Below are 45,287 nucleotides of genomic sequence, written 5' to 3' on the forward strand. Positions count from 1 at the left end.
CTATACATGCCGATAATGGACTCTTCAAGCTTATCGCTCATGCGCTGACCTTTGGGTATTAACTGCGGCTCAATCCCGATAGCTATCGGGACGCTGTTACGATCCCTGGGGATATTTAGCACCATGTCACCCAGGGACTGGGTTTTTACTTTTTTGGGATAAGTGCCATTACGACTATTACCGGTATTATTGCCATCTTTGGCATGCTTCTCATAACCAAGGTGGTTATCAAGTTCGGCCTGTAACATCTGCTCTACACCCTGCTTGTAAAGCTCACTGAAAAATGATTGGAAATCTTCTTTGCTTGTAAACTGTTTGAAGAAATCTTTGGGTAATTTGTTGTCCTGTTCCATAAAACTGTATTTAAAGTTAAAAAATCCGGGCCAAAGCGCCGGCCGCAACCCGGGCAGGTGAAGCGAAGTGAGGCGGAGCGTAGCGGAGCCGAACGAAGCGAACCTGCACGGTGGTTAACTCTCCTATACAGTTACTTAATATTTATTTACACAAAGAACTAAACACTACCAAAAACAATGTACTTTTGTTATTACGCAGCAATTACTCACATTTATGAGAGAGGCCACTATTAACCAAATTTCCTAACCTTCTGGGTATTATGATTCCTTGTCCATTTATCTAGTATTAAAACTATTTCAACTAAAAATCAATAATCGTATGAAAAAAAAGCAATCCTTGTTTAAAAGTTTAAGATGGACCATATTCTTTTTGTTGTCATGCCATGCTGCTGAGATATTTGCTCAAACAGTTACGGCGCAGGTGATAACAGCTTTTCCTACAGAAAACTTCAATTATGATGGGCAATCGGCCCCCTATTATGGTCTGAAATGGGCCAATGACTCCTGGCAGCCAGTAGGACCAACCGCATGGTTGGGTAGTTATGGTGGAATGAAGTTTTTTACTTCGGGCCAGAGGCGATTCTCAATTCATGCAAATGGTACTTTAGAAATGTCAGCTCCACTTATCATGACTCCAACTGCAGCCGCAAGTAATTATATACAATTTAAAAATAATGGTACTAATATAGGGATTATCGGATCGGATGCTGCTATCACTGGAAATGATGCTACTAATTTTGGTATATATGTATATGGGGGTAAAGATTTGGAATTTACAACCGGAGTTAGCAAACGAATGGTAATAAAAGGGAATGGTAATATTGGAATCGGCACTACTACTCCTACTGAGAAGTTATCTGTAAAAGGCAAAATTCGGGCGCAGGAATTAAAGATAGAAGCCGATAATAGCACAAATTGGCCCGATTATGTATTTCAGCCCGCTTACCAATTAACGCCACTCCCTGAATTGGAACGATTTATTAAAGCCAATCGACATTTACCCGAAATACCCAGCGCCAAAGAAGTGACGGCTAACGGGATTGAAGTAGGAGCAAACCAAGCTTTGTTGCTGAAAAAAATAGAAGAGATGACATTGCACCTCATCCAGATGGAAAAAAGAATCAGCCAGCAGGATAAAGAAATAGAATATTTAAAGAATAAAATCAAAATCTAAATAAAATATGAAAATGCGACTTAAGGCAGCATCTATCTTGATCTAGGCAAGTTTATGTTGAGCGCATCATCTTTTAAACTTTGTAAGCTCGCTTTCCAAAAATTTTGTCTTTGAATTTGTTATTAACTGTTCTATTTTTTCTTGAACATTTTTAGTAACGACAATCCTTTTTTCAGCTTTTGAGAGAGTACCTGGATCAATTTTTAAAATTTTAGCTCTTTTTGAGTTATCCCTTGTTCAATTCGATATCTTATTATGGGTTCTCATTATCAATATTTGGGGTATATCCAAGAAATTGAATAATCTTAGGAATATGATTTAAAACAGGGGAATTTCTGTTTAGCTCCCAATTGGTGATGGTATCAGTTTGAACATTCATTATCTTAGCAACCTCACTTTGCGACATTTCCAAATCAAGTCTGTGTTTCCGTATATGGTCGCCATAAGTAAGCAATTCTTTTGGATATGCTTTGTTTTCAAGCTTTTTACCTCTTAATTGGATATTGCAGATGGGCAACGAAACTATGCCCATGTGGCTTTTACAATCATCCCCAACGGCAATGTACCTGCCCGCCCGGCGCTGTGCAGAAATATTTAAATAAAATCTCAGGCCCGCTTTTAGACAGGATTGATCTGCACGTGGAAGTAACACCCGTTCCGTTCAGCGAGCTTTCCAATATCAGAAAAGAACAAAGCTCAGGAACCATCCGCGAAAAAGTAATCAAAGCAAGGGATATACAGGCAGCACGTTATAAGGATTACCCGGGCATTTATTGTAACGCGCAAATGAGCAGTAAAATGCTGAAAGAAATTTGCGTGATCAATAATGTAGGACAGATGCTGCTGAAAGCGGCCATGGAAAAGCTCAACCTCTCTGCCCGTGCCTATGATCGTATTTTAAAGGTAGCGCGCACTATCGCCGACCTGGAAGGAAGCGATAACATCAAGCCGGAATATCTTGCCGAAGCCATCCAGTACAGGAGTCTGGACAGGGAAGGCTGGGCAGGGTAAAATTGTCATTCGGGCTTCTTCATCCCTACAGCCCTGGCATCGCTCCTGCTATTCAAAGCGTCCTCACCTTAAATCTGTATGCTATTATCTTCTGCTAGTCCCTCAAACATTCACCCGGGTATTTTGTTATTGTGAGATTATTATTTTTTAGTTTAGCACTATTTTCTATATATGCGCATACTCTTACACTATCTGAAACCCTATAAATGGCTGGTACTTTTTGCATTATTCCTTGCAGCGATGAACCAGGTCTTCTCCCTTTTTGCGCCTATGATCAGCGGGAAGTTGCTGGATCTTTTTGCCACGCATCCCCACTCTTTTGACAAAGCAAAAACACTGCCCCGTTCAGAACAGGAATATCTTTGGGGTGGGAACGGCTATCACGGTATATTCTTTTACCTGCTGCTGCTTGTTGGTACCGCAATGATAAGCCGTATTGCTAAAGCATTTCAGGATTATTTCGTAAATGTGGTCATACAGAAATTCGGGGCTACCATTTTTACGGATGGCTTGAAACACTCCATGAGCCTTCCTTTTCAGGAGTTTGAAGATCAGCGCAGCGGCGAAACACTTTCCATACTCACCAAAGTGCGCACAGATACCGAAAAATTCATCAGCAGCTTTGTAAACGTGTTTTTTGTGATCATTGTAAGTATCGTGTTTGTGTCTGTATACGCATTCAGGCTGCATTGGAGCATCATGCCGGTGTATGCGCTCGGTATATTTTTTATAGCGCTGGTTACCAGCCTGCTCAGCAAAAAAATAAAGCTCATTCAGAAAAACATTGTAAAAGAAACTACTTCCCTCGCCGGAGCCACCACTGAAAGCCTGCGTAATATTGAAATCGTAAAAAGCCTGGGACTTACAGGGCAGGAAGTAACACGCCTCAATAATAACACTTTTAAAATATTGAAGCTGGAGCTGAAAAAAGTAAAAAACATCCGTTCCCTGAGCTTTATACAAGGCACCCTGGTCAATTTTTTGCAGCAGGTAATTGCTTTCACCCTGTTATGGCTCATTTATAAGGGATCCATTTCACCGGGAGAATACCTGTCGCTTATGTTTTATGGCTTCTTTTTATTCGGCCCTATGCAGGAAATAGGCAATATCATACTCTCGTATCGCGAAGCAGAAGCCTCTTTGCAGAACTTTCATAACCTGATGCTGAAGAAAAGCGAGCCCAGCCCCCTGCACCCCAAACAAATAGGCATACTCGAGGAATTGGAGTTCCGGAATGTTTCCTTCCGGCATCAGACCGCGCAGTTCAAAGCGCTGGATCATATATCCTTCGATGTAAAGAAAGGGGAAACTATTGCTTTTGTCGGGCCCAGCGGATCAGGGAAAAGTACCCTCGTAAAATTATTAGTAGGACTGTACAGGCCAGGGGAAGGCCATATTTTCTATGATGGCATTGAAGGCAGCCATGTTGACTTTGACCAGCTGCGCAGGCAAATAGGTTTTGTAACGCAGGACACGCAGCTGTTTGCGGGCACTATCAAAGAGAATTTACTATTTGTAAATCCAGCTGCCACCGAAGACGAATTACAGGAGGCTTTACGAAAAGCAAGCTGCCTGCCATTAATACAGCGCGCAGAAAATGGTTTGGATACCATTATCGGAGAAGGAGGCTTAAAATTAAGCGGAGGCGAGCGCCAGCGTATTGCCATAGCACGTGCTCTTTTAAGAGATCCCCATTTACTCATTTTTGACGAAGCTACTTCTGCATTGGATTCAATTACCGAAGAGCAGATTACTGCAACCATACGCGAAGTATCGTCAAAAAGAAGCCAGATAACGGTATTGATTGCGCACCGTTTAAGTACTATTATGCACGCCGACAGGATCTATGTACTTGAACGTGGCGAAGTAGCCGAAACCGGCAGCCACGAAGACCTGATTGAAAAGAAGGGTCTGTACTATGCCATGTGGCGCCAGCAGATCGGAGAAAGAAGAAAAACGGAAGCCGCTATGCAGGCTTAAAAATGATTTCAGTTTATGGGTAGCGAATAAAATTGACTATTTTAACATAAAAATTATTACTAAATTTGTGTAACAAAAATTACATAAAATGACTGTTGCTATAAAAAATTATAAAGCTATAGTAAACGCGATACCTCAACTTATAGAAGTATCGGGGTATAAAAATGATTATATAGCAAAAAAACTCAACATGCGCCCAGGTTATTTTTCTGCAAAAAAAACAAAGGGTGGCTGGTCATTGGAAGAAGTGGAAAAAATTATTGAAACTATTGCCAATAAAGATGTTGAAAATTACCTGGATGGGCTTTTGGTGCAATTCAGTTTTCCCGGCAACACTTTAAGTTCTGCTGATTTTGAAAAGAAAATGGGATGGAAGTAACTGTTGAAGAACTGTTTTCCAGACAACTTGCTGAATATCCTAAAGAGTTCCAGGAGCAATTTAGAAAAATTTATCAGCATCTGAAAATTGCAGATTCCCCGCTGGAAGTAAAAGGTGTTTCCCGGATATCTAAAAACTTTTACAAAATAACTGTTCAAAATAGCCGTATTGCACTAAAAGTTAATGTAGGGAAAGCCACAACAGGCCTGTTTTTATATAATGAGCATTATACTCAAAGTAATAATGAGTAGCAGACTAAACAAACTCTGAAATTACGCTTAGCTTTACGCCATGCAATCATCTCAAAAAAATTTATTACTTTCTATACTTGGGGGCATCCTGCTATGGGCAGCCTGGCCTACTTCTCCTCTTACCCTGCTCCTGTTTGTCGGATGGATTCCTTTGTTATCAGTAGTTGAAAACACCAACAACTGGAAAAAACTATTAGGCTATACCTACATACATATGGTGCTGTGGAATATACTTACCACCTGGTGGGTAGCTAAGGCAAGTGTAGAGGGAGGACTCAGCGCGTTTTTTGCCAACAGCCTTATTATGTGCATTCCCTGGCTGCTTTATTTTTTCACTAAAAAATATATAAAAGGGTTCATTGGCACCCTGTCAATCGTTGCCTACTGGCTTGCTTTTGAATATATCCATCACAACTGGGATCTCAGCTGGCCCTGGCTTACCTTAGGTAATGCTTTTGCCACACACCCCAGTTGGGTGCAGTGGTATGAATATACGGGCACATCGGGCGGCAGCTTATGGGTTTTATTAAGCAATGTTTTCGTATTTCATATATTAAAGCTATACCAATCAGAAGGAAGAAGTATGCGCTACTTTAAAAATGCGGCGGCATGGGTCGCTTTACTTTTAATACCGATACTTTTTTCATTTTTTATAAAAAATAATTTAACACTACTCCATAATAAATACAATGTAGTAGTGGTACAACCCAATATTGACCCTTATCAGAAATTTGAAACCGGTGCCCAGCAGGCGCAGCTTCAAAAGCTCATTTCCTTATCCCAAAAACAGATTGACGCCCATACCGCTTTGGTAGTTTGGCCCGAAACAGCTATACCATCTCAAACGGACGAGGACCATATAAAAGAAAATTTTTTCCTGCTTCCCCTGTGGCAATTCTTAAAAGATCATCCGCAGGTCAACTTACTGACCGGGCTCGAAGGATACAGGCAATTTGATCATAAAATAAGCCGGTATGCGAAACCCTCTCGAGATAGCGGCGCCTATTACGAAATGTACAACAGCGCTGTTTTATTGGATAGCGTAAATGTTCACATCTATCACAAATCCAAACTGGTGCCAGGAGTAGAAGTATTGCCTGGTTTTCTTAGTTTCATGGCCCCCTTATTTGAAAAATTTGGCGGAACCGGTGGGGGTTATGCACGCGATACTTCAGCAAAAAACTTACAAACATACAACAGCTCATTTAATGTAACACCGGCCATTTGTTACGAAAGTATTTACGGAGATTACCTGGCGGATTTTAACCGCAAAGGCTCCAACCTCATTTGTATTATTACCAATGATGGCTGGTGGGGCAATACACAGGGATATAAGCAGCACATGAATTATGCAAGGCTGCGGGCCATTGAAAGCCGCAAATGGGTAGCACGCAGCGCTAACACAGGTATTAGTTGCTTTATTGACCCTTACGGGAATGTTGTACAACAATTACCGTGGGATGTGGATGGTACTATAAAACAAACCGTGGCCGCGTACACCACTGAAACATTTTACACAAAGTATGGAGATATTATTTCTAAAATGTTTTGTTTTGCAGCTGCGGCATTATTGTTGTTGGCCATTGTAATGAAATTTAAAAAAAGAAAAACTCCGGCATAGCTGCTGCTATAAGCACAGCTGTACAAGCGAGCGTGGCAATACCGTTGCTATGCAGCACAAAAGATGACCCAATAAAAAATTCTTTATGGAAAGAAAATCAATTACGATTGAAGGAAAAATCATCAGCTATCATATCGCAGGTGATGGTAAAGCGATAGTATTACTACATGGTTTTGGCGCCGACAGCAGTATATGGAACAGCCAGGCTGAGTTTTTAAGCAAAAACTATTTAGTGATTGTGCCCGATCTGCCGGGTATCAGTACCTCTGAACTTATCAGCGATGTGAGCATGGAAGGCCTGGCGGATGTTGTGAGGCAAATTGCAGAAGCAGAAGAGCTGGATGATATCGTATTGATCGGCCATAGCATGGGAGGCTATGCTACGCTTGCATTTGCTGAAAAACATCCTGAAATGTTAAGTGGTTTTGGATTGTTTCACTCAAGTGCAGGAGCAGATAACGAAGAAAAAAAGGCCAGCCGGCAAAAGGGTATCGAGTTTGTACAAAAACATGGTGCTGTATCTTTTCTTGAAAACACCGCACCTAAAATGTTTGGGGCAACTACTAAAAATGAAAGAACGGGCATATACGAAAATTTCATGAACAAACTGCCCGGAATGAGCAATGAAGCAGTGATCGACTATTATGAAGCAATGATGCAAAGGCCTGATCGCACCGATGTTTTGAAGAGTGCCAAAGTACCGGTGCTGTTCATCTATGGCAGGGAGGATGAAATTATTGATCTTGAAAATACCATAAAACAATCCTCACTGCCATCCGTATCATCTGTAAATATTTTAAATAAGTCGGGACACCTGGGTATGATAGAAGAACCTGAAGAAGCCAATAAGCTCATTGAAGATTTTTTGTCCGATATTTAACGCCTGATATGATATTTCATGAATAAAATTGCTTTAATTACCGGCGCAACATCCGGCTTTGGTGAAGCCTGCGCCTGGAAGTTTGCACAAAACAACTATAATGTGATCATTACCGGCCGCCGCAAAGACCGCCTGACCAAACTCTCTGAAAATATACAGGCCGCCCATCCTGTAAAAGTTTTACCACTAAACTTTGATGTGCGCAACAGAGAGCAGGTTTTCGCACAGGTTGAATCATTAACCGCAGCATGGAAAACCATTGATGTATTAATTAATAACGCCGGGCTTGCAGCAGGACGCGATGCTTTTGATGAAGCAAGCGTTGATGATTGGGATACGATGATCGATACGAACCTGAAAGGCCTTGCTTACGTCTCTAAGGCTGTTGTTCCGTTAATGATCGAAGCCCGCAAGGGGCATATCTTTAACCTGGGGTCTATAGCAGGCAAAGAGGTATACGCACAGGGTAATATGTATTGTGCCACCAAACACGCAGTAGGCGCATTGAGCGAGGCGATGCGTATTGACCTGTTAAAATATGGTATAAAAGTTACGGCTATTCATCCCGGGGCAGCAGAAACAGCGTTTTCGAATGTACGCTTTAAGGGAGATGCGGACAAGGCCGCAAAAGTATATGAAGGCATTCAACCACTGACAGCAGCAGATGTTGCAGATATTATTTACTACTGTGCATCATTGCCAACGCATGTTTGCATTAACGACCTGGTGGTAACCTGCATACAACAGGCCAATAGTTTTTATACATTTAAAAAGTCTGAAGGTCAGTAAGTAGGAAAGACCGAAAACCATAATTATAAAAATAATTATCTTTCATAATCCGGACCTCGGACTCCGGACTTCCGGACTAAACGTATATAATGGCAGTAAAATTTGGTATAATTGGCAGTGGCAGCTGGGCCACCGCTTTGGTAAAAATACTTACCGACAATGGGAACAAAGTGCACTGGTGGGTAAGAAACCCCGAATCAGCAGCTTACATACAAAAGCGGGCGCATAACCCGCATTATCTTACTTCTGCAGAGTTAAAAACCCGGTTACTGAAAATAGATACAGACCTGCGTAAAGTAGTAACGGCGGCGAATGTGCTCATAATAGGCGTGCCCTCTGCATTTGTAACAGAAACCTTATCCGTATTAACTCACGAAGATCTTAAAAACAAAAAGATACTTTCTGCCGTCAAAGGTATTCTTCCAAAAGAAAATGTTTTATTAAACGACTACCTGGCCAAATATTTCAAAGTGCCGCTTACCCATTATTTTGCCGTGCTGGGGCCCTGCCATGCAGAGGAAGTAGCCGCCGAAAAACTTTCTTACCTTACTTTTTCTGGAGTGGATATTGAGTTCGCTAGGAAGATGGCCGCCTACTTTGACTCACCGGCCATTAATACCGTAGTAAACGACGATATACTGGGCGTACAATACGCTGCTGTGCTTAAAAATATTTATGCACTGGGCGCCGGTATTGCTCATGGCCTTGATTATGGCGATAATTTCCTGAGCGTTTACATTGCCAACTGTGCAGATGAGATGGCTGCCTTCTTAAGGCGTTTTGGCGCTGCTCATATCGTAGTGGGTGAGCACGAGCCCAACCAGTCAACCGGTAACAGGTCTGCCAACTACGCGGCCTCGGTTTATCTGGGGGACCTCCTGGTTACCTGCTATTCCCTGTACAGCCGTAACCGCACTTTCGGGAACATGATTGGCAAAGGATACTCGGTACAGGCTGCCAGGCTGGAGCTGAACATGGTAGCAGAAGGGTACAACGCTGCTAAATGTATTTACAATATCAATAAAAAAATAAGAGCCGAAATGCCCATAGCAGAAAATATATATAAAATATTATGGGAGAAACTACCGCCAACCAAAGCTTTTGAAGCTATTGAGAAGGTAATGATTTAGCTGTAAAAAATGACAAGGGTAAAAATTATAAAAGGGAATATTACAAAAATTGAAGCTGATGCGATTGTAAATGCGGCCAACACTTCGTTGCTTGGCGGCGGAGGTGTTGACGGGGCCATTCACAGGGCGGGCGGAAGTAAAATCCTGGAAGCATGCAAAAAAATCGTTGCCCGGCAGGGAGGTTGTAAGGTTGGAGAAGCGGTGATCACTACTGCCGGAAATCTGCCGGCAAAATATGTTATTCATACCGTAGGGCCGGTTTGGAACGGAGGAACCAGCAATGAAAATGAAAAGCTCAGAAGCTGCTATTTCAACGCTTTGCAATTAGCGGCTGAGAACAACTGTAAAACCATTGCCTTTCCCGGAATAAGCACCGGAGTATACCGGTTCCCGAAAGACAGGGCAGCTAACATCGCTATTGCTACAATCCTGGAATTTCTGCAGAACGACCAACAAATAAAAGAGGTTATTCTAGTGAGTTTTGATGATGAAAGCTTTGATATACTGACAAAAGAGTTAAAAAAATATAGCGACCATTAAGTCTGCCATAAGATCAGAAGAACAGATCTGCTGCAATGCCATCCGCATACAGCTTACCCTGATTCGTTAACCGAAGCAAATCGTTTTCATGTAGCAGCAGATGCTGCCTTATATATTTTTGGGCAGTTTTAAGAACAGCGCTTCTTTCTTCCTCCACCATCTTTCTTAGATCGATACCCTCCATAGTACGTAGTGAGATCATAATATACTCGTTCAGCTTTTGAACCGGGGTAAGCACTTCTTTTTCAAAAGGCAGCTCACCTTTCTCAAGCGCATCAATGTACCGCTGATTATTGGCAATATTCCATTTTCTTTCCCTACCATTAAAAGAATGGGCAGAAGGGCCTATTCCTACATAAGGTTTACTCTGCCAGTAAGAGGTATTGTGTCTGCTTCTGAAGCCGGGCTTTGCGAAGTTGGATATCTCGTAATGTTCATAGCCGGCCTGACTGGTCCAATCCATCAGTAACAAAAACTGTTCTGACTGAACACCGGGATCAATATCATCTTTTTTTTGCAGCCGGATTAGTTTATCCAGGGGTGTTTTGGGCTCTACTGTTAAAGCATAACAGGACAAATGCGGCACGCCCAAGGCAATTGCATGAGCTACATTTTGTTGCCATTTTTCATGGGTCAGGCCCGGTGTTCCGTAAATTAAATCAATAGTAATATTATCAAAATACTGTAAAGCAAGCTGCAACGACCTTTCAGCCTGTCCGGCGTTATGTGCGCGATTCATCCACTTCAGATCCTCTTCAAAAAAAGATTGGATACCAATACTTAACCTGTTAACTCCCATATTTTTCCAACCCTGTAGCTTTTCTGCTGTGATATCGTCAGGATTGGCTTCAAGCGTTACTTCAGCATGAGCATTTACGTTACAAAAAGACCGGATGACCTGTAATATAGCAAAGAGTTCATCTATATCCAGTAAACTGGGCGTACCACCCCCCAAATAAATGGTATTTATCAACCGGCCCTGATCTTTTGCAGTTAAAACTATTTCTTTACGGATCGCAGCAAGCAGCGCCTCTTTTTTCAGCAGGGAAGTTGCAAAATGAAAATTGCAATAGTTGCATGCCTGTTTACAAAATGGTATATGAATATAGATGCCGCTCATTTATACTTAGTGTCAAAAACCGCAGGGCTGTATGTTAAATGCTTAAAGCATAATGCCCGAAGCCTTCGGCTTTCAGCGTTTAGCATTAATAATCTAATTTTACGCCCGTTGAAGCCTGCAAAGATACGATACCTGCTTACAGCAATTGTGCTTTTGAATTTATTGCATGTGGAGGCACAAAGCAATTTTACCTTATCCCTTATACCTATTGATAAGGACAGCACTTTTATGTCCCGGGCCGTCCAACCCCAAACGCGATTCATAAGCCGCGACGAATGTATCGCTTATATAGAAAAGCTTCCGACCCAGCTTCATGCAAAAGGGTATATTACTGCATCGGTTGACGACGTAAATATAGACACCACATCAGCCACTGCTCATCTCTTTTTAGGCGAGATTTACAGGTGGGCCTCGGTCTCTGCAGATGAAGCATCGCGCAGCTGGCTGAGTAAAATAGGCTGGACAGAACTCTTTTTTTCAGAAAAACAGTATGATCGCAATAAAGTGGAAGACCTTCAGCAGCAAATGCTGAATTATATGGAAAATAATGGGTATCCTTTTGCTAAAATCTATCTCGACAGCCTGCAGATCAACGGTAGCGAAGTTTCGGGCCGCATAAACGTAAAGCCCGGACCACTTTACCGTATAGATAGTATTAAAATAACCGGTAATGCGAAAATCAGCAACGAATACCTGCAACAGTTCCTTGATTTAAAAAACGGTTCTGTCTATAACAAGGAAAAGCTGCAACAGATAAGCACCGAATTAAAAAAACTGAATTATGTAGAAGAACAGTTTCCCCCGCAATTTATATGGGGAAGCACCGGCGGAACAGCAGAACTGTTTCTTCAACAAAAAAAAAGCAGCCAGGTAAACATTATCATTGGTTTTTTACCTAACAGTGATGCTGCTGCAACAAAAAAAATGCTTATCACAGGCGAAGGATTGCTGAACCTGAAAAATGCTTTTGGAGCCGGAGAAACTATCGGCCTGGTCTGGCAGCGATTGCAGGCGGCTTCCCAAAGGCTCGGCCTCAACTATACGCAGCCTTATTTATTCAGATCGCCTTTCGGGATAGACTTTGGCTTTAATATGCTTAAAAGAGACTCTGCTTTTTTAAACTTCGACATAAAGCTGGGCGCTCAGTTAGTCCTGAACCGGAGGCAAAATGCTACGTTCTATGTACAACAATTCAGCAGCATTTTAAACAATATCAATGAGGCATCGATTATTGCAACCAAAGAGTTGCCTGTAGATGCTGATATAAAGATCACGAATATCGGGATTGAATACAGTCTTAATACAACTAACTACATTTTTAATCCGGTGAGTGGGTTTGAGCTATTTATTAACAGTTCAGCGGGCAATAAAAATATCAAACGCAACAACCAGATCCTTGATCTTAAAGATCCTGATGATCCGGCCTTTGATTTTGCCAGCCTGTACGATACCATAAAGGTAAAATCGTACCAGTTTCGCTCTATACTGACCGCCGCCAAATATTTCCCGATAGGTAAAGCACAACGGAGTACTTTTAAAACGGCGGTTAACGGCGGTTATATTTCAGGCAGCAATATTTTCAGGAATGAGCTCTTCCAGGTGGGTGGATACCGGCTCCTGAGAGGTTTTGATGAACAAAGCCAGTTCCTTTCCCAGTATGGCATCGGCACGCTGGAGTACCGGTACCTGGTGAGCGAAAATTCTTATTTCAATGTATTTACAGATGGTGGCTGGGGCAAAAATGCCGGCAGGGCCACCCATATCAGCTATACCTATCTTTCGGGAGGCCTTGGGCTTGCTTTTGAAACCAAAGCAGGACTGTTCAACCTGGCATGGGCCATAGGAAAAAGAAATGATACCCGATTTAACCTCCGGCAATCTAAAATACATTTCGGGTTCGTTAGCTACTTTTAACTACATCAGGCTATTTTTGCAGCAAAATTCTCCGTTGGCAAGGATCATTTTATTAATCTTTCTCTGTTGTTATATATGGCCGGGTGCGGCGCAGGATACTTATACCGATAGCCTTGTCCAGGCCCCGAGAGATCGCATGAATATTGCCAAAGACAGTTCCTTACAGAAAAATCTTAAACTGTCCAGGGATATTTTAAACAGGCACCCCTACTTTAACTTTAGTGAGGGAGCAGTTTATCCGCCCTACACCAGAAAGCTTCCCTCAGCAGGTAAAGAAATTTATTTTTATATAGTGGCAGCGATCTTTTTGCTGTTCGCTATACTGAAAGCAAGCTTTGAGAAGTATTTTTCAGACCTCATCAACCTGTTTTTCCGCCGTAGCCTAAAACAAAGACAGCTGAAGCAGCAGGTAGTTCAGAACGCCTTACCCTCGCTGTTATTTAATATGTTTTTTATTATAACCGGTGGTTTTTATGCAGCACTGGGTATAGAAAGAACCACTCCGCATCTGGCTTTACCATTCTGGCAATTATTCCTTTATACCACAGCCGCTACCGGCATTGTTTATTCGGGTAAATTTTTGACTCTTAAATTCATTGGATGGGTGTTCAAAATAAGCAAGCTTACAGATAATTACATTTTCCTTATCTTCCTGGTAAACAAGATTATCGCAATATTGCTTTTACCATTGGTGCTTATTATTGCGTTAACAGGAAAAGAAGCAGGCGCCGTAGCATGGACGCTTAGCTGGCTGCTTCTTTCAGCGCTTCTTTTATACCGTTATATTTCTGCTATACAGCTGGTAAGAAAAGATAAAAGCATCAGTTTCTTTCATTTCCTGTTGTATGTAAGCGCTTTCGAAATATTGCCTGTTATTATACTGTATAAAGGAATATTATCATTTTTAAAATAATAGTGTACTTTTGCACACAATTTTAGGAATTGCTAATGTTAAATGAATTGAAAAAATCTGGTACAGGGTTATTAGGTGGTAAAATTCAGACCATACTTATTACCCAGCCCAGGCCACTAAGCGAAAAATCTCCTTTTTTTGATCTTGAAAGGAAATATGGTGTGAAGCTGGATTTTCAACCGCTGATAAGCATTGTTCCTATCTCGGGTAAAGATTTCAGAAAACAAAAAATCAATATTGCACGTTTTACGGGAGTTATTTTTACCAGCCGTAATGCTATTGATCATTTTTTCCGCACCTGTGAAGAAAGCAAGATCACGGTTTCGCAGGATACAAAATATTTCTGCATTACAGAGGCCGTTGCGCTTTACCTGCAAAAATTTATTCTATACCGGAAACGCAAAGTGTTTTTTGGAGCCGATGGTACCAATAAAAGCCTGTTTGATGTAATGAACAAGCATAAGGAAAACCTAAGCTTCCTGTACGTTTGCTCTGAGAACCAGCAGGACAGTGATGTTGTAAACTGGCTGAAAAATAATCATTGCGACTTTGAGCTGGCTTTTATGTATCGCTCCGAAAGCAACGACATAAAAAAGCTGGTAGGCGGCAAACACTTTGATATTGTATGCTTTTTCACTCCTTCCGGTGTGAAAAGCTGGTTCGATAATTTTCCTGACTTTAAGCAAAATGGTGTGCTGGTAGGCACTTTTGGAGACAATACTAAAGCTGAAGCTGTTAAAGCCGGGCTGAATCCCGAAATTATTGCGCCCAGGCCAAAAACACCCAGCATGATCACCGCACTGGATCATTTTTTAGCAGGGCACTCCGAAAAGTAATTGATTATCAAAGCGTGCTTTTCTATACAGCCATCAGGCAGCCATTCTTTATCAAAACCTTAACTATCACTTAGTTAGGCAGGTCATAATTTTTAGCAACATTTGCCGCATTATGGTTAACTTTGCAAACTTTATGAGATTTGTAATCGCTGTTTTTTTAGTAGTTTCTTTGATATCCTGCGGCCCCGGCATGAATAAGATATTAAAGAGCAAGGATGCTGCTTATAAGCTGAAAATGGCAGACCAGTTTTATGCTAAAAAGAAGTGGATGAAGGCTTATACTGTTTACGAAGATGTAATACCTTATTACAAAACTACCCCGCAATTCCAGGATATTTATTACAAATATGCTTATACTGCCTTTAACCAGAAGGACTATGCCAACGCAGAAAACCTTTTTAAGCAGTTTCTGGAAAGCTTTGCCAACAGTCCACGCGCAGAAGAGATAGAATATATGCGGGCTTACACTTTTTATCTACAATCTCCCAAAGCAGACCTGGATCAGACAAATACTTATAAAGCAATCAGTAATCTTCAAACTTTTGTAAACACACACCCTCAATCGGTAAGGATTACAGAGGCGAACCGGCTGATTGATGAGTTAAGGAAAAAGCTTGAAACAAAAGATTATAAATCCGCCATGTTATACTATAATATCGGTGAGTTCAGAGCTGCGGGTGTTACCTTTAATACTTTGTTCGATAATTATCCCGAATCCCTGGTATCCGATGAATATAAGTACATGGCGATCAAGTCTTATTTTAAAGCGGCCGAATTAACCATTGCCACTAAAAGAGCAGAACGATACAGAGAAGTTATTGAGCAGGCGAATGAGTTTATGGAGCGGTTTCCTGAAAGCAAATACCGTAAAGATGTAGAAAACTACATCAGTACATCAAATACAGAAATACAAAAATTTAGTAATAATGAGCAAGTTAAGACGACAACTTAGCGCCGGCATCCCCAACAATGTAGAAACTAAAGACCTGGGGGCTATCAAAAGCAAAACCGGTAATCTTTATGAATCTATCGCCATCATCGCTAAAAGAGCGAACCAGGTGAATATCTCTATCAAAGAGGAGCTGCATAATAAGTTGGATGAATTTGCCAGCCATACCGATTCTCTCGAAGAGATCCATGAGAATAAAGAACAGATCGAGATTTCGAGGGCTTACGAAAGGATGCCTAACCCGGCCCTACTGGCTACTTATGAATTTTTAGAAGATAAAATTTATTTCAGAAAGGCCGAAGACGAGCTTTTCAGCTAATATTTTTTTCTTAAATAATCCGGAACCACAGTTGCTTTACGGGGCTGTGGTTTTTGTGTTTTAAGTATTTTTGTGAAATGGGTTGATGGTTCATAGCCAATCGTTCATAGAACCATGAACCATGAACCATGGACCATGAACTCAATACAAAACAAAAAAATATTAATCGGTATCTCGGGTAGTATTGCGGCCTACAAAACCATCCAGTTGGTACGCCTGCTTATAAAACAGGGTGCCGAAGTAAAAATAGTGATGACACCTGCTGCAAAAGATTTTGTGTCACCATTAGTGCTAACCACTCTTTCCAAAAATGAAGTACTGGCTGATCTGTTTGCAGAGAATACATGGTCCAACCATGTTCAGTTAGGCCGGTGGGCGGATGTAATGCTGATAGCGCCACTAAGCTGCAATACATTAGCGAAGATGGCACATGGCCATTGCGACAACCTGCTGCTCTCTGTTTACCTGTCTGCTACCTGCCCTGTTATAGTGGCCCCTGCAATGGATGAAGATATGTGGCACCATGCGGCTACCGGCAGAAACCTCAGCGTGCTCAAAAAAGATGGCATTGCGGTAATACAGCCCCGTAATGGCGAGCTGGCCAGCGGTCTCTTTGGCGATGGCAGAATGGAAGAGCCTGAAAAAATAGTGGCATACCTGGACAGCCGTTTCAGGGAAAATAAAGGCTCCCTTTTACATAAAAAAGTACTGGTAACAGCTGGGCCTACCCACGAAGCGATTGACCCGGTACGGTTTATCGGCAATCATTCATCAGGCAAAATGGGTATTGCCCTGGCGAAGGAATGCAGGAACCGCGGTGCTGACGTAACATTGGTGCTGGGCCCGGTACCCCTTCCTCAGGAATATGAAGGCATTACTATAATAAAAGTCACCTCTTCCGACGAAATGTATAATGCCTGCCATGACCATTTTAAGAACACGGATATCACATTGATGGCTGCCGCGGTGGCAGACTATAAGCCAGGAAAAGTAAGTGACCAAAAAATTAAAAAAACAGGCAGCGAAGCGCCGGAACTTCAACTTGTTACAACCAAGGACATACTGAAGAGCCTGGGCGCTATAAAAGAAGACAACCAGGTTTTACTGGGATTTGCATTAGAAACCAATAATGAGAAGGCGCATGCGCTGGAAAAGCTGGATACTAAAAACGCTGATTTTATAGTGCTGAACTCTTTAAACGATGGTGATATATTTGGAAGCGATATCAATAAAATCACCATTTATACCAAAAACAGGCAGGAGATACAATTTGACGCCAAAAGCAAAGCAGAAGTAGCGAAGGATATTATAGATACTGTGATCAGCTACTCAGATAAGATAAATATTTAACAGCCCCTGATCGGTATTATTTACCCGTCAACGCTTTTTGCACGGATTGCATCTGTAAACAACTACAAGTACAGAAGAATAAAACAAAAGGACGGTTATCCCATTTTTTTCCTCAGCCATTTTCTTATGGGTTCATCATACCATTTCAAACTGGCATAAGCCAAAAATACAGAACCGATCAAAATAAGTAAAGCATAAGGCCATGCCTGTTCTATGGTTATTCCTTTATTGTCGCTGATCCATGCAACATAAAAATACACCAATGGATAATGTACCAGGTATAGCGGATAGGATATATCACCTAAGAACCTGCAAACCTTATTTCCTATCGGGGTATGCACAATACCACTGGCACCGAGATATACGATAACCGGGAAAACAACGATGATGCACAAGGATTCATATATGCCATTCATCCAAATATGGTTCGCGCCACCTATACGCGGCATATAGAGAATGATTGCCAGCAAAAGACTGCACCATAAGAAAGCATTCCTGATATAGGCCGGTTTAAATACACGGGAAAGTAACAGTCCGGCAAAAAAAGGATACATGGTACGGATAAGTCCAACCCGCACCTGTTCAGCATTCAGCGTCCAGCCACCGCTAACATCCCCATTCGGGTTGGTTATAGCAAAATGAGCGAGTACTATAGCCGCGATAAGCACAAAAATACCCAATGCTGTTTTTGAGAACTTCCCTATTCCCAGGGCATAAAAAATGTTTGCAATGTATTCAAAGAATAAAGACCATCCTACGCTATTAAGCGGGTGCATTTCTTCCCATCCCCTTATATCAAGAGATAAGGGAACAGGAAGGATGGTATAACCGATTATCATTACTATCAGCATCTTCCAGACAGGAACGGTATGAATGAGTGGCCAGATAGTTGAATCTGTAAAATAGAATCCGATTGCCCCGAGCGTCATTCCCAGGACTACCATAGGCTGAAGGCGCTCTATCCGGCGTTTGAAGAAACTGCCAAATGTCATTTTATGCCAACGGTCGTCATATGCATACCCAATAACAAAACCCGATAACAGGAAGAAAAAATCAACTGCCAGGTAACCATGGTTAACCAGGTTATCCAGGTGCCCGGTTGCCAGTGGTTCTGCCAAATGGAAGGTAACGACGATTATGGCGGCAACACCACGCAGACCATCCAGTATGGGATAATGAGGCTTTGTAGAAAGGCTATTATTATTCATTGACTTTTGGTTGCAAAATGTAGGATTTAAGTAAAAACGCTGTGCTCCTGGTAATCGGGTAAATGAACCGGTTCGGTTTTAACCAGGCGGTAAAATTAATTAAAAGGCTTACCTGAATATGCTCAAATCGTATCAAAATCCATTCAAATCGTCCCATTTTCTGCCTTAACCTGATGTTATCCAGCTAAACATTTTCGGCATACCTTTCAGGTTATAGCATAGATACCGCGATCAGCTATGCACATAATATAAGCGATTTGCCGGCTTTTGGTATAAGGAATAAATCAATACGCACTTTCACGCCAGCTTCTGTGTCCTTTGCAACGGACAGGGTACAGCAAATGTCCATAAAAAGTTATGAACCCTTTCACTATTAAAAACGGCTATATCAGATATATTTGTACCTGATTCCAAAAACAAAAATGAATAGACGATCCCTTATTATATTCTTTCTTTCATCACTTATATTGTCCTGCAAGAGCAGCAACGATATATTGCCTAAACAAAAAATGGAAAAAGTGCTGTGGGATGTGGCCAGGAGCAGTGAGTTCTTAAATGGCTATGTGTACTTTAAGCATCCTGAGCAAAACAGGGCCGCCCTGAATGATGCTATGTTAGAGCGCACGCTGAAAATACATAAAGTAACCAAAAAACAGTTCCTGAACACCTTAGAACATTACAGAAAAAGACCCGATGAGTTTAAAGTGGTAGTGGATTCTATTGTCAGCAAACAAAAGCGTTTAAGAGACAGTGATACGCTATCTTTAGCAGCTCCGGAAAACGCAGATCCCCTGCGTGCTCCTGTTACCCCTTAATCACCCACGTAACTTCTGTACATGCTTAACATCTGCTACAATGGAATTTATTATAACGAGCAGGAGCCTGTATTACTGGCGGGTAACAAAAGCTATCGCTATGGAGATGGCTTCTTTGAAACCATGAAAATATGGAAAGGGAAAATTCTTCTTGAGCCCTATCATAAAAAAAGGATATCCAAAAGCATGGCGCAACTAAGTTATGTGTTTCCCGAAAATGTTAGTGCCGAAGCCATTTTTACCCAAATAACAACGCTTTGCACTAAAAACAGTTGCGGGGAAGCGGCAAGGGTGCGTTTATCTTTTTCAAACGGTGAGGGTGGCCTGTTTGACAATAATAATAATCTTCACTATCTTATTGAAGCCTGGCCGCTTGATAAGCGCGTCAATGAGTTCAACGAAAGCGGACTTGCAACAGGCCTGTTCACTTCTATTAAAAAAAACGACAATGAATATGCGTTCATTAAATCTGCTTCGGCGCTGATTTATAGCATTGCGGCACGCTACTGCCTTCAGAACAAATGGGATGATGGCATCCTACTAAACCAAAGGGATCGCATTTGCGAAAGTACAATCGCCAATATTTTCTGGGTAAAGGGGAACAGGATTTTTACCCCTCCGTTAACAGAAGGGTGTGTGGATGGCGTAATGCGCGCTTATCTCATAGATGCTATCGGAAGCGTTACAGAATTATCCTGCCAGCAAAAAGACCTGCTGGAAGCAGATGAGGTTTTTCTTACCAATGCCATCCGTGGCATCCAGCCTGTTAACATCCTCGGCAGCAGGTACTATTCTAATACCATTACAGCAATGCTGTTCAGAAGATATATTCAGCCGCTTTATGGGTGATGGTTGCGGGTTACTGGTTACCAGTCTGTACATATGCGATTCCCTACTCACTATTCACTACTTCCTACCGCCTTCTCAAAAACAGTTCTCAATACATCAACGGCAGTTCTCCCCGTTTCTCCAAGGTCCAGGCTGTAATCATTTACATATAATTCTATATGCTGGCGCATTACTGCCTCGCTCATGGTTTGAGCATGGTTTTTTACATATCCTGATACAACAGGATAACGGGCCAATGAATATTGCAGGCTTTGGCGGATCAGCCGGTTTACTTCCTGGTATACATCGTCACCCAGCTCTTTTTTGATAACAATGCCTCCCAGTGGTATAGGTACATTCATTTTAGTTTCCCAGTATTCGCCCAGGTCCAGCACTTTGTGTAAGCCTTTTTGCTGATAGGTAAACCGGTTTTCATGAATAATTACCCCCAATTCCGCCTTGCCATTTACCACAGCATCTTCAATTTCGTGAAACACTTTAAATACTTTGTTCTTGGCATTGGGATAGGCAAAACTGAAAAGCAGGTTAGCAGTAGTATGAATACCGGGCAAAACAACAGCCGCATTGTATATATCTGCTTCAGAAAATTGTTTATCATCATTGGCGATCAATAAAGGGCCTACCCCTTTACCGAGCGCACTGCCTGAGCTTAATAACCTGTATGTATCGGCAGTTTTAAAATAAGCAGGAAAGCTAAGCTTGGTAATATCCAGCTTTCCGTCCAGAGCCCACCGGTTCAACGTTTCCACATCTTCCAGAACCGGCTCAAACTGCAGATCACCGGTATCTATTTTACCATTAACCAGCGCATCAAAGATAAAAGTATCGTTCGGACAAGGGGAAAAGCCTATTGTAACCACCATATTGGAATGAAAAATATTAAATGTTGAATGTAAAATTTTAAATACTCATCCTGAGCAACTCCTCACCGTTGACTACTCACCTGCTCTGCCACCCTCAGCAAAGCCCCGTTCAAATTCGCAATAGCATCGCTTATCTGCCACCGGCTCTTATCCCGCTCACCCACATAATTGGAAAGGCTCCTGATCTGCAAAAAAGGTATTTTTTCCATCAATGCCACATAGTGTAAGGCAGCACCTTCCATTGTTTCTATCAGTACACCCCGCTTTTTAAACAATTGGATCCTGGTTTTGTTCGTAGTTACTTCATTTACAGTAACGGCTTTTACCTTTTCAAGGCCGCAACGTTCCAGTAATATTTTATTCGGGTTCTTCAAAACGCCCTCTTTAAAAGGCTTTGTACCGGTATCCAGGAAGCCCATATCAAAAACAGACTGCCACCGCCCTTTTTCCGTAACCCCTATATCTCCAAACTCATCTTGCAACACTGCCACTACCGTTCCTAAAGGCATTTCGTTGTGAAATCCGCCGGCAATTCCTGCCTGTATAATAACGGAAGGCTGATACTGCTGAATGGCTTTAGTAATGTAGTATACCGATACCGGGCAGCCAACGCCGGTTACCGCTATCCCGGCTTTTAACTTCTTAAGCTTGCGGAGCGATGGCCTGATCTCGAATGATGTTGCTGATACAATAAGGAGGTTCATAAAACAATATTGCCGCAAATGTCGTTATTTTTGTACGATGGTATACCTTACAAGACAGGAACATTTTAATGCAGCTCACCGGCTTTATAATCCTGACTGGAATGAAGCTGAAAATGAAGCTATATTTGGTAAATGCGCTAACCCTAACTATCACGGCCATAATTACGACCTGTTGGTTACCGTAAAAGCAAAACCTAATTACGATACCGGCTTTGTATTTGACGTAAAAAAATTAAGCACTATCATCCGGGAATATATCACTGAAAAGCTGGATCATAAAAATCTTAACGAGGATGTAGACTTTTTGATCGGTAAAATGTGCAGTACTGAAAACCTGGCAATAGAAATATGGAAACAGTTGGAGCCCCATATCCCTAAAGAAGTGCAGCTACATTGTATTAAACTTTATGAAACTCCGCGCATTTACGTGGAATACTTTGGAGAATAAAAATAATAACCCGCTTTCTTCGCCCAGAAAATACCTCAGCCACCGGCATGATACCAGCAAGTCTTTTAGGAATATTGGCCATCCTGAACATCTCTGCAGCAAAAAGGATAGATTGCAAAAGCCACAACAAAAAGCGAAACGCCACTATAAGTAATCTAACAATAAACCTTGCTATTAGCAGCAGTCTTTCCTCATAGCATAACCGCTGTTTATTGCTGAAGCATCATCCCATCACTAAAAAATCAGGTAAACAGGCTTTGAGAAGCCCTTTAAATAAAATAAGTAAAATAATGTAAACATTAAAAATCTCATAATTGGCAACCATTATTTGAACCTATATACATCTTTAGCAGATACATTGCTGCCCGGAATGATGAAATGGCTTTTTGCAGGAATGCCACTACCTGTAGCATACGGGTTAATCTTTAAATCAGCATTACCCCACCTACGAATGCTATATCACTACCGGAACAGAAGATGCGCTTATCTTACCCGATTGATCCCTGATATCATTTCCAATTGACCTGCCCAAAGAGAGTTCATTTGTTTCAGAATTATCCGCGTTTAAAATGGAAGTAAGGATGCATAATGAGCGAGCTGGCCGCTTTTAAATACAAATTAACCGGTACAGCCCCTACTGACATTAGGATTGCAGGAGCTTTTTCCGTAAGTAAAAGGCCGAAACTTTCAATGGAACGCCCTTCTCCTTATTAAATATAGGTAGACTAGCTTGCATTGTTTTCTCTACAAAGAATATATGCAGAAATTTCAAAATTGAAACTGCTCTGAAAAGAGCCCATCTGAACATTCGGATCTCCAGGAAATACCACTTGTTGAGGATGATGACGATAAATACTTGGATCGCCACAAGCGATATCAAGAAGAACGATGAACCTTCCGACCTCATCAAAATAAGTTTTCTTTATTCTATCAACAGCGAGAATAAAACTGCTTTTGTCTTTAAACAATTTTATTCCAGCACTCACAGAAACTACAATAGTATCCAAATTATCCCGATTATTATCGGATAGAACAAATTGCGTAGGAACCTTTATACATCCTCTTAATATATTAATCTGGTCATAAACTTCGACGAAATTTAGTCCGGCTAAACTTTGAGTGAGAAATATCAGCATATTATTCGGTCCCTGGCTGGAAATAGGAATTTTAATGAGTTGAGATGAAGTACCAGGCATAAATTAGATTATTTAGAGTTGAACTCAATTATCTCGGATTTGCTGAAAGCTTGATTCTAAAATTGAAATCGACTATCGTGCTGTTAGATGGGGTCAATGTAAAAACGTCAGGCCCTGATTCTTTGATGGCTTCAAACCTGGCATTTCCTGTGGGCCTCGTCATGAATGTCCCCTTCGGCTTTACAGATATGGCAATTGGTTTTCCGTAGGGCAAGCCCAGAATTTCATAGTGCAAAACAATATCGGCTTTATGGGCCGGCAATCTTTCTATGCTACCACTTAAAATGCTGCCTCGGATTCCCAGATCTACAATTCTTGATTCTGGAAAATTAAGATTGCCCCCGTTAGTTATCTGCAATGTTTCATATACCGAAATTTCGACTAAAGAATTTAAATGCTTTAGTGAATTGATGTCATCGGGATTCAGCAAATCTATATCCCACTTTATAGTTCCCGTAATTTTCGAAATCGGTGTTCTTGCAATGGCAACCACTTGATAGGAAAATCTGTGAAGAAAAGATATATGATAATCTCATTCCTGCTATCAGTTAAATGATTGCCGAAATTCAAGTGGCGAAAGTTTGGTTTTTGTTTTAAATAATTTGCTGAAAGATTGCGGATGTTCAAACCCCAGTTCATAAGCAATTTCACTTATCGATGAATGGGTGGTGGAAAGTTTTTCTTTAGCTTTTTCGATGAGTTTTTTATGGATGTGTTGCTGGGTACTTTCTGCAGTCAATACTTTGAGTAGCCCACTCAGATAACTGGGCGAAATGTTTAGTGCTTCTGCAACATAATTGACGGTAGGAATACCTTGAGCTACAATTTTGTCACTGTTGAAATAGTCGTCCAGAAGTTGCTCTAGTCGGTCGAGGATTTGATGATTGCTAATTTTTCGGGTTATGAATTGCCTTTGGTAAAACCGCTCCGAATAATTCAGCAAAGTTTCAATTTGTGAGATAATAATGTTTTGGCTAAACTGGTCGATATTCGAATGGTATTCCTGGCGTATATTTTCGATGATGGCATTGATTTTCGTTTCCTCTTTGTCTGACAGAAACAAGGCTTCACGCACGGTATAATGGAAAAACTCGTAATTTTTAATGGTCTTTGCCAACGGTGTTCCCCAAAAGAAATCAGGATGAATCAATAAAATCCAACCAGAACGCTCGGTGTTTTCTTCAGCAGGGCTAAAACGCAATACCTGTCTCGGAGCTAAAAACGCCATCACGCCACCATCAAAATCATATTGTTGCTGTCCATAGTACATTTTTCCTACACCACGTTTGATGGCAATGGAATAATAATCGGCAATAACACCCGAAAGCTTGTATGCCACATTATCATTCATTTTAGAATAATCCACGATGCTGATAAGCGGATGCTCGGGCTGCGGCAAATTTTGCAGGGCATGAAACTCACCAATGGTTTTGATTTGCTGGATTTTATTGTTCATATTAAATAAGTCTCTATTCAAAGATATTAAATCGCTTGTCCACCTGAAACTTCGATACGCTGAGCATTCACCCAGTACGCCTCATCGGTACATAAAAAAGCAACAACACTTCCAATATCATCTGGTAAGCCTACACGTCCTAACGCCGTAACGCCTGCAATCATGTCGTTGTACTCCTTATTGTCACGCACTCTGCCACCGCCAAAATCGGTTTCTATAGCACCTGGCGCAATTACATTGGCTCTGATTTTTCTACTACCTAATTCTTTTGCCAAATAGCGTGTTTGGGTTTCTACAGCCGTCTTAAACGCTGCATATACAGATGCTCCAGGTGTGGTAATGCGTGTCAATCCGCTGGAAATATTTATGATACCGCCACCGTCATTTAATAGCGGCAATAGCTTTTGGGTCAGGAAAAACACCCCTTTGAAATGAATATTGTACAAGTCGTCCAATTGCTCTTCAGTAACGTCAGCTATACCGGCATACAATCCTGTTCCGGCGTTATTTACCAAATAATCGATTTGCGGACCGCCTCTTCTTTCTTGTAAAGTAGAGGTTAGCTCACTTACGAAAGTGCCGAACGCGTTTACATTTTTGGTATCGAGTTGAAAGGCAACCGCTTGCTGTCCCAGAGACTCTACCTCAGCAACGACTTCTTCGGCAGATTCTTTATTGCTATGGTAGGTTATCACTACGTCTAGACCTTTTTTTGCAGTGGCAATTGCCATATTTTTTCCTAAACCACGGCTTCCGCCTGTGATTAATACAATTTTGTTATTAATACTCATTTTATATTTTTTATGGATACAAAGTTGAGGGGAATGACGGCGTTGGTTCAGTCTAACCTGCTTTTGTTATAACCGAAGATATAACTAAGAGGAAGAAAATATATTCCAGCATATAAAGTAAAATACATTACCTAGCAGACGCACATCCAATTTGTTATTGATTAAATGAAGCTTTAAATTCTTTAGCAAAGTCTTCAAGTTTTACTTTACCAAGTATAGGTTTATGTTTGTTATAATCTTGATACAATATGCCATTAACACGGCTTGCATTCATTTCAGTTAAGCCCTTGGCTACTTGAGTATTCATCCCGATTTTTGTGAGACTGGCTTCAAATTGTTTATCAGATATAATCGTAATCGTTAAGTCTGGAATACCAATAGCATATCCTAAAATTTTAGCTACTTCATTTGGGGCAATTTCATCACTTGCAATATAGCGAACGGTTCGTCCTTCAAAAGGTTTTTCCATTTCCTCAGCAATGGTTGCTGCAATATCCAAGGGAGAAACCCAAGGTTCTTTTTCGTCTCCGCCGTAATTTTGAACAATGATGCTGTTTTTTTTAATGGTGGGTATATAGCTAAACATATTGTAGTAAAACCCGACGGGTCTCATAAATTTTATGTGAATGCTTTCGGGCAGCTTACTCAAGGTGGCTTCCACATGAAAATGTGGCTTAATCATACCTACACCAGTATCAGTATGAGCTCCAACCGAACTTAGGTGTATTACATTGGTTACGCCTGAGTCTTGGATAGCTTTTGCATAAATTTCGGCTATTCTTTTATGTCCTGCTTCCAAATCGAAATTTTCATCAAAATAAGCACCTGAGTGTGTATTCAGAGCAATCATAGTATAAACGATGTCTGCTCCTTTAAAGGTGTTGGTTAAAAAACAGGCATCTTCCATGCTGCCAATAGCAGATTTTGCACCTAGAGATTCAATGTCTTTTGCTCTTTCCGACTTGCTACTAATGACCGTTACCGAATGCCCCTTTGTAATCAAATCAATTGCAAGTGGCTTGCTGATATTGCCTAATGAACCTGTTATAACGATTTTCATATCTATTTTATTTGTTGATACAAAGATGCGTAGCTTTTAAACAGGAGACATAGCCAAATCCACTTTTGTTGTAGTCTAAATTCTGTTATGCTCAATTAAAGCTCGCCCTAAATTCCAAGGGACTTTGGTTGGTTTTGGTTTTAAATAATTTACTGAAAGATTGCGGATGCTCAAAGCCTAATTCGTAAGCTATTTCGCTAACAGATAATTCGGTTGTTGAAAGTTTTTCTTTGGCCTTTTCGATGAGTTTTTCGTGGATGTGCTGTTGGGTACTTAATCCTGTGAGCTGCTTTAATAAACTACTTAAATATTTGATGGAAATATTCAGCTCCTCAGCCACGTATTGTACACTGGGCAGTCCTCTCGATACTATTTCTTTGCTGTTGAAATAGCTATGCAATATGTCTTCCAGTCGGTTTAAAATCTTGCTGTTCGTGAGTTTCCGAGTAATGAACTGACGCTCATAAAAACGTTTTCCATACGTAAAAAGCAGTTCCAATTGGGCAATAATCACCTCCTGACTGAATTTATCTATATTGGAACTATATTCGTTTTTAATATTATCAATCAGCGTATTTATAAGCGTTTGTTCTTTATCAGACAGAAATAAAGCTTCATTGGTATTGTACCCGAAATATTCGTATTGCTTCATTTTTTTTGCCAAATCAGAATTCCAAAGAAAGTCGGGATGAATAAAGAGCATCCAGCCATTCATTTTTGGATTGCTTACGCCTGGCTCGCCACGCAATATCTGACCGGGGGCCATAAACGCCATTACCCCTTCATCGAAATCGTATTTTTGCTGGCCGTAATAAAGTTTGTCGCAACCGGTTTTCATGGTAATGACATAAAAATCAAATATAACTGCACTCAACTCTGAGTCGTTTCTAGACTGGCTCAAATCGATGATGCCGATAAGCGGATGATGCGGTTTTTCATTACCCGACAAGCGGTAGACTTCGCTGATGGTTTTGATGCGGTATGGTGTATTCATATTTTTAATTTTTAAACGGATATTTCAGCCAAATCAACACCAAAGGCATTACCAAAAACGGGATTTCCATCAATACCATTTTAAAATTCCCGGCTTTCATTGCCAATGCCATAATGATGACGATAGAAATTGCATTAAGCATATTTCCCAGAAAAAAAGTCTTAGGAATAAGCAACAAAACACCTATCAATAAAGTCATTCCGCCGAATATGGGAATCATTGTTTCGGTAATGCCGAGCTCATTCATCATCTTTAAAGATTCGGGATGTTTATTGTAATTTAAGGTACCCCAACCATGCTTAAACGCCATAAAAACCGACACTAATAGCAATACGAGAGAAATTATACTTTTTACCATTGTTATAAATTTTGGGTTATTTTATAGATTATATTTTTTGTAAATCTAGGTAATTCAAGATGTACTATTATTAAAATTCAACTCCTGCTAGAACCTGCGACACTTCCCATAATTTCAGAGAAATATTTTCGTCCAGAGCTTGTGCAGGTATTTTTGCAATCGCAGGAAATCCTCTTGTTTCACTCATTTTATTGGGGCCGTAATAAACTCCTCCTATAGCCTCCGGACAAGTAGCGGCATACAATGTAGGTAATGCCCCTTGTGATGAAGGTTGAAATAAAAATGGTAAGAGCGTTCTCGCGATTCCTTGTACACTCCATTTTCCGGAACCTGTAACAATAAGATTTGTACGAGAAACACCTGGATGTGCCGCTATACTGGTGATGCCCCATCCGTGTTTGTCACTTTGTCGTTGTAGTTCTAACGCGAACATGAGGTTCGCCAATTTCGACTGGGCATACGCTTTCATGGGTAAGTAAGATGAAGTGGATTGTAAATCATCAAAATTGATTGCTCCATCGCGATTGGCAATACTTGATACCGTGACTACACGGGCATTGAGAGATTTCCTTAATAGTGGCAGTAACCCTGCCGTTAAAGCGAAGTGGCCAATATGGTTGGTCCCAAATTGCAGTTCAAAACCATCTTTCGTTTCAAGGCGTTTGGGTGGCGTCATAACGCCAGCATTGTTGATCAGCAGATCAATGGCTTGTCCTTTGGATATCATTTTATTGGAAAATGCTTTTATAGATGACAGGTCAGCAAGGTCTATTTTCTCAAAAGTGATTTTCCCTTTTGGGTTTATCTGATGAATTTGGGCAATCGCATCCGCTCCTTTTTGAGCATTGCGTCCCATCATGATGACTTCCCATCCAGCATTGCTCAGCGCCAATGCGTCTTGAAATCCAATTCCTTCTGTACTTCCTGTTATGACGGCGAATCCTGTATTTCGTTTTGGGATATTTACTACAGTCCATTTTTTAATTTCGTTTGACATTTTTATTTGCTTTTGCGTTTTACAATAATATGATACTGCAAAATTCAGCAATGATTAAAAAACGGACGTAGTCGAAAAGCGTATTGTTGTAGTTAAAAGGGAGGATTGGACATTTACAAAACTTTGCTAATCTATTCAATAAATAATAATCGGGCTTTTCATGCCCCCTTAATTCTGTATCCAGCTTCACTTGAGGGGTTAGTATTATGGTATATCGAATACTTATAGAAAGCGTGTTCAAATAAACCACCGGTTCGATCAAAATTTCCTAGAATCTTATGGATTACTTCCAACGTCCAACCACGTTCTAAAAAGAAACCATAGCAGAACCAATGAAGGTGCATCAGCACCAAAAGAATACTGACTGCCCGCATAGAAGCCATTATCTTGACAAGCCCTCTTAAATCGCCTTCTCCCTGCATTATTTAGGGCTTGCTGTTTGACTGCCACGAATGCACAAATGTTCCGTTGCAGAAGATATCGTGTAATTCGCTATTATAACCTGCGTATTATTCTGCATGCATATTTTCAATTTAAGTGCAAAATCCTTGCAACAAAAAATCTTGCGATTCGTATTCAAAGCAAAAAAAGTATTCACTTCAAATTAACACATGCATTTTTACAAAATATTCGTGCATTCGTGGCTGTATTTAATGTTTTGCGGAATGCTCACAGAGCATTCGAGTTAACCAGCAGGCCCTATTTAAAGTTTTAATGTTCATACAGTCATAGCCCACATTTTCCCGAATGTGTCCGAAATCTTTTTGCCCTGCTCGTCAACGCAAACCGATACCATGTGTATATGGCTGCGGTCAATATCGGTATGTTTGAACACTACAAAAGGTGCTGGTCATTTGATTGTCATTTTAAACGTTCAAAAGCGTAAGAAAGCGACAACATTTGATATGCCTAAAAAGAAAATGTAAATCAATGACTTACAGAGCCTAAATTGTACCCGAGACTGGGTGACTTCATGATCCGGATACTCTCACGAGGGGCTTACCCAAAAACCCCGCCCTGTTATCGCAGCGTACAGGGCTTTCTTATTTGTCCACACCTGCAAGCAAGCGTGCAACGCTACCAAATAAAAAAGCCCTGACACTATCGTGTCAGGGTCTTTGTGCCCGAGACGGGAATGGCCACTTTTTGGGTATAAATCTCTTACGAAGAAATCGTGTCAAATGCGCGTCACGCCTGAATCACAGCCGATTTTCAACGCTTTCTACCTATCTATTCGAAAGTAGCATTTATTTCAAAATATCTTGCAGAGCCAAAAAATTTCGTAAGTTAAAGGAACTTTTAAATCAGATAAATGCAGAAGAATGGATGTCATATATATTTTTCTCTTTAGTCTATCTTTCGGATAATTGGTTGATCAATTCCCAATTATATGAGCAAAATTGCCCCGATATCATAAAAGAATTGCTCGGCAAAGCCCAAAATTTGCCGCTAACTAGAGGTAAAGCAAAACGGACCTGAGCTATTTTAATGCTGACTCCAGCTCTTTCTGTTTTGTAATTTTATGGCTGGAACTGATATCACTTAATTAGACTCTTTGTAGACAGCTTCTTTGTACGCTTCTTCCTTCTAAAGAGATCAGAATCAAAGTTGGAAATGATGCAAGTTTGATTTTTGTTTTGAACATTGATGTTATGCAAAATATACGTATCTTCTCTTTTACTGCAGCATATCAGAACTAAGCCTCCGACCTTTCCAGCCAGATCGATTGACAGCAGCGCAAAGTAGGTCAGTCTTCCTATAAATCAGAAGACTGACCTTTTACAAATTAAAAATGGACTACATTTCTTGAACTACCTGTACTACCTTGCTGTATGTTTTTTTGCCGTCAATATCTACCTGCTGAATGCGTATATAGATTTTTCCTGTCGCATCTTTAAACGAATCCCTGTTTTTATTACAGGCAATCAGCACTGTTAATCCAATCAAAAGTATGGAACAGATCAGACTCAAACGATCCCGCCTATTGTGTGCTAAACACAGCAGGCTTACAATACCCAATCCTGCAAAGACATTGAGCGCTCCCGTCCAATTCATTTCAAAAGAATAGGATATCGGTGTATGACTATTTCCATTTAAAGCCAGGGAATTGACCGTGCCCAACTTTGAAAAATACTGGCCATCAACCGAAGCTTCAATGGTGTATTCCTTATTATTCGATTCAGCTTCTGATTGCCATAGAACCTTTAAAATACCCTTCTTCAATGTGGCGCTGATCGACCCGAAAGTAACGGGCATTGCCGCCTCATTTAAGTTCACCGTAATTTTTCCATCATTGGTACCGAGCATGCGCACCCGATTATTTTCCACAATAACCCCTCCGATCATGGTGGACTCATTGATGGGGGTTGCAGTCCAGCTGACACCATCCTGTGAGTAAATCACATAGGTATCAAAAGGTGCGTCCGGATTATTAACAGCGCCTACAAAATATCCGTTTGTATATGCAAAAGCACCTTCACCGGAGTATCCACCCAAATTAGAAAAGCCATTAATAGATCCCCTATTGCCAAAGGATGCCGGGTCGCTAAAATTAGCAGTTGAAACGGAGAAAAACTCATAATTACCATCCACACCGGTAAAATGATATTTAGTACCATCAAACACCACATCATTAAAATAGCCAGTGGTAAATGAGAGAGCAGGCGTAATATTCGCCCAACTGACACCATCGGCAGATTGATAAATAACTCCTTCGTAAGTACTATTAGAGAACCCCATGGCAAAGGTATAGCCGTTAACATGCTTAACCCTGATGTAGTTATTATTATCATTATTCGAAACTGTCCAGTTAACCGCATCTGAGGATTGTAGCAGTTTACCTTCCCCGTTTGTATTATCAGCCCCGGTAGCAATATACCTGGAAGCTGCATAAACAATGGACGTGAAATTGTACGCAGGCGTTGCTATTTCAGTCCAATCAACTCCATTATTGGTAGATTGTGTAACTGTACTATTGCCGACAGCCACGTATTTTGATCCGTCAAATATAATCCCACTCAGCGGCTTTTGTACCAACGGAGTTCTGTTCACCCATGTTGAAAAGTCCGTTGAGCTAAAGATTACGCCTTGATTACTCTCGACCGTCCCCACACCTACGTAGCCGCTGCCATTTGAAGCTACGCTTTTATAAGATCCCGTAGGGTAACTGTAAAAATTCCCATCCACCGAACGACTCAATTCTGACCCTGCTAAAAAATAGTTGCCGTTTGCGTATAGGGGTCTATATCCTACCTGGTTGTAACTGCCCATATGATGCAAGGTTAGGTTGGTGCCGTTTGCCGACTGCCACCTGCCTGAGTAAAATCCTCCCGGGAAATAATAATTAAACCCATAAAAATGAAAATTAACCCCATCATACAATCCTGAATAAATCTGGTTACCGCTGGCCGCCCCAATGCTTACTGTTGAGCCATCGGGCAAGGTTTGGGTCATAGCAGCAAGCGACCAGGAAGATGCATTACCAGATGTATAGATTTGCGGTTCTATAAAAAAAGCATAAAACCGGTCTTTTAAATATTGCAGATTATTGATACTATAGGTTGAAGGAAAGCCGGAGTAAAGACTCCAGGAACCTGAATTACCCGTAGTCGAATAGTAAATGTACGAAGGCGAAGAACCTCCTCCATTTCTGGCGGCAATTGCAAAGATTCCACCACCGTAATCCATAGTGCCCAATATATCTGTCGCATTTCCCACATTGATGGATATCGCAGTCCAATTAATACCATCAGGTGACCTTAATAAAGTTCGATTAAATCCTGTTGCATAAAAGTTCCCGTTTAAAAAAGAAATGTATCTCAGGTTCTGAGTTGTCCCGGAAGATCGGGTGGTCCAGGATATTCCATCAGTGGAGGAACTAATAAAGCCATTCGTACCTACGAGCACAAAGGCACCCGCTCCAAATGTGGCATTTTCGTACTGCCCTGGTATTACCGGTGCCGAAATAACACGGCTCCAGTTACTACCGTCTGTCGAGCGGTAAATCCGGTTTGTGGCCAGTACGGAAAGGTAAACACCATTTCCATAGACAATAGACTTGGAGGCTGTTTCAAGCGGATATTGCGTACTGGAGATAATTTGAGGTGTTTGAGCATGATTGACAGAGACAGTTAGGGTAATAAAAAAACATAAAAACATCCTGCAAAGGAGTCTGTAAGACATAAAGGCTTGGTTTAAAGGGTTAAAAATTGCGTACAAAGTTAAAGAAAAGATAGGCCTCAGTTAGCTTTTTTAAAAGCAAATCACCCCGTTAAGATCGTTGAGCATACGATTTTTTCCAAAGCCACTTTCACTCCCGCCCATAACCGTCTATCGAATGCTGTTTTTGATTCACCGAATAAAAGTTCCACCGTGAAAAAATCGCAGCAAAATTACAATGCTCTTTTTTGAGGTTACAGCACTGGTATCGTGAATAAAAATAGCGCCCCCTCACCATAGGTACTCTGAACCGAAAGGCTACCTTGATGCTTTTGAATAATCTGGTTAGATATATACAACCCTAAGCCTGTACCTGATATGGAATTACTTTTTTCATCAGCAACCCTGAAAAAATGCTCAAATATTCTTTCTACATCTGCGGGCTTTATTCCCTTACCCTCGTCTTTTATACTAATCTCGATAACCCGAGGACGAGCAATGGAGCTTATGGTTATTTTTGATTTCGCAGGTGAATATTTAATGGCATTAGATAACAAGTTAGTTATTACCTAGCCGATTCGTTCCCGATCAATGTTCACAAGTGGCACTGGAGTCAAATTAAATATAAATTGATGATGACTGGTAGCTCCAATTTCCGTTGCCCGCTCTTGCAATAGTTCATTGATATCAGTGGATCCAAAGTTCATTGAAAGTTTTCCCTCTGCAATTCTCGTAACATCCAGCAAATGATTAATAAGAGCTGTAAGACGACCAATTTGTTTACTTAAACTGGCTACAATTTGAAAGTTAGCGATACCACCTTTTTCCTTAATTTGCTTCTCCAGGATCTGCGCATAAGCTTTTATGCTGGTGACCGGAGTTTTTAACTCGTGGCTTGCAGCAGCAATAAACTCATCGCGCTGACCTAGTAATTTTTGGAGTTGTTCTTCACTACGTTGCAAATCCTCAAGCGCCCTGGCCCGCTCCACGGCAGCCCAGATCCTCTCTGCTGTTTCTGTAACCAGCTCTTTCTCCGCTGCTTTCCAAATTCGGGGGGATGATTGAACCAAACATAATATCCCTACAACCTTTTCATTCTTTACAACAGGGATATTTATAAAGGATATGATCTTTAATTGCAGGCATAACTCTTTCAACCGGCTATCTAATAAATTACCAGACCGAACGTCTTCTACTATAAAAGGTCGACCTTGATCGACAATCTCCTTAAACAGCTTAAAATCGGAAAGCGGATAAGTTCCCTGAACTGAAGGGAGATCGCCACTAGCAGCATCCCGGCTTATAACAGCATCTCCTCCATCAATACGACAATAATAACAACGGTCGGCACCAAAATACTCCATTGCTATAGAGGTAACTGTATCTTCGATCAGCTCAGGATCGCCAATAGAACGAATGACCTCACTTATTTTCAAAACATAGTTCTGCCGCCGTTCATTTTTCTTTCGTTCCGTTATATCGTCAAAGAAAATAGCAACGCGGTTTTTAGCAGGTTTATCGAATGGCACTGCAAATACATCATACCAAACCCCGTCCAATAAATGGGCCGCTTCATTTTCAAAATGGATGGATTTGCCTGTTTTGGCTACCTTACCATAAATTTCAAACCAGTGATCTTCATGAGCCGGCTGCAATTCCCTGATTGTTTTACCAACAGCGTTTTTCAATCCTGTCTGTTTTTCAAACAAGGGGTTGATCTCTAAAAACCTGTAGTCGGTTGCCTTTCCTTCAAGGTCGAATATTACCTCAATTATGCAAAAACCCTGATCCATATTATTAACTACAGTAAAATATTTATCAGTTGCCTTCAGGGCTATTTCATCTTTTAACCGAGCAATCTCCCCTTTTGAAATTTCTACCTTCGATATATTTTTCGTTGTAACACACAAACTATCACCAAGTTTAACTATTGAATGCTGAAAAGAACCTGTCAGGTTATCCTGATCATAATAACTCCCCCAATCATAAATTTCGCCGGTTTCAAAGACTTGCTTTAAGCTCCCGAACATATTTAAACCCAATATCAATTATGATTCCACTTGGGTCTCTTAGAGGCATAAAAACCTGTATACAATCCACGGAATTATTTATAATATCTAAAAGCAAAAAATTATAGCTACTCAAATCTGAAATGTCGATATCATACGCATTGCTGCTCATAGGAAAAGTTAATGCTACTTAGCACTATAAGGTATTTTTAGTGAATGAAGGTTTAATTAATTGGGGCTTATAAACTGTCTTCTATAAAGATAAATCAGATGATGCAGTTTAGGAAATAATTTTCGACAAGTTGCAACACTGCTCTGGACCATTTATAGTAGGCCCAATAACATATAAGATTTAATCAAAAATTAAAACTATACTGCCAATTAAATGATGCGTCAACTAATATGCCATTACCTGGCAAAAAATCGTGTCGAAATGTACGCTGGAAATGAAGCGGAAATAAGCGGTAAGAACTGTGTCCTACCTGACCCAAATTAGCATAGGTGGATTTCAGATTATAACACTTCGATAGGAATAGCTTAAACTTTAGAACCAGATTTGAGTGTTTTTTGCCTTTAGTTTTCGAAAAATAGGGGGTGTGAAATGAGGGTAAAATCAGACAAGGCGTGCCGGTGCTGTGCCGGTTTTGTGCCCGTAAAATGATGTGTCATTTAGTGTGTCATTTTCGTGTCAAAATAGGTGGTAGTAAGCGTAAAAAGTGACACGAATTTGACACACCAAAAAATAAAAAAGGCTGTAAACCAATGATTTACAGCCTAAAAAATGTGCCCGAGACTGGATTCGAACCAGCACGCCGTGTTACCAGCACTACCACCTCAAAGTAGCGTGTCTACCAATTTCACCACCCGGGCCTTCCATTTGAAATATTATATTTCAAACCTGAATATTTGTAAGAACTAAGGGGTTGCAAAAGTAAAGAAAAGATGAATAGAATTGCTACAAATAAAGTGTGCGACGCAAGAAAAGTTGATTACAGTTCAACCGATGGCTCAATAACAATTCTCTGCTTTCAATTCAACAACCTTTAAACCTTTCAGCTTTCTACACTAATCATCTAATTTCAGCACTGCCAGAAATGCCTCCTGCGGCACTTCTACGTTACCGATCTGGCGCATGCGCTTTTTACCTTCTTTCTGCTTTTCCAGCAGCTTGCGTTTACGGCTGATATCACCACCATAACATTTTGCCGTTACATCTTTCCGCATGGCCGAAATATTTTCACGCGCTACAATTTTGGCACCTATAGCCGCCTGTATCGCGATCTGGAACTGCTGACGCGGCAGCAGCTCTTTCAGCTTTTCGCAAAGCTTGCGACCAAACTCATGCGCGCGGCTACGGTGAATTAACGCGCTTAAGGCATCTACTTTTTCATTGTTCAATAATATATCCATCTTCGCGATATCACTGTCGCGATAGCCTATCGGATGATAATCGAACGAGGCGTAACCCCGCGTTTGAGATTTCAATTTATCATAGAAATCAAATACGATCTCCGTTAAGGGCATTTCAAAGATCAGTTCCACCCTTGTTGTGGTCAGATAGCTTTGGTTAATCAACAGGCCCCGCTTACCCAGGCATAAAGTTATAATATTACCGATATACTCCGGTTTGGTGATAATCTGCGCTTTAATAAAAGGCTCTTCAATCCTGTCTGTTTTAACGGGATCGGGAAACTCCGATGGATTATTTACAATAATCTTTTCGCCTTTGGTAGTATAGGCAATAAAGCTAACGTTAGGTACAGTGGTAATAACTGTTTGGTTAAACTCCCGTTCCAGGCGCTCCTGGATGATCTCCATGTGCAGCATACCCAAAAAGCCGCATCGGAAACCAAAGCCCAGCGCCTGCGAAGTTTCCAGCTCAAAGGTTAAAGAGGCATCATTTAACTGCAACTTATCCATACAGTCACGCAGCTCTTCAAACTCATCGGTATTCACCGGGTAAATACCTGCAAATACCATGGGCTTCACCTCTTCAAATCCTTTGATCTGCTCAGGCGTAGGGTTTGCTGTAAGGGTAATGGTATCCCCTACTTTAACTTCTTTGGCATTTTTAATACCCGTGATAATATACCCCACATCACCGGCTTTTACCTCCTTCTTTTCGGTCATCTTTAATTTTAAGATGCCTATCTCATCTGCCTCATACTCCTGGCCCGTGCTTACAAATTTTACTTTATCGCCTTTTTTAATGGTTCCGTTTAAAATACGGTAGTATACAATAATACCGCGGAAACTATTGAATACACTATCAAAGATCAATGCCTGAAGTGGTGCCGTTTCGTCACCTACAGGAGCAGGAATGCGCTCCACGATCGCCTCCAACACCTCTTCAATACCCAAACCGGTACGGCCGCTGGCCAGTAAAATATCTTCAGGCTTACAGCCGATCAGGTCAATGATCTGGTCTTTCACCTCTTCTATCATGGCGCCATCCATATCGATCTTATTGATCACCGGTATAATTTCCAGGTTGTTATCAATAGCCAGGTACAAGTTGCTAATGGTTTGAGCCTGAATGCCTTGTGTGGCGTCCACCAACAGCAGCGCACCCTCGCAGGCGGCCAGCGCCCGGCTTACCTCGTAGCTAAAATCCACGTGGCCCGGGGTATCAATCAGGTTCAGCGTATAATCTTCGCCCGCCTTCGATTTATAGTTGATCTGTATAGCGTGGCTTTTAATCGTAATGCCTTTTTCCCGTTCCAGGTCCATATCATCCAGCACCTGGTCCATCATGTCGCGGTCGCTGATGGTGTTCGTGGTTTGCAAAAGCCTGTCAGCCAGGGTACTTTTACCGTGGTCGATATGTGCAATAATGCAGAAATTCCGGATATGCTTCATTTTCTTAAAACCCTGTTAGGGCGTGCAAAGGTAACGAGAATTTACGATGTATGAGGTACGATGTACGGATTGTTTTATAGTACCCGCTTCGGTCCCGATAGCTATCGAGATGGTAGCTTCGTTGCCCGCCCGGACGAGCCATTCGGACGGGTGTTACTCACTTGTGCTGCGGTGCAGGTGGCAGCGGCCTGGCAGTCAATAACCTGCCAGCTTTTGCCAGGCTGTGGGCAACCTTTCTGATTTTTCAATTGCGCTCGTTTTAATGATCAGGCCAGGACGGTCAGACCTGGTTTTGCAGCAACATTCAGCTATTCCATATTTTTTATATTTCAAATAGTATTAAATTAGTGTACACATTGAAGAATACCACAATAAACATGCTACCATATGGAAAACAGGGTAATAATAACGGATGAGCTGCTGCTTTCAAAAATATTACATATCCGAAACCAGCGGGTAATGATTGATCGTGATCTTGCTGAATTATATGGTGTGCCTACCAAACGGCTGAACGAACAGGTGAAGCGGAATAGTAAACGCTTCCCGGCCGATTTTATGTTTCAGTTAACCAGAGCTGAAAAGAACGAGGTAGTCGCAAAATGCGACCACCTTAAATCCATAAAGTATTCGCCAACGCTACCCAACGTCTTTACCGAGCATGGAGCAGTAATGTTAGCAAGCGTACTCAATAGCGAAAGAGCTATTGAAGTAAATGTACGCATTGTAAAACTGTTTAATGCCATGCGGGAAGTGCTGCATACCAATCGAGACCTGTTATTAAAACTGGAAAAAATAGACAAAAGTTTACAGGCCCAAAGTTATTCTTTAAAACAACATGATGAAGAAATAGCCGCGTTGTTCGAACTGATCAGCCAGTTAAGAAAGGAACACGAAACGCCCAGGCCCCGTAATCCCATTGGTTTTAAAACAACAGCTGCTGCAAAGTAAAAAGGATCTTTTTATTTGCACCAGCTTCAGTACCTGTGGCAGCTTCGTGCCTGCCAGCTTTTGCCTGGCTGTAGGCAACCTTTCTGATTTTTCAATTGCGATCGTTTTAATAGGCCAGACCGGGACGGTCAGACCTGGTTTTGCAGCAACATTCAGCTATTCCATATTTTTTATATTTCAAATAATATTAAATTAGTACACACATTGAATAATACCGCAATAAACATGCTATCATATGGAAAACAGGGTAATAATAACGGATGAAAGTGTAATCAATAAAATTTACACACTAAGAGGGCATAAAGTTATGCTCGACAGAGACCTGGCTGAAATGTACTGGGTGGAAACAAGAACCTTAAACCAGGCAGTAAAAAGAAATATAAAACGATTTCCACAGGATTTTATGTTTCAAATGACACAGGAGGAACTGGACCATTGGAAATCACATTTTGTGATTTCCAATAAAGAAAAAATGGGACTGCGCAAATTGCCCAATGTATTTTACAGAGCAAGGTGTGGCAATGTTGTCCGGTGTACTAAATAGCGATACTGCAATAGAGGTCAACATTCGTATAATGCGGGTATTTACAAAACTGCGGGAAGCGCTGCTTGCTAACCAGGACATACTGTTAAAACTGGAACAACTGGACAAAAAACTTATTAATATAGGCCATGATGTAAAAATGCATGATGGTGAAATTGAAACTATTTTTGAATTGATAAAGGAAATTATGGATGAAAAGCTACGCCCCAAGCCCCGTAATCCCATTGGTTTTAAAACAACAGCTGCTCCAAAGTAAAAAGGATCTTTTTATTTGCACCAGCTTCAGTACCTGTGGCAGCTTCGTTGCCTGCCCGGACGAGCCATTCGGACAGGTGTCACTCACTTGTGTTGATATGCACAGGGCATCAGTATTGTGCCTTTACGCCGTGGCAGGTCGCATATCCCCTCGTGTATCGTCACACTGACCGCATCCGCCAGCTGGTGGATAAGTGAAAGTGTCTCCACAATCTAGTACTACCCCGCATTACAGAGATGCCTCAACTCCGTTTCACTCCGCCCGGAATGACGTTCAAGAATGACGACGCATTCCCATCACTAACCGTCACACTGACCGCATTCGCCAGCTGGCGGATAAGTGGAAGTGTCTCCACAATATAGTACTACCCCGCATTACAGAGATGCCTCAACTCCGTTTCACTTCGCTCGGCATGACTGACGGTAAAGGGTCGCATATCCCCTCGTGTATCGTCACACTGACGGGAATGAAATGGAGCGGAAGTGTCTCCCAAATTATCGCTTACGGTTTCCCGTAAAAATGCGCTTTGGGTGAGGAATATATTTGTGCAAATAAGACGGTAGCATGATATGCGGGCTTTACCACTGGAAACTAATTCCACATTAGGGTAAAAGGAACAGGCCTATTATGATGCGTCTTTTGTAAGCGTTTAAGAATAGTATAGAAAAAGTATAAATTATGAATACTCTAAGAATCAATAGCTTTTTAAATATTCCCTTTGGGGAAAGTAAAGAGGCAGTTATAACCAAAATTACGGAGAGAGGAGGGCGTTTAGATAATGAAAATGGTTTGGAGGACGCTCTATTATTTAACAATCTTAAATTTGCCGGTCGCGATTGTGAGTTTATGATTTTTAATTTTGTTAATGATAAGTTTTGCCGGGCTTTTGTTTATTTAAAGGCCAATCTTGATAGTAAAACTATTGGTTTATATAGTCAAATTAAAGGAGAACTAAATGAAAAGTATTATATGTCTAGAGAAGACTACGAAACCTATGAATATCCTTATGCGAAGAACGACGGACATGCAGAAACTGCAATAATACTTGGGAAAGCCAATTTTTCTTGCTTTTGGAAGTTTAAAAATGATACTTCGAATGACGATGATTACATTTCACTTAGGATTAACGAGCAGTTTAGTATAATAGTAGTATATGAGAGTGGTAGGTTAATGACAGAGTTTGAAAATCTTAAAAAGCAAAACAACTATTCAGATTATTAAAATCGCTACTGAGGGTATTGTCAGGCTGGGGCTTTCAATGCACCACTTATTCTAAAACTGGTTTAATTAGAAAGCCTTTGCTTTGGAGCGAAGCTACGGGGTTGTCGGATTGTTCTCCTTTATTGAACAATGCTAAAATCGTTAATTCAGGAGTTAATTAAAATGACACACAATTAAAAAGATTGAAGCCTACCTTTTAATCTCCCTAAAAAATTCCTCAAGCGTTAAATCCCTTGCAGTGCAAATTTTGTGCAAGGTATAAAGACCAATTTTATATGGTGTATTTTTAAAGTCAATAATCTGCCGTATTGTTTTTTCATCTACGTCATGCTCATTGGCAAAGGAACGTACAGAGCCTTCCCACCGGGCAATCCATTCTTTATTGATGTAGTTACAAATATCAGCGTTAAGATTATGCATTAAACAAATAAAATCCTTATAAAAAAATATTTTGCGGATTTTACCCCGCATTCAAGCAAAACAACGTATATTTGTTCTGAATAAAATATTTTTGCGATTACTTCATAAAATTATTTGAAGCATTCGCTTTGAATCTCGACTTGAAACCTGAGAAATTTCAAAAAGCAACGAGATGATAAGCAGAATAGCTCACGACCTGGGCGTGGGCTCTCTTATCCGTTGCTGGGCTTCTCAGGGCCTCAAGTCGGTAAGTTGAGCACCACGCCTTTTTTGTGCAGGTGCCCAGCCTAAAACTTTTTTGTTATGAACACCGCCGTTGCACCCGCACCCAACACCCACCCCTGCTTTAACGAAGCGCAGTGGCTGCAAGTACTTTTTCTATTGGCACATACCCAAACCTGGCTGCAACAACAGCAGGTGAGGCTTATTGGGCAGCTGCCCGTAAAGCACCGTAAAAAGCTGCTGCGCCAAAGCTGCTACCTGAGCGCAAAAGTGGTGGCGCATATTATAGAGCGCCATTATTATAAAGTAGCGCACCATCCGCCAGTGGGCATACAAGCCGCGCCCGCCGGTAAGTTTACCGTACCCATCCCGCAAATAGTAGCCTGCATAAGAGATGCCTGCCAGCAACCACCACGGCCTGTGCCCCGCAGTTCCCACCTGCAACGCTTATGGGACGCAGGCATCCCCTTAGGCTACAACCCCGCCGGTAATACCGTAACCACCCTTACGGTTATTACCAGCCCCGGCGGGGAAATCATCACCGCATTCCCCGGTGCTATGCAGCCGCAACAGCAAGACCTGTGAGGTTTTTGGAAACCTCACAGGTCTTTCCACACCTCACCCAAAAACAAAAAATCATGAAAAGCAAACACCCCAAAGATCCTTTTGAAACCCAATGCTGGCTGTACCAGCCCGTTACCGATCCCTACCAGGTAATCGCCGGCATCTTTGCCGAAGCGCAGGTGCACGACTTTCGCAAGCTCGTCAAAAAACTGGTAAGCCATGCCTGCAACAAAAGTGCTTACAAAGGCCAACCGCGGGAGGATGTGCTGTTATATATGAAACTCATCCGCTCGCTTATAAAAGCAGCCAACGCGCTAAAGCATCAAAAACGCTGCCCCGCAGCCATCCCTAAGAATGACCTATTCAACAAAAAATATTACTGCAGCCACTATGTTAGCGCCAATGCGTGGAAAGAATTTCCGCGCCACCTGTCTGAAAAGGAATATGGTAACCCGTATTTAGTGATTAAAAAGTTCTTCCGCCATCAGCCGCCAACGCGCTGGCTGCAATGCTGGAAGCAAGTGGCAAAAAAGCTTTGTGCAGGGATAATATTGTTATTCCAGGGTCGCTAAAGGTTTACAGCTATCTGGTAAAACTGATAGAAGCCGCGCATTTGATTAATGTAAGGGAGGTAAGGCATGTGGGCGTTCCCGCATCTTTACCCATTCGTGTATCGTCACCCTGACCGCATCCGCCAGCTGGCGGAGAAGCGGAAGTGTCTTACAAATGCCGGACTGTCCCAAATTACGGAAATGCTTCGACTCCGTTGCACTCCGCCCGGCATAACTGACGGCAAAGGGTCACATTACCCCTTGTGAACGTCACACTGACCGAAGCGCAAGCGGAGCGGAAGTGTCTCTCAAATGTAGTACTGCCTACATTACAGAGGTGCTTCGACTACACTCCGTTTCGCTCAGCACGACTGTGGGGAAAGAATATGCTCAGCATGACTCATAGTATACCATTAACCGTAATTCAATATAAAAGACTGTACACCTCTCTATAAATTTCATCATTGAAAACCTTCCATTCAGGATTCTTCATTTCAATCAACCACTCCTTCTTTTTTCTTATCCATCCTTTAAGTTGTTTTTCTCTTTCTATGGCTGCCACAATCGTGTCGAACCACTCATAATAGATCAGTAATGTTACATTGTAGCGGTCCGTAAAGCTACCAGGTATTTCGTGGTGTTCGTGCTGCCACAGTCTTGCCCTGATGTTGGAGGTTACGCCAATATAAAGGACCGTTCTTAGTTTATTGGTTAGTATGTAAACGAATCCGCTTTTTTGCATATTACAAGTTAGCAAAAAATAATTATTGTCTTGCGGGAGATGTTTCGACTCCGTTGCACTCCGCTCAACATGACATTCAGGGGTGACCACGCACCCTTTTTGTGTTCCGTCACACTGACCGCATCCGCCAGTTGGCGGAGAAGCGAAAGTGTCTTACAAATACCGGACTGTTCCAAATTACGGAAATGCTTCGACTCCGTTGCACTCCGCTCAGCCTGCCTACCGCAGGCTGGCATGACATTCAGGAAGAACCGGATGTGCTACCTAATACATTCCCTGTTTATGCCCATCGTTTATTTTTTCCCCGCAGGATAGCAAAATTTTTCTACTTTGCATCCCTTTAAAAATATTACATGCAGTATTTCGAAGGAAGCTCTATCACCCATATCGCCGTTCATAATGTTGGTAACGAATCGGAAGGAGAATATTTAACCCTGTCTAAAAAAGAACTGGTGCTGGATACTGAAGTAAAGGATTTGCTGATTAAATACTTCTTAACCCCATTCAAATCAGAAGAATATTTTCATTTCTTCAGCGAAGGCCATATCAGCAATAACGATGTATGGAAATCCGTTTGCGCTATTTTCGATAATCCGGAACAAACCCTGCTGCAATCCAAGCAACTCGCACAGCATTTATACAACCTCGGTAATCACCCTAACGTAAAAGGCGGCGAATTGTATGTGGTTTACTTTAGGGAAGGTTTGCTGAACGGCGAAACAGTAGATGCCATTGGCATTTTTAAGTCGGAGCAAAAAGAACCATTCCTAAAAGTGCTTCCGGTTGAAGATGCATTTGAAGTAGAAAGCGAACAGGGAGTTAACATCAATAAGCTGGACAAAGGCTGCATGATCTACAATACCGACCGGGAAAACGGCTTTATCGTTTCGGTAGTAGATACGAAAAGCAAATCAGCGGAAGCACGTTACTGGACGGACAGCTTTTTACGCATCCAGCAACGGCAGGACCAGTATTTCAACACCGAAAGCACCATGGCATTGTATAAGAACTATGTAGTAGAACATTTACCCGAACAATACAATGTAACCAAAGCCGACCAGGCAGATATGCTGAACCGCAGCATGGCTTTTTTTAAAGAAAAGCAACATTTTGACCAGGAAACCTTTAATAATGAAGTGCTCCACCACGAAGAGTTTATTAAAAGCTTTGACCAGTACAAACAGCACTATGTGGCTGAACGGGACATTGAAATAGCCGACAACTTCTCCATTTCACCTGCAGCAGTAAAACGCCAGAACCGGGCTTATAAAAGCGTCATCAAGCTGGATAAAAACTTCCATATCTATATCCACGGCAACCGGGAAATGATCGAGCATGGTGAAGACGACAAGGGAAGGTTTTACAAATTGTATTTTAATAACGAAGAATAAAACAAAAATGCCCTGTATTACACCTTATTCTTTCGCTGCTTTTGCTACAGGTAGGGTGTTCCCGAAAATTAAAAGATAGTCATTGTACGATTATTTTCGTACATTAAGAGAGGGTGTCAAATTCATCATTTGTTTGTTGGGTGAGTATTTTTAC

48 protein-coding genes and 1 tRNA gene are annotated in these 45,287 nt (G+C 41.3%); 26 read left to right on the forward strand and 23 right to left on the reverse strand.

Translation table 11 applies throughout. The annotated features are described in order from the left end of the window. The coding region (locus tag ACYVBM_RS19530; RefSeq protein ID WP_460687385.1) for a transposase at positions 1–353 on the reverse strand (353 nt) is incomplete at its 3' end. A gap of 319 nt (positions 354–672) precedes the next feature. Between ACYVBM_RS19530 and ACYVBM_RS19535 the strand changes: the two genes are divergently transcribed. Then, positions 673–1,527, forward strand: a complete 855-nt coding sequence (locus tag ACYVBM_RS19535) for a hypothetical protein (protein ID WP_460687386.1) — start codon at positions 673–675, stop codon at positions 1,525–1,527. A 253-nt stretch (positions 1,528–1,780) separates the two neighbouring features. On the opposite strand, the gene ACYVBM_RS19540 is transcribed toward ACYVBM_RS19535, so the two are convergent. After that, positions 1,781–2,059, reverse strand: coding sequence for a helix-turn-helix domain-containing protein (locus tag ACYVBM_RS19540; protein WP_460687387.1), 279 nt, complete (start codon positions 2,057–2,059; stop codon positions 1,781–1,783). Here ACYVBM_RS19540 and ACYVBM_RS19545 point away from each other — a divergent pair. From ACYVBM_RS19545 to ACYVBM_RS19585, 9 genes are all read left to right on the forward strand, one after another. Next, entirely contained in the window at positions 1,993–2,538 is a 546-nt protein-coding gene (locus ACYVBM_RS19545; RefSeq protein WP_460687388.1) for a magnesium chelatase subunit ChlI family protein, read from the forward strand. The two genes, ACYVBM_RS19540 and ACYVBM_RS19545, sit on opposite strands and share 67 nt — an antisense overlap. A gap of 171 nt (positions 2,539–2,709) precedes the next feature. After that, entirely contained in the window at positions 2,710–4,518 is a 1,809-nt protein-coding gene (locus ACYVBM_RS19550) for an ABC transporter ATP-binding protein (RefSeq protein WP_460687389.1), read from the forward strand. A gap of 88 nt (positions 4,519–4,606) precedes the next feature. Next, positions 4,607–4,897, forward strand: a complete 291-nt coding sequence (locus ACYVBM_RS19555) for a hypothetical protein (protein ID WP_460687390.1) — start codon at positions 4,607–4,609, stop codon at positions 4,895–4,897. After that, positions 4,888–5,148 carry a hypothetical protein gene (locus ACYVBM_RS19560; RefSeq protein WP_460687391.1) on the forward strand — a complete coding sequence of 87 codons (261 nt, stop codon included), beginning with the start codon at positions 4,888–4,890 and terminating at the stop codon, positions 5,146–5,148. Before ACYVBM_RS19555 ends, ACYVBM_RS19560 begins: the two co-directional genes overlap by 10 nt. A 40-nt stretch (positions 5,149–5,188) precedes the next feature. Continuing rightward, positions 5,189–6,769 carry an apolipoprotein N-acyltransferase gene (lnt, locus tag ACYVBM_RS19565; RefSeq protein ID WP_460687392.1) on the forward strand — a complete coding sequence of 527 codons (1,581 nt, stop codon included), beginning with the start codon at positions 5,189–5,191 and terminating at the stop codon, positions 6,767–6,769. Positions 6,770–6,854: 85 nt separating this feature from the next. Then, entirely contained in the window at positions 6,855–7,649 is a 795-nt protein-coding gene (locus tag ACYVBM_RS19570; RefSeq protein ID WP_460687393.1) for an alpha/beta fold hydrolase, read from the forward strand. 18 nt (positions 7,650–7,667) lie between these two features. Next, entirely contained in the window at positions 7,668–8,438 is a 771-nt protein-coding gene (locus ACYVBM_RS19575) for an SDR family NAD(P)-dependent oxidoreductase (protein WP_460687394.1), read from the forward strand. Positions 8,439–8,527: 89 nt separating this feature from the next. Then, entirely contained in the window at positions 8,528–9,568 is a 1,041-nt protein-coding gene (locus ACYVBM_RS19580) for an NAD(P)H-dependent glycerol-3-phosphate dehydrogenase (RefSeq protein WP_460687395.1), read from the forward strand. Between the two features lie 9 nt (positions 9,569–9,577). After that, positions 9,578–10,108: an O-acetyl-ADP-ribose deacetylase gene (locus tag ACYVBM_RS19585; RefSeq protein WP_460687396.1), complete on the forward strand. Its 531-nt coding sequence runs from the start codon at positions 9,578–9,580 to the stop codon at positions 10,106–10,108. 13 nt (positions 10,109–10,121) lie between these two features. Here ACYVBM_RS19585 and hemW read toward each other — a convergent pair whose 3' ends face one another. Then, a complete protein-coding gene (gene hemW, locus ACYVBM_RS19590) occupies positions 10,122–11,228 on the reverse strand; it encodes a radical SAM family heme chaperone HemW (RefSeq protein WP_460687397.1) in 1,107 nt (368 codons plus the stop codon). Between the two features lie 108 nt (positions 11,229–11,336). On the opposite strand from hemW, the gene ACYVBM_RS19595 reads away from it, so the two are divergent. The 6 genes from ACYVBM_RS19595 to coaBC all read left to right on the forward strand — a co-directional run bounded on the left by ACYVBM_RS19595 (position 11,337) and on the right by coaBC (position 17,509). After that, positions 11,337–13,142: a POTRA domain-containing protein gene (locus tag ACYVBM_RS19595; RefSeq protein ID WP_460687398.1), complete on the forward strand. Its 1,806-nt coding sequence runs from the start codon at positions 11,337–11,339 to the stop codon at positions 13,140–13,142. Positions 13,143–13,176: 34 nt separating this feature from the next. Next, complete coding sequence (locus ACYVBM_RS19600; protein WP_460687399.1) at positions 13,177–14,055, forward strand: DUF4271 domain-containing protein; 879 nt, start codon at positions 13,177–13,179, stop codon at positions 14,053–14,055. Between the two features lie 47 nt (positions 14,056–14,102). Further along, positions 14,103–14,891 carry a uroporphyrinogen-III synthase gene (locus tag ACYVBM_RS19605; RefSeq protein ID WP_460687400.1) on the forward strand — a complete coding sequence of 263 codons (789 nt, stop codon included), beginning with the start codon at positions 14,103–14,105 and terminating at the stop codon, positions 14,889–14,891. A gap of 133 nt (positions 14,892–15,024) precedes the next feature. Then, positions 15,025–15,843: an outer membrane protein assembly factor BamD gene (locus ACYVBM_RS19610; RefSeq protein ID WP_460687401.1), complete on the forward strand. Its 819-nt coding sequence runs from the start codon at positions 15,025–15,027 to the stop codon at positions 15,841–15,843. Next, on the forward strand, positions 15,818–16,159 hold the full coding sequence (locus tag ACYVBM_RS19615; protein ID WP_460687402.1) for a DNA-directed RNA polymerase subunit omega: 342 nt from the start codon (positions 15,818–15,820) through the stop codon (positions 16,157–16,159). The genes ACYVBM_RS19610 and ACYVBM_RS19615 overlap by 26 nt, the downstream gene beginning before the upstream one ends. A gap of 135 nt (positions 16,160–16,294) precedes the next feature. Beyond that, positions 16,295–17,509: a bifunctional phosphopantothenoylcysteine decarboxylase/phosphopantothenate--cysteine ligase CoaBC gene (coaBC, locus tag ACYVBM_RS19620; RefSeq protein ID WP_460687403.1), complete on the forward strand. Its 1,215-nt coding sequence runs from the start codon at positions 16,295–16,297 to the stop codon at positions 17,507–17,509. Positions 17,510–17,604: 95 nt separating this feature from the next. On the opposite strand, the gene ACYVBM_RS19625 is transcribed toward coaBC, so the two are convergent. Then, positions 17,605–18,717 carry an acyltransferase family protein gene (locus tag ACYVBM_RS19625; protein ID WP_460687404.1) on the reverse strand — a complete coding sequence of 371 codons (1,113 nt, stop codon included), beginning with the start codon at positions 18,715–18,717 and terminating at the stop codon, positions 17,605–17,607. 422 nt (positions 18,718–19,139) lie between these two features. On the opposite strand from ACYVBM_RS19625, the gene ACYVBM_RS19630 reads away from it, so the two are divergent. Both ACYVBM_RS19630 and ACYVBM_RS19635 read left to right on the forward strand, forming a co-directional pair. Then, complete coding sequence (locus tag ACYVBM_RS19630; protein WP_460687405.1) at positions 19,140–19,532, forward strand: DUF4296 domain-containing protein; 393 nt, start codon at positions 19,140–19,142, stop codon at positions 19,530–19,532. 21 nt (positions 19,533–19,553) lie between these two features. Next, positions 19,554–20,381, forward strand: coding sequence for an aminotransferase class IV (locus ACYVBM_RS19635; RefSeq protein ID WP_460687406.1), 828 nt, complete (start codon positions 19,554–19,556; stop codon positions 20,379–20,381). Positions 20,382–20,431: 50 nt separating this feature from the next. Here ACYVBM_RS19635 and ACYVBM_RS19640 read toward each other — a convergent pair whose 3' ends face one another. After that, a complete protein-coding gene (locus ACYVBM_RS19640) occupies positions 20,432–21,244 on the reverse strand; it encodes a 1,4-dihydroxy-6-naphthoate synthase (protein WP_460687407.1) in 813 nt (270 codons plus the stop codon). 62 nt (positions 21,245–21,306) lie between these two features. Then, on the reverse strand, positions 21,307–21,948 hold the full coding sequence (gene mqnB / locus ACYVBM_RS19645; protein ID WP_460687408.1) for a futalosine hydrolase: 642 nt from the start codon (positions 21,946–21,948) through the stop codon (positions 21,307–21,309). Between the two features lie 37 nt (positions 21,949–21,985). On the opposite strand from mqnB, the gene ACYVBM_RS19650 reads away from it, so the two are divergent. Next, a complete protein-coding gene (locus ACYVBM_RS19650) occupies positions 21,986–22,396 on the forward strand; it encodes a 6-pyruvoyl trahydropterin synthase family protein (RefSeq protein ID WP_460687409.1) in 411 nt (136 codons plus the stop codon). Between the two features lie 725 nt (positions 22,397–23,121). Here the strand turns inward: ACYVBM_RS19650 and ACYVBM_RS19655 are convergent. The 15 genes from ACYVBM_RS19655 to lepA all read right to left on the reverse strand — a co-directional run bounded on the left by ACYVBM_RS19655 (position 23,122) and on the right by lepA (position 38,274). Next, a complete protein-coding gene (locus ACYVBM_RS19655; RefSeq protein ID WP_460687410.1) occupies positions 23,122–23,592 on the reverse strand; it encodes a hypothetical protein in 471 nt (156 codons plus the stop codon). Positions 23,593–23,620: 28 nt separating this feature from the next. After that, on the reverse strand, positions 23,621–24,085 hold the full coding sequence (locus ACYVBM_RS19660) for a hypothetical protein (protein ID WP_460687411.1): 465 nt from the start codon (positions 24,083–24,085) through the stop codon (positions 23,621–23,623). Positions 24,086–24,136: 51 nt separating this feature from the next. Next, a complete protein-coding gene (locus tag ACYVBM_RS19665) occupies positions 24,137–25,048 on the reverse strand; it encodes a helix-turn-helix domain-containing protein (RefSeq protein WP_460687412.1) in 912 nt (303 codons plus the stop codon). Between the two features lie 26 nt (positions 25,049–25,074). Beyond that, complete coding sequence (locus ACYVBM_RS19670) at positions 25,075–25,839, reverse strand: SDR family oxidoreductase (protein ID WP_460687413.1); 765 nt, start codon at positions 25,837–25,839, stop codon at positions 25,075–25,077. Between the two features lie 154 nt (positions 25,840–25,993). Further along, complete coding sequence (locus ACYVBM_RS19675) at positions 25,994–26,899, reverse strand: NmrA family NAD(P)-binding protein (RefSeq protein ID WP_460687414.1); 906 nt, start codon at positions 26,897–26,899, stop codon at positions 25,994–25,996. A gap of 91 nt (positions 26,900–26,990) precedes the next feature. After that, a complete protein-coding gene (locus ACYVBM_RS19680) occupies positions 26,991–27,893 on the reverse strand; it encodes a helix-turn-helix domain-containing protein (RefSeq protein WP_460687415.1) in 903 nt (300 codons plus the stop codon). A gap of 4 nt (positions 27,894–27,897) precedes the next feature. Further along, on the reverse strand, positions 27,898–28,251 hold the full coding sequence (locus tag ACYVBM_RS19685) for a hypothetical protein (protein ID WP_460687416.1): 354 nt from the start codon (positions 28,249–28,251) through the stop codon (positions 27,898–27,900). 70 nt (positions 28,252–28,321) lie between these two features. After that, positions 28,322–29,248: an SDR family oxidoreductase gene (locus ACYVBM_RS19690; RefSeq protein WP_460687417.1), complete on the reverse strand. Its 927-nt coding sequence runs from the start codon at positions 29,246–29,248 to the stop codon at positions 28,322–28,324. Between the two features lie 158 nt (positions 29,249–29,406). Continuing rightward, on the reverse strand, positions 29,407–29,670 hold the full coding sequence (locus tag ACYVBM_RS19695) for a YWFCY domain-containing protein (protein WP_460687418.1): 264 nt from the start codon (positions 29,668–29,670) through the stop codon (positions 29,407–29,409). A gap of 296 nt (positions 29,671–29,966) precedes the next feature. Next, positions 29,967–30,083, reverse strand: coding sequence for a hypothetical protein (locus ACYVBM_RS19700; RefSeq protein ID WP_460687419.1), 117 nt, complete (start codon positions 30,081–30,083; stop codon positions 29,967–29,969). Between the two features lie 962 nt (positions 30,084–31,045). Beyond that, a complete protein-coding gene (locus tag ACYVBM_RS19705; RefSeq protein ID WP_460687420.1) occupies positions 31,046–33,430 on the reverse strand; it encodes a hypothetical protein in 2,385 nt (794 codons plus the stop codon). Between the two features lie 230 nt (positions 33,431–33,660). Next, the gene (locus ACYVBM_RS19710) at positions 33,661–33,963 is read right to left on the reverse strand and encodes a sensor histidine kinase (RefSeq protein ID WP_460687421.1); all 303 of its coding nucleotides are present in this window, start codon (positions 33,961–33,963) and stop codon (positions 33,661–33,663) included. Positions 33,964–33,975: 12 nt separating this feature from the next. After that, complete coding sequence (locus ACYVBM_RS19715) at positions 33,976–35,436, reverse strand: GAF domain-containing sensor histidine kinase (RefSeq protein WP_460687422.1); 1,461 nt, start codon at positions 35,434–35,436, stop codon at positions 33,976–33,978. Between the two features lie 763 nt (positions 35,437–36,199). After that, positions 36,200–36,285, reverse strand: a tRNA-Leu gene (locus ACYVBM_RS19720). 195 nt (positions 36,286–36,480) lie between these two features. Next, the gene (gene lepA, locus ACYVBM_RS19725) at positions 36,481–38,274 is read right to left on the reverse strand and encodes a translation elongation factor 4 (protein ID WP_460687423.1); all 1,794 of its coding nucleotides are present in this window, start codon (positions 38,272–38,274) and stop codon (positions 36,481–36,483) included. Positions 38,275–38,661: 387 nt separating this feature from the next. Between lepA and ACYVBM_RS19730 the strand changes: the two genes are divergently transcribed. From ACYVBM_RS19730 to ACYVBM_RS19745, 4 genes are all read left to right on the forward strand, one after another. After that, positions 38,662–39,222, forward strand: a complete 561-nt coding sequence (locus tag ACYVBM_RS19730) for an ORF6N domain-containing protein (RefSeq protein WP_460687424.1) — start codon at positions 38,662–38,664, stop codon at positions 39,220–39,222. A 235-nt stretch (positions 39,223–39,457) separates the two neighbouring features. Further along, positions 39,458–39,766: an ORF6N domain-containing protein gene (locus ACYVBM_RS19735; RefSeq protein ID WP_460687425.1), complete on the forward strand. Its 309-nt coding sequence runs from the start codon at positions 39,458–39,460 to the stop codon at positions 39,764–39,766. 31 nt (positions 39,767–39,797) lie between these two features. Further along, positions 39,798–40,022 (forward strand): hypothetical protein, encoded by a 225-nt coding sequence (locus tag ACYVBM_RS19740; RefSeq protein WP_460687426.1) that lies wholly within the window; start codon positions 39,798–39,800, stop codon positions 40,020–40,022. A gap of 678 nt (positions 40,023–40,700) precedes the next feature. Continuing rightward, positions 40,701–41,243, forward strand: coding sequence for a hypothetical protein (locus ACYVBM_RS19745; protein ID WP_460687427.1), 543 nt, complete (start codon positions 40,701–40,703; stop codon positions 41,241–41,243). Positions 41,244–41,432: 189 nt separating this feature from the next. Here the strand turns inward: ACYVBM_RS19745 and ACYVBM_RS19750 are convergent, their stop codons facing one another. Next, positions 41,433–41,714 (reverse strand): hypothetical protein, encoded by a 282-nt coding sequence (locus ACYVBM_RS19750; RefSeq protein WP_460687428.1) that lies wholly within the window; start codon positions 41,712–41,714, stop codon positions 41,433–41,435. 252 nt (positions 41,715–41,966) lie between these two features. On the opposite strand from ACYVBM_RS19750, the gene ACYVBM_RS19755 reads away from it, so the two are divergent. Then, complete coding sequence (locus ACYVBM_RS19755) at positions 41,967–42,470, forward strand: hypothetical protein (protein ID WP_460687429.1); 504 nt, start codon at positions 41,967–41,969, stop codon at positions 42,468–42,470. Between the two features lie 53 nt (positions 42,471–42,523). After that, positions 42,524–43,021 carry a hypothetical protein gene (locus tag ACYVBM_RS19760; RefSeq protein ID WP_460687430.1) on the forward strand — a complete coding sequence of 166 codons (498 nt, stop codon included), beginning with the start codon at positions 42,524–42,526 and terminating at the stop codon, positions 43,019–43,021. 403 nt (positions 43,022–43,424) lie between these two features. Here the strand turns inward: ACYVBM_RS19760 and ACYVBM_RS19765 are convergent, their stop codons facing one another. Continuing rightward, positions 43,425–43,742, reverse strand: a complete 318-nt coding sequence (locus ACYVBM_RS19765) for a GIY-YIG nuclease family protein (protein ID WP_460687431.1) — start codon at positions 43,740–43,742, stop codon at positions 43,425–43,427. A 353-nt stretch (positions 43,743–44,095) separates the two neighbouring features. On the opposite strand from ACYVBM_RS19765, the gene ACYVBM_RS19770 reads away from it, so the two are divergent. Further along, positions 44,096–45,133, forward strand: coding sequence for a nucleoid-associated protein (locus ACYVBM_RS19770; protein WP_460687432.1), 1,038 nt, complete (start codon positions 44,096–44,098; stop codon positions 45,131–45,133). Positions 45,134–45,287: the final 154 nt, after the last annotated feature.

Source organism: Niabella aquatica, assembly GCF_054779315.1.

Excerpts from the sequence above, each read along its gene's own strand:
- ACYVBM_RS19535 (WP_460687386.1), top strand. The coding sequence starts at position 673 with ATGAAAAAAAAGCAATCCTTGTTTAAAAGTTTAAGATGGACCATATTC.
- ACYVBM_RS19545 (WP_460687388.1), top strand. The coding sequence starts at position 1,993 with ATGCTTTGTTTTCAAGCTTTTTACCTCTTAATTGGATATTGCAGATGG.
- ACYVBM_RS19540 (WP_460687387.1), bottom strand. The coding sequence starts at position 2,059 with ATGGGCATAGTTTCGTTGCCCATCTGCAATATCCAATTAAGAGGTAAA.
- ACYVBM_RS19550 (WP_460687389.1), top strand. The coding sequence starts at position 2,710 with ATGCGCATACTCTTACACTATCTGAAACCCTATAAATGGCTGGTACTT.
- ACYVBM_RS19555 (WP_460687390.1), top strand. The coding sequence starts at position 4,607 with ATGACTGTTGCTATAAAAAATTATAAAGCTATAGTAAACGCGATACCT.
- ACYVBM_RS19560 (WP_460687391.1), top strand. The coding sequence starts at position 4,888 with ATGGAAGTAACTGTTGAAGAACTGTTTTCCAGACAACTTGCTGAATAT.
- lnt (WP_460687392.1), top strand. The coding sequence starts at position 5,189 with ATGCAATCATCTCAAAAAAATTTATTACTTTCTATACTTGGGGGCATC.
- ACYVBM_RS19570 (WP_460687393.1), top strand. The coding sequence starts at position 6,855 with ATGGAAAGAAAATCAATTACGATTGAAGGAAAAATCATCAGCTATCAT.
- ACYVBM_RS19575 (WP_460687394.1), top strand. The coding sequence starts at position 7,668 with ATGAATAAAATTGCTTTAATTACCGGCGCAACATCCGGCTTTGGTGAA.
- ACYVBM_RS19580 (WP_460687395.1), top strand. The coding sequence starts at position 8,528 with ATGGCAGTAAAATTTGGTATAATTGGCAGTGGCAGCTGGGCCACCGCT.
- ACYVBM_RS19585 (WP_460687396.1), top strand. The coding sequence starts at position 9,578 with ATGACAAGGGTAAAAATTATAAAAGGGAATATTACAAAAATTGAAGCT.
- hemW (WP_460687397.1), bottom strand. The coding sequence starts at position 11,228 with ATGAGCGGCATCTATATTCATATACCATTTTGTAAACAGGCATGCAAC.
- ACYVBM_RS19610 (WP_460687401.1), top strand. The coding sequence starts at position 15,025 with ATGAGATTTGTAATCGCTGTTTTTTTAGTAGTTTCTTTGATATCCTGC.
- ACYVBM_RS19615 (WP_460687402.1), top strand. The coding sequence starts at position 15,818 with ATGAGCAAGTTAAGACGACAACTTAGCGCCGGCATCCCCAACAATGTA.
- coaBC (WP_460687403.1), top strand. The coding sequence starts at position 16,295 with ATGAACTCAATACAAAACAAAAAAATATTAATCGGTATCTCGGGTAGT.
- ACYVBM_RS19625 (WP_460687404.1), bottom strand. The coding sequence starts at position 18,717 with ATGAATAATAATAGCCTTTCTACAAAGCCTCATTATCCCATACTGGAT.
- ACYVBM_RS19630 (WP_460687405.1), top strand. The coding sequence starts at position 19,140 with ATGAATAGACGATCCCTTATTATATTCTTTCTTTCATCACTTATATTG.
- ACYVBM_RS19635 (WP_460687406.1), top strand. The coding sequence starts at position 19,554 with ATGCTTAACATCTGCTACAATGGAATTTATTATAACGAGCAGGAGCCT.
- ACYVBM_RS19640 (WP_460687407.1), bottom strand. The coding sequence starts at position 21,244 with ATGGTGGTTACAATAGGCTTTTCCCCTTGTCCGAACGATACTTTTATC.
- mqnB (WP_460687408.1), bottom strand. The coding sequence starts at position 21,948 with ATGAACCTCCTTATTGTATCAGCAACATCATTCGAGATCAGGCCATCG.
- ACYVBM_RS19650 (WP_460687409.1), top strand. The coding sequence starts at position 21,986 with ATGGTATACCTTACAAGACAGGAACATTTTAATGCAGCTCACCGGCTT.
- ACYVBM_RS19655 (WP_460687410.1), bottom strand. The coding sequence starts at position 23,592 with ATGCCTGGTACTTCATCTCAACTCATTAAAATTCCTATTTCCAGCCAG.
- ACYVBM_RS19665 (WP_460687412.1), bottom strand. The coding sequence starts at position 25,048 with ATGAACAATAAAATCCAGCAAATCAAAACCATTGGTGAGTTTCATGCC.
- ACYVBM_RS19670 (WP_460687413.1), bottom strand. The coding sequence starts at position 25,839 with ATGAGTATTAATAACAAAATTGTATTAATCACAGGCGGAAGCCGTGGT.
- ACYVBM_RS19675 (WP_460687414.1), bottom strand. The coding sequence starts at position 26,899 with ATGAAAATCGTTATAACAGGTTCATTAGGCAATATCAGCAAGCCACTT.
- ACYVBM_RS19680 (WP_460687415.1), bottom strand. The coding sequence starts at position 27,893 with ATGAATACACCATACCGCATCAAAACCATCAGCGAAGTCTACCGCTTG.
- ACYVBM_RS19685 (WP_460687416.1), bottom strand. The coding sequence starts at position 28,251 with ATGGTAAAAAGTATAATTTCTCTCGTATTGCTATTAGTGTCGGTTTTT.
- ACYVBM_RS19690 (WP_460687417.1), bottom strand. The coding sequence starts at position 29,248 with ATGTCAAACGAAATTAAAAAATGGACTGTAGTAAATATCCCAAAACGA.
- ACYVBM_RS19695 (WP_460687418.1), bottom strand. The coding sequence starts at position 29,670 with ATGCAGGGAGAAGGCGATTTAAGAGGGCTTGTCAAGATAATGGCTTCT.
- ACYVBM_RS19705 (WP_460687420.1), bottom strand. The coding sequence starts at position 33,430 with ATGTCTTACAGACTCCTTTGCAGGATGTTTTTATGTTTTTTTATTACC.
- ACYVBM_RS19715 (WP_460687422.1), bottom strand. The coding sequence starts at position 35,436 with ATGTTCGGGAGCTTAAAGCAAGTCTTTGAAACCGGCGAAATTTATGAT.
- lepA (WP_460687423.1), bottom strand. The coding sequence starts at position 38,274 with ATGAAGCATATCCGGAATTTCTGCATTATTGCACATATCGACCACGGT.
- ACYVBM_RS19730 (WP_460687424.1), top strand. The coding sequence starts at position 38,662 with ATGGAAAACAGGGTAATAATAACGGATGAGCTGCTGCTTTCAAAAATA.
- ACYVBM_RS19735 (WP_460687425.1), top strand. The coding sequence starts at position 39,458 with ATGGAAAACAGGGTAATAATAACGGATGAAAGTGTAATCAATAAAATT.
- ACYVBM_RS19740 (WP_460687426.1), top strand. The coding sequence starts at position 39,798 with ATGCGGGTATTTACAAAACTGCGGGAAGCGCTGCTTGCTAACCAGGAC.
- ACYVBM_RS19745 (WP_460687427.1), top strand. The coding sequence starts at position 40,701 with ATGAATACTCTAAGAATCAATAGCTTTTTAAATATTCCCTTTGGGGAA.
- ACYVBM_RS19750 (WP_460687428.1), bottom strand. The coding sequence starts at position 41,714 with ATGCGGGGTAAAATCCGCAAAATATTTTTTTATAAGGATTTTATTTGT.
- ACYVBM_RS19755 (WP_460687429.1), top strand. The coding sequence starts at position 41,967 with ATGAACACCGCCGTTGCACCCGCACCCAACACCCACCCCTGCTTTAAC.
- ACYVBM_RS19760 (WP_460687430.1), top strand. The coding sequence starts at position 42,524 with ATGAAAAGCAAACACCCCAAAGATCCTTTTGAAACCCAATGCTGGCTG.
- ACYVBM_RS19765 (WP_460687431.1), bottom strand. The coding sequence starts at position 43,742 with ATGCAAAAAAGCGGATTCGTTTACATACTAACCAATAAACTAAGAACG.
- ACYVBM_RS19770 (WP_460687432.1), top strand. The coding sequence starts at position 44,096 with ATGCAGTATTTCGAAGGAAGCTCTATCACCCATATCGCCGTTCATAAT.